Source organism: Mycolicibacterium hodleri (assembly GCF_025822245.1).
In the GTDB taxonomy this organism is placed as follows: Bacteria; Actinomycetota; Actinomycetes; order Mycobacteriales; family Mycobacteriaceae; genus Mycobacterium; species Mycobacterium hodleri.
The window spans coordinates 1-47,099 of sequence record NZ_JACKTL010000016.1 but is presented as its reverse complement, the minus strand read 5'-3'; the positions used below and the strand labels follow the sequence as shown (position 1 = coordinate 47,099).

Annotated in this window: 42 protein-coding genes and 4 pseudogenes; 28 read left to right on the top strand and 18 right to left on the bottom strand. The window is 69.3% G+C overall.

The annotated features are described in order from the left end of the window. Positions 1-246: pseudogene (locus H7J06_RS03960) on the bottom strand (hypothetical protein); the annotation flags it as partial. Positions 247-416: 170 nt separating this feature from the next. On the opposite strand from H7J06_RS03960, the gene H7J06_RS03955 reads away from it, so the two are divergent. Beyond that, the gene (locus H7J06_RS03955; protein WP_264037198.1) at positions 417-1,613 is read left to right on the top strand and encodes a mannosyltransferase; all 1,197 of its coding nucleotides are present in this window, start codon (positions 417-419) and stop codon (positions 1,611-1,613) included. Here H7J06_RS03955 and H7J06_RS03950 read toward each other — a convergent pair. Next, a complete protein-coding gene (locus H7J06_RS03950) occupies positions 1,594-1,875 on the bottom strand; it encodes a 4a-hydroxytetrahydrobiopterin dehydratase (protein WP_264037186.1) in 282 nt (93 codons plus the stop codon). The two genes, H7J06_RS03955 and H7J06_RS03950, sit on opposite strands and share 20 nt — an antisense overlap. A gap of 24 nt (positions 1,876-1,899) precedes the next feature. Here H7J06_RS03950 and H7J06_RS03945 point away from each other — a divergent pair, with 24 nt between their 5' ends. Beyond that, entirely contained in the window at positions 1,900-2,298 is a 399-nt protein-coding gene (locus tag H7J06_RS03945) for a (deoxy)nucleoside triphosphate pyrophosphohydrolase (protein WP_264037184.1), read from the top strand. A 174-nt stretch (positions 2,299-2,472) separates the two neighbouring features. On the opposite strand, the gene H7J06_RS03940 is transcribed toward H7J06_RS03945, so the two are convergent. After that, positions 2,473-2,640, bottom strand: coding sequence for a hypothetical protein (locus tag H7J06_RS03940; RefSeq protein ID WP_264037182.1), 168 nt, complete (start codon positions 2,638-2,640; stop codon positions 2,473-2,475). A gap of 73 nt (positions 2,641-2,713) precedes the next feature. On the opposite strand from H7J06_RS03940, the gene typA reads away from it, so the two are divergent. Further along, positions 2,714-4,615: a translational GTPase TypA gene (gene typA, locus H7J06_RS03935; RefSeq protein ID WP_264037181.1), complete on the top strand. Its 1,902-nt coding sequence runs from the start codon at positions 2,714-2,716 to the stop codon at positions 4,613-4,615. Positions 4,616-4,700: 85 nt separating this feature from the next. Beyond that, positions 4,701-6,521, top strand: a complete 1,821-nt coding sequence (locus H7J06_RS03930) for an ABC transporter family substrate-binding protein (protein WP_264037196.1) — start codon at positions 4,701-4,703, stop codon at positions 6,519-6,521. On the opposite strand, the gene H7J06_RS03925 is transcribed toward H7J06_RS03930, so the two are convergent. After that, complete coding sequence (locus H7J06_RS03925) at positions 6,508-7,743, bottom strand: chloride channel protein (protein WP_264037179.1); 1,236 nt, start codon at positions 7,741-7,743, stop codon at positions 6,508-6,510. The genes H7J06_RS03930 and H7J06_RS03925 overlap by 14 nt on opposite strands. Before the next feature lie 22 nt (positions 7,744-7,765). Here H7J06_RS03925 and mshB point away from each other — a divergent pair, with 22 nt between their 5' ends. Then, positions 7,766-8,656, top strand: coding sequence for an N-acetyl-1-D-myo-inositol-2-amino-2-deoxy-alpha-D-glucopyranoside deacetylase (gene mshB, locus H7J06_RS03920; protein ID WP_264037177.1), 891 nt, complete (start codon positions 7,766-7,768; stop codon positions 8,654-8,656). 116 nt (positions 8,657-8,772) lie between these two features. Continuing rightward, positions 8,773-9,201 carry a hypothetical protein gene (locus H7J06_RS03915; RefSeq protein ID WP_372515231.1) on the top strand — a complete coding sequence of 143 codons (429 nt, stop codon included), beginning with the start codon at positions 8,773-8,775 and terminating at the stop codon, positions 9,199-9,201. Here the strand turns inward: H7J06_RS03915 and H7J06_RS03910 are convergent. Next, positions 9,198-10,355, bottom strand: coding sequence for a hypothetical protein (locus H7J06_RS03910; protein ID WP_264037176.1), 1,158 nt, complete (start codon positions 10,353-10,355; stop codon positions 9,198-9,200). The two genes, H7J06_RS03915 and H7J06_RS03910, sit on opposite strands and share 4 nt — an antisense overlap. A 189-nt stretch (positions 10,356-10,544) precedes the next feature. Here H7J06_RS03910 and H7J06_RS03905 point away from each other — a divergent pair, with 189 nt between their 5' ends. From H7J06_RS03905 to H7J06_RS03890, 4 genes are all read left to right on the top strand, one after another. After that, positions 10,545-13,136, top strand: a complete 2,592-nt coding sequence (locus tag H7J06_RS03905) for a bifunctional FO biosynthesis protein CofGH (protein WP_308205697.1) — start codon at positions 10,545-10,547, stop codon at positions 13,134-13,136. 91 nt (positions 13,137-13,227) lie between these two features. Then, on the top strand, positions 13,228-13,689 hold the full coding sequence (locus H7J06_RS03900; RefSeq protein ID WP_264037174.1) for a DUF2231 domain-containing protein: 462 nt from the start codon (positions 13,228-13,230) through the stop codon (positions 13,687-13,689). A 38-nt stretch (positions 13,690-13,727) separates the two neighbouring features. Then, the gene (locus tag H7J06_RS03895) at positions 13,728-14,873 is read left to right on the top strand and encodes a DmpA family aminopeptidase (RefSeq protein WP_264037172.1); all 1,146 of its coding nucleotides are present in this window, start codon (positions 13,728-13,730) and stop codon (positions 14,871-14,873) included. A gap of 70 nt (positions 14,874-14,943) precedes the next feature. After that, positions 14,944-15,492, top strand: coding sequence for a YceI family protein (locus H7J06_RS03890; RefSeq protein ID WP_264037169.1), 549 nt, complete (start codon positions 14,944-14,946; stop codon positions 15,490-15,492). A gap of 55 nt (positions 15,493-15,547) precedes the next feature. Here the strand turns inward: H7J06_RS03890 and H7J06_RS03885 are convergent, their stop codons facing one another. Both H7J06_RS03885 and H7J06_RS03880 read right to left on the bottom strand, forming a co-directional pair. Continuing rightward, positions 15,548-17,545 (bottom strand): NADPH-dependent 2,4-dienoyl-CoA reductase, encoded by a 1,998-nt coding sequence (locus H7J06_RS03885; protein ID WP_264037188.1) that lies wholly within the window; start codon positions 17,543-17,545, stop codon positions 15,548-15,550. A 13-nt stretch (positions 17,546-17,558) separates the two neighbouring features. Beyond that, positions 17,559-18,122 carry a PadR family transcriptional regulator gene (locus H7J06_RS03880; protein WP_264037167.1) on the bottom strand — a complete coding sequence of 188 codons (564 nt, stop codon included), beginning with the start codon at positions 18,120-18,122 and terminating at the stop codon, positions 17,559-17,561. Positions 18,123-18,372: 250 nt separating this feature from the next. Here H7J06_RS03880 and fdxA point away from each other — a divergent pair, with 250 nt between their 5' ends. Together fdxA and dapC are read left to right on the top strand one after the other, a co-directional pair. Continuing rightward, positions 18,373-18,699 carry a ferredoxin gene (gene fdxA / locus H7J06_RS03875; protein WP_264037165.1) on the top strand — a complete coding sequence of 109 codons (327 nt, stop codon included), beginning with the start codon at positions 18,373-18,375 and terminating at the stop codon, positions 18,697-18,699. Between the two features lie 14 nt (positions 18,700-18,713). After that, positions 18,714-19,808: a succinyldiaminopimelate transaminase gene (gene dapC, locus H7J06_RS03870; protein ID WP_264037187.1), complete on the top strand. Its 1,095-nt coding sequence runs from the start codon at positions 18,714-18,716 to the stop codon at positions 19,806-19,808. A gap of 79 nt (positions 19,809-19,887) precedes the next feature. On the opposite strand, the gene H7J06_RS03865 is transcribed toward dapC, so the two are convergent. Continuing rightward, on the bottom strand, positions 19,888-21,471 hold the full coding sequence (locus H7J06_RS03865; protein ID WP_264037163.1) for a PucR family transcriptional regulator: 1,584 nt from the start codon (positions 21,469-21,471) through the stop codon (positions 19,888-19,890). 83 nt (positions 21,472-21,554) lie between these two features. On the opposite strand from H7J06_RS03865, the gene pruA reads away from it, so the two are divergent. Then, the gene (gene pruA, locus H7J06_RS03860) at positions 21,555-23,195 is read left to right on the top strand and encodes an L-glutamate gamma-semialdehyde dehydrogenase (protein WP_264037161.1); all 1,641 of its coding nucleotides are present in this window, start codon (positions 21,555-21,557) and stop codon (positions 23,193-23,195) included. Positions 23,196-23,198: 3 nt separating this feature from the next. Beyond that, complete coding sequence (locus H7J06_RS03855) at positions 23,199-24,161, top strand: proline dehydrogenase family protein (RefSeq protein WP_264037160.1); 963 nt, start codon at positions 23,199-23,201, stop codon at positions 24,159-24,161. Positions 24,162-24,169: 8 nt separating this feature from the next. Here H7J06_RS03855 and H7J06_RS03850 read toward each other — a convergent pair whose 3' ends face one another. After that, complete coding sequence (locus H7J06_RS03850) at positions 24,170-25,003, bottom strand: endo alpha-1,4 polygalactosaminidase (RefSeq protein WP_264037158.1); 834 nt, start codon at positions 25,001-25,003, stop codon at positions 24,170-24,172. After that, positions 24,970-25,518, bottom strand: coding sequence for an NUDIX domain-containing protein (locus H7J06_RS03845; protein ID WP_264037157.1), 549 nt, complete (start codon positions 25,516-25,518; stop codon positions 24,970-24,972). The genes H7J06_RS03850 and H7J06_RS03845 overlap by 34 nt, the downstream gene beginning before the upstream one ends. A 36-nt stretch (positions 25,519-25,554) precedes the next feature. On the opposite strand from H7J06_RS03845, the gene H7J06_RS03840 reads away from it, so the two are divergent. The 3 genes from H7J06_RS03840 to H7J06_RS03830 are packed head-to-tail and all read left to right on the top strand — an operon-like array spanning position 25,555 to position 28,624. Further along, the gene (locus H7J06_RS03840; RefSeq protein ID WP_264037155.1) at positions 25,555-26,961 is read left to right on the top strand and encodes an acyl-CoA synthetase; all 1,407 of its coding nucleotides are present in this window, start codon (positions 25,555-25,557) and stop codon (positions 26,959-26,961) included. A 2-nt stretch (positions 26,962-26,963) separates the two neighbouring features. Next, complete coding sequence (locus tag H7J06_RS03835) at positions 26,964-27,341, top strand: VOC family protein (protein WP_264037153.1); 378 nt, start codon at positions 26,964-26,966, stop codon at positions 27,339-27,341. A 29-nt stretch (positions 27,342-27,370) separates the two neighbouring features. Continuing rightward, complete coding sequence (locus H7J06_RS03830) at positions 27,371-28,624, top strand: glycoside hydrolase family 27 protein (protein WP_264037150.1); 1,254 nt, start codon at positions 27,371-27,373, stop codon at positions 28,622-28,624. A 3-nt stretch (positions 28,625-28,627) separates the two neighbouring features. Here H7J06_RS03830 and dapD read toward each other — a convergent pair whose 3' ends face one another. Continuing rightward, positions 28,628-29,578 (bottom strand): 2,3,4,5-tetrahydropyridine-2,6-dicarboxylate N-succinyltransferase, encoded by a 951-nt coding sequence (dapD, locus tag H7J06_RS03825; protein WP_264037148.1) that lies wholly within the window; start codon positions 29,576-29,578, stop codon positions 28,628-28,630. Between the two features lie 70 nt (positions 29,579-29,648). On the opposite strand from dapD, the gene dapE reads away from it, so the two are divergent. The 3 genes and pseudogenes from dapE to H7J06_RS32785 all read left to right on the top strand — a co-directional run bounded on the left by dapE (position 29,649) and on the right by H7J06_RS32785 (position 32,435). After that, on the top strand, positions 29,649-30,716 hold the full coding sequence (dapE, locus tag H7J06_RS03820) for a succinyl-diaminopimelate desuccinylase (protein WP_264037146.1): 1,068 nt from the start codon (positions 29,649-29,651) through the stop codon (positions 30,714-30,716). Between the two features lie 111 nt (positions 30,717-30,827). Next, positions 30,828-31,418 (top strand): annotated as a pseudogene (locus tag H7J06_RS32790) (ATP-binding cassette domain-containing protein); the annotation flags it as partial. A 15-nt stretch (positions 31,419-31,433) separates the two neighbouring features. Beyond that, positions 31,434-32,435 carry an ATP-binding cassette domain-containing protein gene (locus H7J06_RS32785; RefSeq protein WP_443678416.1) on the top strand — a complete coding sequence of 334 codons (1,002 nt, stop codon included), beginning with the start codon at positions 31,434-31,436 and terminating at the stop codon, positions 32,433-32,435. Here H7J06_RS32785 and H7J06_RS03810 read toward each other — a convergent pair. The 4 genes and pseudogenes from H7J06_RS03810 to H7J06_RS03795 all read right to left on the bottom strand — a co-directional run. Further along, the gene (locus H7J06_RS03810; protein WP_264037143.1) at positions 32,432-33,262 is read right to left on the bottom strand and encodes a type VII secretion target; all 831 of its coding nucleotides are present in this window, start codon (positions 33,260-33,262) and stop codon (positions 32,432-32,434) included. The genes H7J06_RS32785 and H7J06_RS03810 overlap by 4 nt on opposite strands. A 91-nt stretch (positions 33,263-33,353) precedes the next feature. Continuing rightward, positions 33,354-34,307 carry a hypothetical protein gene (locus tag H7J06_RS03805; protein ID WP_264037142.1) on the bottom strand — a complete coding sequence of 318 codons (954 nt, stop codon included), beginning with the start codon at positions 34,305-34,307 and terminating at the stop codon, positions 33,354-33,356. Continuing rightward, positions 34,304-36,622: a TPR repeat domain-containing protein gene (locus tag H7J06_RS03800; RefSeq protein ID WP_264037141.1), complete on the bottom strand. Its 2,319-nt coding sequence runs from the start codon at positions 36,620-36,622 to the stop codon at positions 34,304-34,306. Before H7J06_RS03800 ends, H7J06_RS03805 begins: the two co-directional genes overlap by 4 nt. Before the next feature lie 62 nt (positions 36,623-36,684). After that, positions 36,685-37,914 (bottom strand): annotated as a pseudogene (locus tag H7J06_RS03795) (tetratricopeptide repeat protein); the annotation flags it as partial. 89 nt (positions 37,915-38,003) lie between these two features. On the opposite strand from H7J06_RS03795, the gene log reads away from it, so the two are divergent. From log to H7J06_RS03760, 7 genes are all read left to right on the top strand, one after another. Further along, complete coding sequence (log, locus tag H7J06_RS03790) at positions 38,004-38,582, top strand: cytokinin riboside 5'-monophosphate phosphoribohydrolase (RefSeq protein WP_264037140.1); 579 nt, start codon at positions 38,004-38,006, stop codon at positions 38,580-38,582. Positions 38,583-38,612: 30 nt separating this feature from the next. Then, positions 38,613-40,433, top strand: a complete 1,821-nt coding sequence (fadD6, locus tag H7J06_RS03785) for a long-chain-acyl-CoA synthetase FadD6 (protein WP_264037139.1) — start codon at positions 38,613-38,615, stop codon at positions 40,431-40,433. A gap of 39 nt (positions 40,434-40,472) precedes the next feature. Beyond that, positions 40,473-41,348, top strand: a complete 876-nt coding sequence (folP, locus tag H7J06_RS03780; protein ID WP_264037137.1) for a dihydropteroate synthase — start codon at positions 40,473-40,475, stop codon at positions 41,346-41,348. Between the two features lie 73 nt (positions 41,349-41,421). Further along, entirely contained in the window at positions 41,422-42,372 is a 951-nt protein-coding gene (locus H7J06_RS03775) for a glucosyl-3-phosphoglycerate synthase (protein WP_264037135.1), read from the top strand. Between the two features lie 72 nt (positions 42,373-42,444). Further along, entirely contained in the window at positions 42,445-42,825 is a 381-nt protein-coding gene (locus H7J06_RS03770) for a DivIVA domain-containing protein (RefSeq protein WP_264037133.1), read from the top strand. After that, entirely contained in the window at positions 42,822-43,439 is a 618-nt protein-coding gene (locus H7J06_RS03765; protein ID WP_264037131.1) for a DNA-3-methyladenine glycosylase I, read from the top strand. Before H7J06_RS03770 ends, H7J06_RS03765 begins: the two co-directional genes overlap by 4 nt. Positions 43,440-43,583: 144 nt before the next feature. After that, entirely contained in the window at positions 43,584-43,751 is a 168-nt protein-coding gene (locus H7J06_RS03760; protein ID WP_069392118.1) for a DUF3117 domain-containing protein, read from the top strand. A gap of 18 nt (positions 43,752-43,769) precedes the next feature. Here H7J06_RS03760 and glgA read toward each other — a convergent pair whose 3' ends face one another. Beyond that, positions 43,770-44,939: a glycogen synthase gene (glgA, locus tag H7J06_RS03755; protein ID WP_264037129.1), complete on the bottom strand. Its 1,170-nt coding sequence runs from the start codon at positions 44,937-44,939 to the stop codon at positions 43,770-43,772. Positions 44,940-45,084: 145 nt separating this feature from the next. On the opposite strand from glgA, the gene glgC reads away from it, so the two are divergent. Continuing rightward, positions 45,085-46,299: a glucose-1-phosphate adenylyltransferase gene (gene glgC, locus H7J06_RS03750; RefSeq protein WP_264037127.1), complete on the top strand. Its 1,215-nt coding sequence runs from the start codon at positions 45,085-45,087 to the stop codon at positions 46,297-46,299. Here the strand turns inward: glgC and H7J06_RS03745 are convergent. Together H7J06_RS03745 and H7J06_RS03740 are read right to left on the bottom strand one after the other, a co-directional pair. After that, complete coding sequence (locus H7J06_RS03745; RefSeq protein ID WP_264037125.1) at positions 46,296-46,505, bottom strand: hypothetical protein; 210 nt, start codon at positions 46,503-46,505, stop codon at positions 46,296-46,298. The two genes, glgC and H7J06_RS03745, sit on opposite strands and share 4 nt — an antisense overlap. Positions 46,506-46,525: 20 nt before the next feature. Then, a pseudogene (locus H7J06_RS03740) lies at positions 46,526-47,099 on the bottom strand (HNH endonuclease); the annotation flags it as partial.

The following is a 47,099-nucleotide window of genomic DNA, read 5'->3' as shown; positions in this document are numbered from 1 at the left end:
CGGCGCGGGTGCGGCGGCGGGAGCGGCGGCCGGCTGGGCGGCGCCCGTGAAGGCCGACGCGAGGCCCTGCAACATCGCCGGCGCGTTGGCCGGCGAGATGCCGTTGAGGAACGGGATGTTCGGCATGGCGGGCGCGGGCGCCGGAACGGGATCGGCCGACGCGGTGGCGCTGAGCAGCAGTGCCCCCGGCGCCGCGCACGCGGCCGCAATCACGCTGGTAGCAAGGGCTTTTCTGGCGAAGTGCATGGTTCTCCCGATCGGTTGGTGACACGTCTGAAACCGAAGCTACGGAGTTACTGGAGTTACTCAAGTGACACGTGTGGCATTTACTCAACCGTTATGGCTATGACGGCCGATGGTGACCGAACGGACCCGCCGACGCCGGCGGGCGGCCGGCGGAAACTACAGTCGGTGGGATAACGAAACAGACACAGGTCGACGACCCCGCCGTCGTCACCGCGGCGCCGCGCCACCGGCTGGCGAGCGCCGCGCCGTACCTTCTCGTCCTCAGCCTCGTCGCGCGTTTCGCCGTCACCTACCTGGCGCCCAACGGCACCAACTTCATCGACCTGCACGTCTACGTCGACGGCGCCGCCACCATGCGCGACGGCGGCCTCTACGACTTCGTCTACCACCCGGCGATCCCGCCGCTGCCGTTGCAGTTCACCTATCCGCCGTTCGCGGGGGTGGTGTTCTATCCGCTGCACTTCCTGCCGTTCCCCGTCGTCGCCCTGGGGTGGCAGCTGGGCACCGTGGCGGCGCTCTACGGCTCGGCGGCGCTGGTCCTGCGGTTGCTGGGCAGGCCCGACGCCCGGCACGCGATGGCGTGGACCGCGCTCGCGATCTGGTTCGAACCGGTACGCCACCTCTTCGAACTCGGCCAGATCGGCGCGCTGCTCATGGTCGCGGTGCTCTACGCGGTGGTCAGCACCCGGTGGTGGGTGTCCGGACTGCTGGTGGGGCTGGCGACCGGAATGAAGCTCACGCCCGCGGTGGCCGGCGCGTACTTCGTCGGCGCGCGGCGGTGGGGCGTCGTCCTGCTGTCGGTCGCGGTGTTCGGCGCCACCGTGGCGGCGTCGATCGCCCTGGGCGGGGCCCAGGCCCAGTTCTACTTCACCGACCTCCTCGGCAACGCGGACCGGGTCGGCGTCGTCGACACGCAGATGAACCAGTCGCTGCGTGGCGTCGTGGGCTACGTGGCGGGACACGACGTCGGGTACGGCGTGCCGCTGCTCGTCGCGGTGGCGCTCACGACGGTGCTGAGCCTGGCAGCATGGTGGCGCGTCGGAGCCGACGACGCACTCGGCCGGATCGTCGTGGTGATGGTGTTCGGTTTGCTGATCTCACCCATCAGCTGGACCCACCACTGGGTGTGGATGCTGCCGCTGGCCATGTGGCTGATCCTGGGCCCGGCCCGGCCGGGTGCCCGGTGGGTCGGCTGGGGGTGGGTGGCGCTGGGTTACCTCGGCTCGCCGTGGCTGGTGACGTTCGCCGGCGACACCGGCCGGATGAACGGTCGGCCGTGGTACGCCGACCTGTTCGGCTCGCTGTACGTAGTGGCGGCGTTGGCGACGCTGGCCTACCTCGCGCTGGTCAGCCGACGATCCGGTTGATGTCGCCCGCCATCGCGACGTCCTTAGCGGTAATGCCGCCCTCCGAGTGCGTGACGAGGACGAAAGCGACTGTCCGCCAACGGATGTCGATGTCGGGATGGTGGTCTTCGCGTTCGGCGTGTTCGCCGACGCGACGCACGGCGTCGATGCCGTCCAGGAACGCGGGGAACTTCACCGAGCGTCGCAGGGCCCCGTCGGAGCGCTCCCAGCCCTCCAGGTCCGCCAGCGCGGCGTCCACCTGTTCGTCGGTCAACACGGCCATGCTGCGACGGTATACCGTCGCAGCGTGCCGAACCAGATCGTCGTCGCGGGCGCGTTGATCGTCGGCCCCAATCTCCTGGTGGCCCAACGAGACCGGCCACCCGAACTCGCCGGACTGTGGGAACTGCCCGGCGGCAAGGCGGCGCCGGGGGAGAGCGACGCCGCGGCGCTGGCACGCGAACTCGACGAGGAACTCGGCGTCCAGGTCAGCGTCGGTGCGCGGCTGGGTGCCGACGTCGTGCTCGACGAGTCGACGATTCTGCGGGCGTTCCTCGTCACGCAGACCGGCGGCAGCGTGTCGGCTCGGGACCATCGCGCGCTGCGCTGGGTGACGGCGGCCGAGCTCGACGCGCTCGACTGGGTGCCCGCCGACCGAGCCTGGCTGGCCGACCTGGCGGCCGTGCTGGCCGTCCCGAGGCGGTGACATGGCGCACACCGCGCGCGGAGGTCCGATCCGCCCGGTGCCGCGGACCCGGGCGGATCGCCGAGGCCGCGGGGTCGCCAGGGCCGCTCGACGGCCGCCCCGACGACCGTCGCAATCGAGACCCTCCCATGGGGGTGGAGCAGTTCCCAGGTGTGCCGGCATCGGCGCTGGTGGTCAGGCCTTTCTGGCCCGCTTGAACACCTTGTCCAGCTCCTTGCCACGCACCCCGGCCAACTCGGCTTTGTGCACCTTGTGGAGAACGAGTGGGCAGCGCTTGCAGCGGGGTTTGCTTCGGCAGCACTTCTTCTTCGCCTTGAGCGTGGCGAACTCCGACGGCTTCACTTCACCCGCTCCACGCCCACGGGCCGAACCCGCCGTTTTCGCGATTGCATACCTGCGCTGCGACAATCTGGTGGTGGATTCACGCCCCAACTTTCGCAATGTCGCCATCGTCGCTCACGTCGACCACGGTAAGACCACGCTCGTCGACGCCATGCTCCGGCAGTCCGGAGCATTGACTCACCGCGGTGACGACGCGGTGGAACGCCTGATGGACTCCGGTGACCTGGAGAAGGAAAAGGGCATCACCATCCTGGCGAAGAACACCGCGGTGCACCGGCTGAACCCGGACGGCACGATGACGGTGATCAACGTCATCGACACCCCGGGCCACGCCGACTTCGGTGGCGAGGTCGAACGCGGTCTGTCGATGGTCGACGGCGTGCTACTGCTGGTCGACGCGTCCGAGGGCCCGTTGCCGCAGACCCGCTTCGTGTTGCGCAAGGCGTTGAGCGCCCACCTGCCGGTGATCGTCTGCGTCAACAAGACCGACCGGCCCGACGCCCGGATCGCGGAGGTGGTCTCCGAGAGCCACGACCTGCTGCTGGACGTCGCGTCCGATCTCGACGAGGAAGCGCAGAAGGCGGCCGAGTTCGCGCTCGGACTGCCGACGCTGTACGCCTCGGGCCGCGCCGGCATCGCGAGCACCAACCAGCCCGCCAACGGCGAGAACCCCGACGGCGAGAACCTCGACGTGCTCTTCGACGTGCTGCTCGAGCACATCCCGGAGCCCGAGGGCGACCCGGAGGCCCCGCTGCAGGCCCTGGTGACCAACCTGGACGCCTCGGCCTTCCTGGGCCGGCTCGCGCTCATCCGCATCTACAAGGGTCGGATCAAGAAGGGTCAGCAGGTCGCGTGGATGCGCGAGGTGGACGGCCATCCCGTCATCACCAATGCCAAGATCACCGAGCTCCTGGCCACCGAAGGCGTCGAGCGGACCAGCACCAGCGAAGCGGTGGCCGGCGACATCGTCGCCGTGGCGGGCATGCCCGAGATCATGATCGGCGACACCCTCGCCGACGTCGAGCATGCGCACGCGCTGCCGCGCATCACCGTCGACGAACCGGCCATCTCGGTCACCATCGGCACCAACACCTCTCCGCTGGCGGGCAAGGTCTCCGGACACAAGCTGACCGCCCGCATGGTGAAGGCCCGCCTCGACAGCGAACTGGTCGGCAACGTGTCGATCAAGGTCGTCGACATCGACCGGCCCGACGCCTGGGAGGTGCAGGGCCGTGGCGAATTGGCGCTGGCGATCCTCGTCGAGCAGATGCGCCGCGAGGGTTTCGAGCTGACCGTCGGCAAGCCGCAGGTGGTCACGCGGACCGTCGACGGCAAGGTGCACGAGCCGTTCGAAGCGATGACGATCGACTGTCCCGAGGAGTTCGTCGGCGCGGTCACCCAGCTGATGGCCGGGCGCAAGGGCCGCATGGAGGAGATGGCCAACCACGCCGCGGGGTGGGTGCGCATGGACTTCATCGTTCCCAGCCGCGGGTTGATCGGCTTCCGAACCGACTTCCTGACGCTGACCCGTGGGACCGGCATCGCCAACGCGGTGTTCGAGGGGTACCGCCCGTGGGCGGGTGAGATTCGGGCCCGCCACACCGGCTCGCTGGTCTCGGATCGCTCCGGGAAGATCACGCCGTTCGCGATGACCCAGCTGTCGGACCGCGGGCAGTTCTTCGTCGAGCCGGGTGACGACACCTACGAGGGTCAGGTGGTGGGCATCAACCCCCGCGCCGAGGACCTCGACATCAACGCGACCCGCGAGAAGAAGCTGACCAACATGCGGTCCTCGACCGCCGACGTCTTCGAGACGTTGGCACGTCCGCTCGAGATGGGTCTGGAGCAGGCGATGGAATTCTGCGCCGAAGACGAGTGCGTCGAGGTGACGCCGGAGGTCGTGCGGGTGCGCAAGGTGGAGTTGGCGGCGAGTGCGCGGGCTCGCTCCAAGTCCCGGGCAAAGGCCCGCGGCTGACTCGGCGCGGCCCGATAGCCTGAAGGGCGTGCCGACGACCTTGCGACGACTCATCTCCGTCGCCGGTGCACTGACGTCGACGTTGATGCTGGTGGCGGCGTGTACCGTCAGCCCGCCGCCGGCGCCGCAGAGCACCGAGACCACGGAGAGCACACCCCCGCCGCCGCTGAAGGCGTCGCAGATCATCATGGCGATCGACTCCGTCGGGCCGGGGTTCAACCCGCACCTGCTGTCGGATCAGTCGCCGGTGAACGCCGCGATCGCCTCGCTGGTGCTGCCCAGTTCGTTCCGGCCCATTCCCGACCCGGATTCGCCGACGGGCTCCCGGTGGGAACTCGACCCCACCATGCTGTTGTCGGCGGACGTGACGAGTGAGGATCCGTTCACCGTCACCTACCAGATCCGGCCGGAAGCGCAGTGGACGGACAACGCCCCGATCGCCGCGGACGACTACTGGTACCTGTGGCGCCAGATGGTCAGCGCGCCCGGCGTGGTCGACCCGGCGGGATACGACCTCATCACCGGAGTGCAGTCACTCGCGGGCGGCAAGACCGCGGTGGTGACGTTCTCGCAGCCCTACCCGGCGTGGCGGGAACTGTTCAACGACATCCTGCCCGCCCACATCGTCAAGGACGTGCCCGGCGGGTTCGCGGCGGGGCTGCTGCGGGCGCTCCCGGTGACCGGCGGCCAGTTCCGCGTCGACTCCATCGACCCGCAGCGCGACGAGATCCTGTTGGCGCGCAACGACCGCTACTGGGGCCAACCCGCCAAGCCGGATCAGATCCTGTTCCGCCGTGGGGGAGCGCCCGCCGTGCTCGCCGACTCGATCCGCAACGGCGACACCCAGGTCGCGCAGGTGCACGGCGGACAGGCGGCGTTCATCCAGCTCGGTGCCATCCCCGACGTACGGACCGCGCGGATCGTCACCCCGCGCGTGATGCAGGTGACGCTGCGCGCCCAGCAGCCGGACCTGCAGGACACCCAGGTGCGCCGGGCAATCCTCGGTCTGCTCGACGTCGACCTGCTCGCCGCGGTCGGCGCGGGCAGCGACAACACGGTGACGTTGGCGCAGGCGCAGGTGCGGTCGCCGTCCGACCCGGGCTACGTGCCCACTGCGCCGCCGGCTCTGTCCCGGGAGGCTGCTCTCGACTTGTTGAAGGCCAGCGGCTACACCGTCGAGCAGGAGGTGTCCTCGACCAGCCCGATGCCGCCCCCGACGCCGGGATCTCCACCGCCGACCCGGGGCCGCATCAGCAAGGACGGCGAGCAGTTGCGATTCGTGATCGGGGTCGCGGCCAACGACCCGACGTCGGTGGCCGTGGCCAACACCGCCGCCGACCAGCTGCGCAGCGTCGGCATCTCGGCGTCGGTCCTGGCCCTCGATCCGCCGACCCTGTACGGCGACGCGCTGTCCCAGAACCGCGTCGACGCGATCGTCGGCTGGCACCAGGCCGGCGGCGATCTCGCGACCGCGCTGGCGTCGCGGTTCGGCTGCCCGGCGCTCGAGGCCACCGCGGTGCCGACCGCCCCGCCGAGCGGCACCCCGACGTCGAGCCCGTCGCCCACGTCCACGACGTCGCCCCGTCCGACCACCACCACACCCACGGCGACGCAACCCGCGGAGCCGTCGGATCCCGATCAGCTCGTCCAGGCGCCCAGCAACCTGACGGGCATCTGCGACCGCAGCATCCAGCCGAACATCGACGCCGCGCTCGACGGCAGCCAGCCGATCGGCGACGTGCTCACCGCCGTCGAACCGAGACTGTGGAACATGGCGACCGTGCTGCCGATCCTGCAGGACACCACGATCGTCGCCGCGGCCCCCAACGTGCAGAACGTGAGTCTGTCGGGCGCCGTCCCGGTGGGCATCGTCGGCGACGCCGGCAACTGGGTCAAGGGGCCGTGACGGTCGACATCCGTTGGCGCAGAAGGTAAATCCCGTGTGAGGTGAACGCCGAGGCGGCGAACACGACGAACAGCCACAGCGGCGGCCGCGCGAGTTCCCAGACGAAGAGCGCGGCGAACAGCGGTGCGCGTTGCGTGACGGCCAGCACGCCGGCGGCGCACGCGAGCGACACCGCGGCGACCTGAAAGTGCGTGCCCGCCAAGTGATTCAGCGCCAACGTGGCGACCGTGCCCGCGGCGGCACCGGTCGCCAGGGCGGGGGTGATCATGCCGCCGACCGCGCCGGCGCGCAGGAACAGCGCCGTCAGCAAGGGTTTGAGGAACAGGATCACCGCGGCACCGCCGAGCGTCAGGCCGGCGTCGACGCTGACGGTCAGGATGCTACGGCCGTTGCCGGGCAATTCCGGCCACCAGATCGAGCAGACGCCCGTCGCGAGGCCCGCCACCGCGATCGCCGGGATCAGCAGCCAGGATCGGCTCTGCGGGCGCGGGCGGGCCAGGGCGGTCACCGTGTCGAAGGCCAGTCCCACCACGACCGCCAGCGGCGCGACGGCACAGGCGAGCAGCACGAACAGGTACGACAGCGTCGCGTCCGGCCACACCAGAGCGTGCTCGAGATGGGTGACCGGTGAGGACACCGCGACCGCGAGGCTCGAGGTGATCAGCGCGGTGCCGACCGCCCGCGGATGCCAGGTGCCCAGCACGATCCGCACCGCGAACAGCGCGCCGCCCAGGGGCACGCTGTAGACCGCCCCGAGCCCCGCTCCCGCCGCGCAGGCCAGCAGGATCTCGCGGTCCCGTGGCGTCAGCGACCATCGCGACGTTCCCCAGTCGCCAAGTGCGGCGGCCAACTGGCGCGGCGCACCCTCGCGCCCGAGGGACGCCCCGGAGCCGACGAGGAGCACCTGCAGTCCGGCGTCGACCGACATCCGCCACCGGGGGATGGGTCGGTGTTCGGCGATGGTCGCCGTCAGCCCGGGGACGTCGCCGTGGCGCCGCAGCAGCCACCATCCCAGGCCGGCCAGCGCGCCGCCGATCATCGGCCCGACGGCGCGCCGAATCGGGCTGCTGTCACCGACGCCGGTCAGCAGCGTGCCGAACGAGTAGTGGTAGACGAGGTGTTCGACCCAGTGCAGCACCAGGGTGGTCGCCGCCCCCGCGACGCCGGCCGCCAGACCGATCACCACGACGGCGCAGCCATACTCAACGGTGCGCCGCGTCACGGGGTGAACCTATCTTGTGGGGATGGAGAAACCACGGTTGTTGTTCGTCCATGCGCATCCGGACGACGAGACGCTGACCACCGGCGCCACGATCGCGCACTACGTCGAACGCGGCGCCCAGGTGCAGGTGGTGACGTGCACGCTCGGCGAGGAGGGCGAGGTCATCGGTGAGCGCTTCGCGCTGTTGGCCGCCGACGCCGCCGATCAGCTCGGCGGTTACCGCATCAGTGAACTGACCGCCGCGCTAGGGGAATTGGGGGTCGACGGGCCACGCTTCCTCGGTGGTGCGGGACGGTGGCGTGACTCCGGAATGGCCGGCACGCCCGCCCGTGGTGGGCGCAGGTTCGTCGACGCCGACCCGGCAGACGCGATCGCGGCGCTCGTCGCGGTCATCCGTGACCTGCGCCCCCACGTCGTCGTCACCTACGACCCCAACGGCGGCTACGGACACCCCGACCACATCCGGGCCCACGAGGTCACGACGGCCGCCGTCGCCGCCGCGGCCGGCACCGGACATCCCGGCGAGCCGTGGCGGGTGCCCAAGTTCTACTGGACCGTCATGGCGCGCACTGCGGTCGAGGCCGGCATGCGGGACCTCGCCGACGTCGACCTGCCAGCGGATTGGATCAAGGTGTCGGCCGACGACTTCGTCGCCGTGGTCGGCGCGCTCGACGACGCGGACGTCGACGCGGTGGTCGAGGCGCCGGAGAGCCGGGCGGCCAAGGTCGCGGCGCTGCGGGCGCATGCCACGCAGGTCACCGTGGAACCGGGTGGCCGCGCGGGTGCCCTGTCGAACAACGTCGCCTTGCCGATCTCGGCCGACGAGCACTACGTGCTGGTGGAGGGCACGGCAGGCCCTCGGGACGGTCGCGGTTGGGAAACCGATCTACTCGCCGGCGTGAACCTGGGATAGCAACGCCGCGAGGGAGTACGCTGCGAAACAATCAGCGGCCCCGAGAAAGGGATGGCGATGGACCCAGATCTGGATCCCAACCTGCAGCACTGGCAGGACCGCTTGGACAGCTTTCAGTGGGTCGTGGGCGGAATAGTGGGCCTGCTCGACAGCGTCCCCACCTGACCACTCCGTCCTCAGGCGGACGGTTCGCCGTCCTCGCCGTTCTCTCGTTGGACGGAGTTCTGTCGGCGATCGCCGGTGCGTTCCTCCTTCCGCTCTACGTCGGGTCGATTCCGTTGCCCATCAGCGGGCTGATCAGTGGTCTGGTGAACGTCGCCCTGGTGTGGGCGGCGCTGCAATGGGTCTCGTCTCCCCGACTCGCGGCGCTGCCGCTGTGGGCCTGGCTGGTGACTGCCCTGGGTCTCACGCTGGGCGGGCCGGGTGACGACATCGTGCTCAGCGGCGCAGGGATCATGCAGCTGGCGCCGCTGATCTTCGTGGTGCTGGGCGGCGGCCCGCCGGCCTACTTGCTGTGGCGGCTGACCTCGAGGGTCGGCGCCTAGCTTTCGCCGTCCTTCGCAGGACCCGGCTCATCGGATCCCTTCGTGGTCTCCGCCGGCGGGGTACCCGTCGCGGGCGTGGTCGCCGTGGTCGGGTGTGTGCCCGTCGTCGTTCCGGTCGTGGTGGTGGTGGTCGTCGTGCCGGTGGTGCCGCCGCGCACCTCGCCCTGGGCCTGGACGCCGTCGACCGCGGTGGTGGTCGGCGGCTTGGGCGCGGTGGTCTTGGTGGGTTCGGTGGTCCTGGTGGGTTCGGTGGTCTTGGTAGGCGCCGTGGTCTTGGTGGGTTCGACGGTGTCCGAGGGCTCAACGGTCTCGGTCGGCTCCGGGGTCACGGTGGGCCCTGCGGTGTCGGAGGGCTCGGCCGTCTTGGACGGCTCCGCGGTTTCGGTTGGCTCCGCGGTGGGGGTCGGGGTCGACTGCGGCGGGTTCGACGGCTCGGCGCCGCTCGCCGTAGCCTCCCCACCCTTGGGCGCCTCCTGAATCTGCTGGACCGCGGAGGCCTCCTCGACGGTCGGTCCCTCCGTGGCCGCCACGAGCGGGCGCGGCGGCAGCGGCGGGATCAGCCAGCCGAAGAAGTAGTTGAACTCCGCCACCCCGGTGTTGATCAGGGCGTTGACCGACGTCTGCCCCACGGCGACCAATCCGTTGACGTAGGACGCGAGATTCAGGGGATCGTTCACCACGGGCACGACGAGGTTGTAGACGATGCTGTCCGAAATCGGCAGGACGAGGTTGTAATAGACGATGTTGACCTGATCGGCGACGGCGTACCCGAACGGGATGAAACCCAGCACGTAGTCGGCGAGCTGAACCCCGTAGGTCACCCAATACCGGAGGAACTGGTAGCCCGAGACGATGGCGTCGGACGCCGCGTTGAGGGGGACCGGCGCAGCCTGAACCGCCGCGGAGGTGCGCGCCGGGTCGATCCGCGCCATCGCCGCCGTCGCGGCAGCGAAGTGCTCGGGATTTGACGGCGTCGTGACCAGCGTGCGCACCGATGCGGCCAGGTCGACGCGCGGCGCCGCCGGCGCCTGCACGGAGTGCGCCGCCGGTCCCTGCGGTGCGGCGGTGGGTGCGGCGGGCGGAATTCCCACGACGGCCGCGGCAGTCAGCGTGGCAACGCCGACCCGAAGACACGAACGAACCGATCCGGTCATTGAGATTCTCCCCCGAGTTCCTTGCCGCTGCCGATGCTCGGTAAGTTACGCGGTCGCGCCCCCCGCCGTAGCGAGACGGCCCTGCAACGCGGGGCCGTTCTGGCGCTACTGTGGCCGGTATGGCAGGCGCACTGATTTCGGATCGTGGGACGCGCGGATGATTCTGGGCGACCGCGGGGTTACAGGGGAGTGGCTCTGAACCCCCAGCGCGGTGCCGATCTGCCCATTCCCGTCGTGCCCTCCGCTTCGGCGGAGTCCAGCGCGCCGCCGTCTCCCGCCGCGGTGCGGCGCGTCTTGAGACGTGCCCGTGACGGGGTGGCGCTGAACGTCCAGGAAGCCGCGATCGCGATGACGGCGCGTGGCGCCGACCTCGAGGATCTGATGGCCAGTGCGGCCCGGGTCCGTGACGCCGGGTTGACGGCGGCGGGTCGGGTCGGCCCGACGGGAAAGCTGCCCGTCAGTTACTCGCGCAAGGTCTTCATTCCGGTGACGCACCTCTGCCGTGACACCTGCCATTACTGCACCTTCGTCACCGTGCCCGGTGTTCTGCGCGCGCAGGGCAAGGGCATGTACATGGAGCCCGACGAGATTCTCGACGTCGCGCGCCGCGGTGCGGAATTGGGCTGCAAGGAAGCGCTCTTCACCCTCGGCGACCGCCCCGAGGCGCGGTGGCCCGAAGCCAAGCAGTGGCTCGACGAACGTGGATACGACTCGACGCTGGACTACGTCCGCGCGATGGCGATCCGGGTCCTGGAGGAGACCGGTCTGCTGCCCCACCTGAACCCCGGGGTGATGACCTGGTCGGAGTTGTCTCGCCTCAAGCCCGTCGCGCCGTCGATGGGCATGATGCTGGAGACCACCTCCCGGCGGTTGTACGAGACCAAGGGCCTGGCCCACTACGGCAGCCCCGACAAGGATCCCGTGGTGCGGTTGCGCACCCTGGACGACGCGGGCCGGCTGTCGGTGCCGTTCACCACCGGCCTCCTGGTCGGCATTGGGGAGAACCTCACCGAGCGTGCCGAGACCATGCACGCGATTCGCCGCTCCCACAAGGAGTTCGGGCACGTGCAGGAAGTCATCGTGCAGAACTTCCGGGCCAAGGACCACACCGCGATGGCGAGTACCCCGGACACGGGCATCGACGACTTCCTGGCGACGGTGGCCGTCAGCCGGCTGGTGCTGGGCCCGAAGATGCGCATCCAGGCGCCCCCGAACCTGGTGTCGCGGCAGGAGTGCCTGGCGCTGATCGGCGCGGGCGTCGACGACTGGGGCGGCGTGTCGCCCCTGACCCCGGATCACGTCAACCCCGAACGTCCGTGGCCGGCGCTGGACGAGCTCGCCGCCGTCACCGCCGAGGCGGGGTACGACCTGGTGCAACGCCTGACCGCGCAGCCGCAGTACGTGCAGGCGGGGGCGGCGTGGATCGACCCTCGGGTGCGCGGGCACGTCGACGCGTTGGCCGATCCGGACACTGGCTTCGCCCGCGACGTCAACCCGGTCGGACGGCCCTGGCAAGAGCCCGACGAGGCCACCGAATCGCTGGGTCGCACCGACCTGCACACCGCGATCGACTCGGAGGGGCGCCTGACCGAGACCCGCAGCGACTTGGGTAGCGCGTTCGGTGACTGGGAGTCGATCCGCGAGAAGGTCAACGAGCTCGCCGCCCGGGCCCCGGAGCGCATCGACACCGACGTGCTGGCCGCGTTGCGCGCCGCGGAGGCCAACCCCGCGGGTCTCAGTGACGACGCGTATCACGCGTTGGCCACCGCCGACGGCCCGGCTCTGGATGCCGTTGCCGCACTTGCCGATTCGTTGCGTCGCGACGTGGTGGGCGACGACGTCACCTACGTGGTGAACCGCAACATCAACTTCACCAACATCTGCTACACCGGCTGTCGGTTCTGCGCGTTCGCCCAGCGCAAGGGCGACGCGGACGCGTTCTCGTTGTCCACCGACGACGTCGCCGACCGGGCGTGGGAAGCACACGTCGCCGGTGCGACCGAGGTGTGCATGCAGGGTGGCATCGATCCCGAACTGCCCGTGACCGGGTACGCCGACCTGGTGCGCGCGGTCAAGGCCCGGGTGCCGTCGATGCACGTGCACGCGTTCAGCCCGATGGAGATCTCCAACGGCGTCACCAAGAGCGGTACGTCGATCCGGGAGTGGCTGACCAGCCTGCGCGAAGCGGGTCTTGGCTCGATTCCCGGGACGGCCGCGGAGATCCTCGACGACGAGGTCCGCTGGGTGCTGACGAAGGGCAAGCTGCCCACCTCGGCGTGGATCGAGGTCATCACCACCGCCCACGAGGTCGGCCTGCGGTCGAGTTCGACGATGATGTACGGCCACGTCGACACCCCGCGGCACTGGGTGGGGCACCTCAACGTGTTGCGCGACATCCAGGACCGCACGGGTGGTTTCACCGAATTCGTGCCGCTGCCGTTCGTGCACCAGTCCTCGCCGCTGTACCTGGCCGGCGGTGCCCGTCCCGGGCCCACGCACCGTGACAATCGCGCGGTGCACGCGCTGGCGCGAATCATGTTGCACGGCAGGATCGACTCCATCCAGACCAGCTGGGTCAAGCTGGGGGTCGAGCGCACGCAGGTGATGCTGCGCGGTGGTGCCAACGATCTTGGCGGCACGTTGATGGAGGAGACCATCTCTCGGATGGCGGGCTCGGAGAACGGGTCGGCCAAGTCCGTCGCCGAGCTGGTGGCGATCGCCGACGGCATCGGTCGCCCGGCGCGCCAACGTTCCACGACCTACGAGGCGCTGGTCGCCTGATCCCTGCATTTCGGGGTAAATCGCGCGAGTGGTGAACCTGGGTTGGCTTGGGCACGTATACACGAGGACAGCCCCGAACCGAGGAGCATCCTTGACCACGATTGCCGGCATCCCCGCCCACGCCCTACTGGTCCACGCCATCGTGGTCCTTGCACCCCTCGTCGCGATCCTGGAGATCCTCTGTGGTTTCTGGCCGGCCGCCCGGCGCCGACTGGTGTGGTTGGTGTTGGCCCTCGCGGCCGTCACGACGGTGTTGACGCCCATCACCACCGAGGCCGGCGAGTGGCTGTTGAAGAGCGGGGGTCAGCCCCGTCCGATCCTCCTCGAGCATGCCGAGCGTGGCGACTGGATGATCTACTTCTCCGTCGCGCTGTTGGTGGTCGCCGTCGCCCAGGCGGTGCTGCACGTGCTGGAGAGCCGGTCGGACACGCCCCGGCGGGTCGCGACCGTTCTTCTCGCCGTGGTGTCGCTCGTCGTCGGGGTGTCGTCGATCGTGACGGTCGTCCGCATCGGCGACGCGGGCGCCCAGGCCGTGTGGGGCGATCGGGGCTGATTCGGGCGGGCCGAGGCCGGGCGTGCTACTCGTAGGGGGTGACCTCACCTCAGACCCACGCCACCGACGGCCGTCCCCGCGCTCGCGGACTCGCGATCCCCTTGGGTGGTCGGCCCGGTCCGCTCAACGCGATCACCGACGTCCCCGGCGTCGAGGTCGGACAGGTCACCCTGATCGAGGGTGACGCCGTGCGCACCGGCGTCACGGCGATCCTGCCCCGAGGGCGCGACGGCGTCGGGCGTGCCTGCGCGGCTGGCTGGCACTCGCTCAACGGCAACGGGGAGATGACCGGCACCACCTGGATCGAGGAGTCCGGCGCCTTCAATCTGCCCGTGGTCGTGTCGAATACGCACGCCGTGGGTGTCTGCCACACCGGTGTGGTGAGTTGGGTGAACCGGGTCCGGCCACGGGTCGCGCGGCAGTGGTTGCTTCCAGTCTGCGCCGAGACGTGGGATGGCTATCTCAACGACATCAACGGTGCCCACGTGCGTCCCGAACACGTTGAGCAGGCGCTTGATTCGGCTGCCTCGGGGCCGGTGGCCGAGGGCTCGGTCGGCGGCGGGACGGGGATGAACTGCTATGAGTTCAAGGGCGGCAACGGGACCGCGTCGCGGATCGTCGACTACGGCACGCGGGAGTTCGTCGTGGCGGCGTTCGTGCAGGCCAACTTTGGCTCCCGCGCCGAGTTGACCGTGGCGGGCCGGCACGTCGGGCCGCTGCTGGGCGACGACAATCCGATGGACTCCGACTGGTTCGCCGCGGATCTCGGCCTTCGACCGCCGCCCGGGGCGGGCTCGGTCATCGTCGTCGTGGCGACCGACGCGCCGCTGCTGCCCGGCCAATGCAAGGCGTTGGCCCGTCGGGTGCCGCTGGGCTTGGCGAGGACCGGCACGACGGGCAGCCACTTCTCCGGCGACGTCTTCCTGGCGTTCTCGACCGCGGAGGCCGACGGCCTGGCGAGTGCCTTTCCGCTCGGGCCGCCCGCCGACGACGAGTTCGGCACGCTGCGGTTCCTGCCGTGGGGCCGGATGGATCCGTTCTACGAGGCCGTCGTGCACTCGGTGGAGGAGGCGGTGCTCAACGCGCTGGTGGTGAACGTGGACATGGTCGGCAGGGACGGACACCGCACGCCGCGGCTGCCGATTGCGGCGCTGACGGACCTCCTGGGCGAGGGCCGGAATTAATTCGGACCGCAGTCCGTTTACACTCGACGAGAGGTCGGGACGGCCGGCCCCAAGTCAAGGAGAACCAGACATGACTGCATCGGTAACGAGCGCCCTGGGCGCAGGCACGTGGACCATCGACCCCGTCCATTCGTCGATCGGCTTTTCGGTGCGCCACCTCATGGTGAGCAAGGTGCGCGGCAGCTTCGAGTCGTTCAGCGGCACGATCGTGGTCGGCGAGGACGGCAGCCCCTCGGTGTCCGCCGAGATCGCCGTCGACTCGGTCGACACCGGCAACGAGCAGCGTGACGCGCACGTGAAGGCGGCCGACTTCTTCGACGTCGAGAACCACCCCACCGCCACGTTCGTCTCGACCGACGTGCGTCCCGACGGTGACGACTACGTCCTCGGCGGCAACTTCACCCTCAAGGGCGTGACCAAGCCGATCGACCTCAAGCTCGAGTTCAACGGCGTCAACCCGGGCATGGGCCACGGCGAGGTCGCCGGCTTCACCGCGACGGTCGTGCTCAACCGCAAGGACTTCGGCGTCGACCTCGACATGCCGCTCGAGACCGGCGGCGCCGTCATCGGCGACAAGGTCACCGTCACCCTCGAGATCGAGGCGCTCAAGCAGGCCTGACACCGCACCGCGTGACGCCACTGCGGGATTCCCCTTCTCCCGCAGTGGCGTCACGCTATAGGCGGGCGGCGAGTTCGGTGCCCTGGCGGATGGCGCGCTTGGCGTCGATCTCCGCCGCGACGTCCGCCCCGCCGATGACGTGCGGCTCGACCCCGCGGCGGCGCAGTCCGTCCGCCAGGTCCCGCACCGATTCCTGCCCGGCGCAGATGACGACGTTGTCGACGGCGAGCACCCGCGGGTCCGAGCGGTCGGAGCCGAAGCTGATGTGCAGGCCGTCGTCGTCGACGCGTTCGTAGTTCACCCCCGAGAGTTGGTGAACCCCCTTGGCCCGCAACGACGCACGGTGCACCCAGCCCGACGTCTTGCCGAGGCCGCGGCCCTGGGCGCCCCTCGTGCGCTGCAACAGGTAGACCTCGCGAACCGGCGGCAGCGGAATCGGCGTCGTCAGCCCGCCCCGGTTGTCCGGGGCGTCCTGCGGATTCAGCGCACCCCATTCCGCTTGCCATTCCTTGACGTTCATCCCCGCAGGCGCGGTGACGAGGAACTCGCTGACGTCGAACCCGATGCCACCCGCGCCCACCACCGCGACGCGGTCGCCGATCGGTGCGCCCAGGATCGCGTCGGCGTAGGACAGCACCATGGGGTGGTCGACGCCGGGGAAGTCGGGCATCCGTGGGACGACGCCGGTCGCCAGGACGACGTCGTCGAAACCCTCCAGCTCGGCGACCTCGGCGCGGGTGTTCAACCGCACGTCCACCCCGTGCTTGGTCAGCATCGTGGTGTAGTACCGAATGGTCTCGCCGAACTCCTCCTTGCCGGGAATCCTTCTCGCCAGGTCGAATTGGCCGCCGATGGTGGCGGCCGCCTCGAACAGCGTCACGGCGTGGCCGCGTTGGGCGGCCGTCACCGCCGCCGACAGGCCCGCGGGTCCGGCCCCGACGACGGCGACCCGTCTGGTGTGCCGCGTCGGGCCCAGCGTCAACGTCGTCTCGCGGCCCGCGCGGGGATTGAGCAGACACGACACGGTCCGGTGCGCGAACGCGTGATCCAGGCAGGCTTGATTGCAGGCGATGCAGGTGTTGATCTCGTCGGCGGTGTCGGCGGCGGCCTTGTTCACCCAGTCGGGGTCGCTCAGCAGCGGCCGCGCCATCGAGACCAGCTGGACGGCCCCGTCGGCGAGGATCCGTTCGGCCGACTGCGGCATGGTGATCCGATTGGACGCGACGACGGGGATCTGGACGTGTTCGGCCAGCGCGTTGCTGACGTCGACGAAGGCGCTGTTGGGCACCGAGGTGACGATGGTGGGCACCCGCGCCTCGTGCCATCCGATGCCGGTGTTGACGATGGTCGCGCCGGCGGCCTCGACTTCGGTTGCCAGCGCGACGATTTCGTGCCACGTCTGCCCGTCGTCGACGTAGTCGGCCATCGACATGCGATAGCAGATGACGAAGTCGCGACCGACCGCGTCCCTGGTGCGCCGCACGATCTCGACGGGCAGGCGGCGGCGCTTCTCGGCGGTTCCGCCCCACGCGTCGGTCCGCTTGTTGGTGCGCGGCGCGAGGAACTGGTTGAGCAGGTAGCCCTCGCTGCCCATGATCTCGACACCGTCGTACCCGGCTTCGCGGGCCAGCAGGGCGCAGCGCACGAAGTCGTCGACGGTGCCCTCCACGTTGCGCAGCGCACGCGGCCGGAACGGGTTGATCGGCGCCTTGATCGACGACGCGCTCACCGAAAGGGGATGGTAGGCATAGCGTCCCGCGTGCAGGATCTGGAGCAGGATCTTGCCGCCCTCGTCGTGCACCGCGGCGGTGATGCGGCGATGGCGCCGGGCGTCCGACGACGACAGCATCTGGGCGGCGAAGGGCAGCAGCCAGCCGGTGCGGTTGGGGGCGTACCCGCCGGTGATGATGAGCCCGACCCCGCCGCGGGCGCGCTCGGCGAAGTAGCCGGCCAGGCGGTCGGTGTCGCGGGCCCGGTCCTCCAGGGCGGTGTGCATCGACCCCATCACCACCCGGTTCCGCAGAGTGGTGAAGCCAAGATCCAACGGGGACATCAGGTTCGGATACCTAGTCACGGTCTCGTCCTCCCAGGGCGGTGAGTACCTCGTCCAGCCAGTGCAGAGATCCCTCTTCGGCGAGGATGCCGCCGCGCAGCACCAGGTGTTGGTGCATCGCGGCGCCGGTCAGCGCCGACGGGTCGGGGAAGTGGCGCTTCTCGACACCGCGGTAGACGTCGAGCTGGCGCGCCCGCTCGTCGCGCAGCTCGCGCACCTGTGCCCGCAGCGCGTCGGCGTCGCCGTAGGCCGCCCCGCGAATCTTCACCGCGAGGTCACGCGTGCGCGAGTCGGTGACCGCGCTGCCTCGGCCCGTCAACGGCTCGGCGATCCAGCGCCGCAGTTCGTCGCGGCCGGCGTCGGTGACGCCGTACACCTTCTTGTCCGGCCGGCCGGACTGGGCGACCACGTCGACGTGCACCCAACCGTCGGCGTCCATCGCCCGAAGGGTCCGGTAGATCTGCTGATGGGTGGCGGCCCAGAAGTAACCGATGGACCGGTCGAACCGGTGGGCCAGTTCGTAGCCGGAGCCGGTCTGTTCGCTCAGCGACACCAGTATCGCGTGGGGGAGGGCCACGTGTGCGACGGTATGCGCTACCGGCGGTCCTATGCAACTAGTTGCATTCGCAGGACGCGCCAAACGTGGACTGGTCGACTGGTATCTGCTACGTCTAGTATCAGTAACCGGACGCCACCTCGCGGGGCGGCGCGCCAAGTTAGGACACACTGAGACAGGCGTCCAGGTATGCGCATCGCATACTTGCCTTCTCGGTGGTCCCGACCCAGGTCCCAACCGACCAGCAGCCCACTGGACAGGAGAGACATCAGTGACGTACACCATTGCCGAACCCTGCGTCGACATCAAAGACAAGGCATGTATCGAGGAGTGCCCCGTCGACTGCATCTACGAGGGCGCACGCATGCTGTACATCCACCCCGACGAGTGTGTGGACTGCGGCGCCTGCGAACCGGTGTGCCCGGTCGAGGCCATCTACTACGAGGACGACGTCCCGGACCAGTGGGGCGGCTACACCCAGCTCAACGCGGACTTCTTCACCGAGCTGGGATCTCCTGGCGGCGCGTCGAAGGTCGGCCAGACCGACAACGACCCGCAGGCCATCAAGGACATGCCGCCTCAGGGTGAGGACAGCTGAGCCAGGTCGGGCGCCTGTCGGCGTCGCTGCCGGTCTTCCCCTGGGACACGCTGGCTGACGTCACCGCCACGGCCAGGGCACACCCCGACGGCATCGTCGACCTGTCGGTCGGCACGCCGGTCGACGACGTGGCGCCGGTCATCCGCGACGCGTTGGCGGCCGCGAGTTCGGCCCCCGGCTATCCGACGACCGCCGGGACGGCTGCGCTGCGAGGCTCTGCGGTGGCGGCGTTGCAGCGCCGCTACGGGATCACCGGTGTCGCCGACGACGCCGTGTTGCCGGTCATCGGCACCAAGGAACTCATCGCCTGGCTGCCGACGCTTCTCAACCTCTCCCGTGACGACGTGGTCGTGGTGCCCGAGCTGGCCTACCCGACCTACGACGTCGGGGCGCGCCTGGCGGGCGCCGAGGTGGTGGCCGCCGATTCGCTGACCCAGCTCGGGCCGAGGGTGCCCAAGCTCGTCTTCGTGAACTCCCCGAGCAATCCGACCGGCGCCGTGCTCGGCGTCGACCACCTCCGCAAGGTCGTCGAGTGGGCCCGGTCCCGGGGCGCGTTGGTCGCCTCCGACGAGTGCTACCTCGGCCTCGGCTGGGATCCCGACGCGGCGCCGGTGTCGGTGCTGCACCCCTCGGTGTGCGGGGGCGACCACACCGGGCTGCTCGCCATCCACTCGCTGTCCAAGACCTCGTCGCTGGCTGGCTACCGGGCGGGCTTCGTGACGGGCGATCCCGCGGTGGTCGCCGAGCTCCTCGCGGTGCGCAAGCACGCCGGAATGATGGTGCCGACGCCGATCCAGGCGGCCATGGTCGCCGCCCTCGACGACGACGCTCACGAGGCGGTGCAACGGGAACGCTACGGCCGTCGCCGCGACGTGCTGCTGGCAGCGGTTCGGAGTGCCGGGTTCACCGTCGACCACTCCGAAGCGGGGCTCTACCTGTGGGCCACCCGCGGCGAGCCGTGCCGGGACACCGTCGCCTCGCTGGCCGAACTTGGCATCCTGGTGGCGCCGGGGGAGTTCTACGGTCCCCGCGGCGCCCGACACGTGCGCATGGCGTTGACGGCCACCGACGAGCGGATCGACGCGGCGGCCCACCGCCTGACTTCCTGACACCTTCCGCCGAGCGGCCACTTGTCGCACGGTTTGGGCGGATGCGCATGCCATAACTGGCCACTCGCGGGCAGGCCGGTCAGGGCACCCGCAGGCTCAGCGACAGCAGCAGCCGCACGTCGGGATCCCACAGTGACGCGCCCAGGAACTCCTCGATCCTGCGCACCCGATAACGCACGGTGTTCGGGTGCACGTGCAACCCGGTCGCGGCCGCCGCGACGTCGCCGAAGGCGTCGAGATAGGCCCGCAGCGTGTCCACCAGAACGGGGTCCTTCTCGCGCAGCGCGGCCACCCGGGGGTCGACGAGCCGGTCGTCGGCGCCGATCATCGTGACGATCTCGTCGAGCAACACCGTGGTCCGCGACTCGGCCAACGACGTCACCTGACCGATCGCGCCGGGGTGGCGTTCGGCGCTGTCGAGTACGCGGTCCACCTCGGCGCGGGCCGCGGCAGCGCCCGCCAGACCCGTCGTCGGGGTCGCGATGGCGGCCCGCAGCTCGAGTCCCAGCTCGTTGCGCAGGGCGCCGATGGTGCCGCGGATCCACGACGACACCGCCGACACCTTGCCGGCGTGGGGGAACAGCACGTAGACCCGGGACGCACCGGCGGCCACCTGCGCGTCCCGCCGAAAGGCGCTGGCGCTCAACGCCAGAACGTCGGCGAGCCGGGTGGGTGCGCCCGCCGCCCCGTCGAACCCGATCACCGCGACCCGGCCGTCTGCCACCACGCCGAGTTCGCGCGCCACGTCGGTCACCTGCGCGTCGTCGAGGGACGTGTCGCGCAGGCCCAGCAGTTCCTGAACCCGCATCGCATGGGTCGACGGGGTGGCCGCCAGCCGGGAGATGATCCTCGCGGCCAGCACGCCCGCGCCCCGCAGCACGTCGTCGGCGTCCTCGGCCAGCGGTCGGGAGCCCTCCTGCAACCAGATGGTGCCCGCGAACACCGGACCGCGGCGGTCCGCCGCGACGTGGTGGATGCCGACGGCGCGCCGCGGTCGAAGGCCGAGCTCCGGCCGGGCGTCGACGCGGACGACGTCGCCGGTGGCGCGCAGGGCGTCGAAGATGCCCGCCCGCCCGATCCAGGCCAGGTGTTCGGGGGGTCCCGCGCGACCAAGGATCGACAGGCGTCGCAACTCGTCGGCCTCGTCGTTGGAGGCGGAGTAGGCCAGCACGTGGGACTGGACGTCCTCGACGCTGACCATGCCGTGGGTCCGGTCGGCGATCGACTGGGCCAGGCCGAACAGGTCGGTGCTGGGGTCGTACAGCGGGTCCGCCCGGTCGCCGTGGTGGTCGAAGACGTGGTCGACCAGCCGGTACAGCCGCTCCCAGCGCGCCCTTGGTTCGACGGCGACGACGGCCGTGCCCACCGCGACCGCACGGGACACCACTGCGTCGGACGGCTCCTTGACGAAGATCGCGGCCGGCACCCGCCGGGAGGTTTGCTGGACCAGCCACGCCAACACGTCGTCGTCGCCGACGCCGAGGATGAAGAAGACGTCGGCCGAGCTGGCGCCGACGGCCAATCCGAGGCGGACGTCGTCGGCGTCGATCAACGCGGCGGAGGCGACGGGCAGGTCGAGCCCGCGCGGCGCGTCGACCAAGGTCACCATGGTCGCGTCCAGGGCAAGCAGCAGTTGGCCGAGTCCCACGCCGGGAGTCTTCACGTTGGCCGATGTTACTGGCAGGCCCCGCATAGTTTGTCCGATCGGCCAACGGGCGTCGGCCCGGAGTGAGAGACCCTGATCACATGAGCGCCTTCACCGCCGTCACCGACGTACCCGTCCCCGCCAACGAACCGGTGCTCGAGTACGCACCGGGTAGCCCCGAGCGCGCCACGCTCCTCGCCGAGCTGAGCGCGCTCAACGCCGCCGACCCCGTCGACCTTCCGCACGTGATCGGGGGCAGGCACACCATGGGCGGCGGCGAGCGCATCGACGTCGTCCAGCCGCACCGTCACAGCGCGGTACTCGGCACCCTGACCAACGCCGGCCACGCCGAGGCGACCGCCGCCGTCGACGCGGCGACGTCCGCCAAGCGGGCCTGGGAGGCGACGCCGTTCGACGAGCGCGCGGCGGTGTTCCTGCGCGCCGCGGACCTCCTCGCCGGACCGTGGCGGGCCAAGCTCGCCGCGGCCACCATGTTGGGCCAGTCCAAGAGTGCCTACCAGGCCGAGATCGACGCGTCGTGCGAGCTCGCCGACTTCTGGCGGTTCAACGTGGCCTTCGCCCGGCAGCTCGTGGCGCAGCAGCCCGTGAGTTCCCCGGGGGTGTGGAACCGCACCGACTACCGCCCGCTCGAGGGGTTCGTCTATGCGATCACCCCGTTCAACTTCACCGCGATCGCCGGCAATCTGCCGACCGCCCCGGCCCTGATGGGCAACACCGTCGTCTGGAAACCGTCTGTCACACAGACGTTCTCGGCCTACCTCACCATGCAGTTGCTCGAGTCGGCCGGGCTGCCGCCGGGGGTGATCAACCTTGTCACCGGCGACGGGTTCGCCGTGTCGGAGGTGGTGCTCGCCGACCCCCGGCTGGCTGGCATCCACTTCACCGGCTCGACCGCGACGTTCCAGCACCTGTGGCGCGAGGTCGGCACCCACGTCGACCGCTACGACACCTACCCGCGGCTGGTCGGCGAAACCGGCGGCAAGGACTTCGTCGTCGCGCACTCCTCGGCGCGTCCAGACGTGTTGCGCACCGCCCTCATTCGAGGCGCCTTCGACTACCAGGGCCAAAAGTGCTCGGCCGCCTCGCGGGCCTTCGTCCCGCGGTCGGTGTGGCAGCAGATGGGCGACGACTTCCTCCACGCCACCGACGAGCTGGCCTACGGGGACGTGTCGGATCTGTCCAACTACGGTGGCGCGCTGATCGACCAACGTTCCTTCACCAAGAACGTCAACGCCATCGAGCGCGCCAAGGGTACGGCGGGGGTGACCATCGCGGTCGGCGGCGAATACGACGACGGCGAAGGGTATTTCGTCCGTCCCACGGTGCTGCTGTCCGACGACCCGACCGACGAGGCGTTTTCACGAGAGTACTTCGGGCCGATCCTCGCGGTCCACGTGTATGACGACGACCGCTGGGACGACGTGCTCGGCGTCGTCGACTCCGGCTCCAAGTACGGACTGACCGGCGCGGTGATCGCCGACGACCGGACCGCGGTGCTCACCGCCCAGGAGCGACTTCGCCACGCGGCCGGCAACTTCTACGTCAACGACAAGCCCACCGGCGCCGTCGTCGGGCAACAGCCCTTCGGCGGGTCGCGTGCCTCGGGGACCAACGACAAGGCCGGGTCGCCGCTGAACCTGCAGCGCTGGACCTCGGCACGGTCGATCAAGGAGACCTTCGTGGCGCCGACGACTCACGACTACCCCCATATGAAGGGCTGACCGATGGGCGTCTTCCAGCAGTTCGCACGGCCCGTGATCCTGGCCGCCGCCAGGTCCGACGGTCTGCGCCGCACGGCCGAACGGCTGCCCGTGACCCGCGAGGTGGTGCACCGATTCGTTCCCGGCGAGACCGTCGAACACGCCCTGACCTCGGTTGCGGAACTTCGTGATTCGCGCCGCTTCGTCTCCGTCGACTACCTCGGGGAGGACGTCACCGACGTCGACGCGGCCGACGCCACCGTGCGCGCCTACACCGACCTGCTGAACGCTCTCGGTCAGCGCGGCGAGGCCCCCGAGGGACCGCGCCAGTTGGAGGTGTCGCTGAAGCTGTCGGCCCTCGGCCAGGCGCTGCCTCGCGACGGCGAGAAGATCGCCCTCGAGAACGCCCATCTCATCTGCAGCACGGCACGCGACGTCGGGGCGTGGGTGACGGTTGACGCCGAGGACCACACGACCACCGACTCGACGCTGTCGATCGTGCGCGAGCTTCGCAGTGACTTTCCTTGGCTGGCAACGGTTCTGCAGGCCTATCTGAAGCGCACCGAGGCCGACTGCGCGGAGTTCGCGGCCTCCGGGGCCCGGATCCGCCTCTGCAAGGGCGCCTACGACGAACCCGCCTCGGTGGCCTTCCGCGACGCCGAGGCGGTCACCGACTCCTATCTCAGGTGCCTGCGCGTGCTGATGGCGGGGGACGGCTATCCCATGGTGGCGTCGCATGACCCCGCGATCGTCGACGCCGTGCCCGCCATGGCGCGCGAATTCGCCAGGAGCGTCGACGACTTCGAGTACCAGATGCTCTACGGCATCCGCGACGCCGAGCAGCGTCGGCTCGCCGACGAGGGCAACCACGTCCGGGTGTACGTACCCTTCGGCACCCAGTGGTACGGCTACTTCGTGCGCCGCCTCGCCGAGCGACCCGCCAACCTGACGTTCTTCCTACGGGCGCTGGCCGAGCGGCGGCACTGAGGCGTCGCTCAGCACTGCTGGTAGACGTAGCCGTCGGCACCCTTGGGGACCAGGTCGCGATCCCGCAGAATCGTCAGCGGAGCGCGATCGGGCGAGCCGCACACCTCGTGGAACGGCGCGGGCAGGTCGTCGGCGTACTCGATCTGCAAGACGTGGTCCCCGTACACCTTCCGGTACCGATCGCATTCGCGATACGTTGCGCACTCCTCGGCGACGGCGAAGTCGAAGCCGATCTCCCGCCGGCCAGCCTCGGTCGACTCGGCGGCGTTCTTCTGCCCGATCGCCAGCCCGCGGCCATGGGCGATGTCCGCGAACGAACGCGCCAGCGCGATCGCGCCCGCCCGGTCGACGTCGGAGAACCGGGTGAACGTGTCGAAGTTGTCGACCTCGACGGCGTCGAAACCCTTGTCCGCACAGCCCGACACCACCGGCCCGAGGACGTCGAGTATCGTCGCGCGCTGCGCGGCGGTCGACGGGTCGAGGACGTACTCGTCGGGCCAGTCGGGGTCGGTGACGGGTGTGCCATCGGCGTCGCGTAGCACCGCCGAGCCGTGGTCGCGCAGCCAGCGCTCGCCGTCGCCGGGTTGAGTCTGAAATCCGTTGACGTAGCAGACGTTGTAGGCCCCGGCCAGCGGCGCGGCGGTGGCGTCGCGGGCGACGACGGCCAACCCGGCCATGTCGTACGCCCCGCCGAGCTGGTAGTCGAACGACCCGGTGACCGGCGGCAACCGCACCTCCGCAGACGCGGTGGGCGTCGCGCAGCCCGACAGCGTCGCCGCGGCGAGCAACAGTCCCGCCAACCGGCTCCTCACCGGCGGTCGGCGAGTCGCAGCAGCGTCCACGCCGCGATGCTCTGCGCATCGGTGATGGTGCCGTCGACGATCATGGCGTCGATCCGGTCTCCGGTGAACCACTCGCTGTGCATGTCCTGCTCCTCGAGCTCGCGTTCGTGCTCACCCTCGGTGATCCCGGTCGCGAGGAACACCCAGCCGCGCTGGCTGCTCATCCCCGGGGCGACGTCGAGCTGGCCGAGCACTTCCATCGACTCGGCGCGCAACCCGGTCTCCTCCCGCAACTCGTCGGCGGCGAGGTCGGCGGGCGGCGGTTCGTCGCCGTCCAACGATCCGGGGGCAGTGCCTTGCGGAAATTCCCACCGGCGCAACCCGATGGGGTAGCGGAACTGTTCGACCAGCCGGTACCGGTCCTCGTCTCGGGCGATCACCAGGGCGTACGTCGGTTTGTCGATGACGCCGTAGATGCCGAGGCTTCCGTCGGGCCGGCGGATGTCGTCCTCGCGAACGATCATCCAGGGGTTGCGATATACCTCGCGCGTGCTGACGCGTTCCACGGGATCCACGCGACCAGTATCACCGCCCACGGTAGCGTCGCACCCGTGCTGTTGGCCTCTCTGAACCCGTCGGCCGTCGCCGCCGGCCGCGACCTCGAAGACGCGGTGCGCATCGGAGGGGTGAGCCTGAGCCGAAGCGACCTCGTCGGCGCGGCGACCTCGGTGGCCGAGCGCGTCGGGGGAGCCCGCCGAATCGCGGTCCTCGCCACGCCCACCGCCGCGACGGTGCTGGCCATCGCCGGATGCCTGATCGCCGGTGTCCCCGTCGTCCCGGTACCGGCCGACGTCGGCGAGGCCGAACGCAGACACATCCTGAGTGACTCCGGCGCGCAGGCGTGGCTCGGGGAGCTGCCCGACCAGACCGAGGGGCTTCCGCACGTCCCGGTGCGCCTGCACGCGCGGTCGTGGCATCGATACGCCGAGCCGTCGCCGGACGCCACCGCAATGGTGATGTACACCTCCGGTACGACCGGTCCGCCGAAGGGCGTGCTCATCAGCCGGCGCGCCATCGCCGCCGACGTCGACGCGCTCGCCGAGGCATGGGCCTGGACGCCGGACGACACCCTCGTCCACGGTCTGCCGCTGTTCCACGTGCACGGGCTGATCCTCGGTCTGCTGGGATCTTTGCGCATCGGAAACCGCTTCGTGCACACCGGCAGACCGTCGCCCGCCGCGTACGCGGAGGCCGCGGGATCGCTGTACTTCGGCGTCCCGACGGTGTGGTCCCGGATCGCCGGCGACCTCGACGCGGCGCTGGCCCTGTCCTCGGCCCGGCTGCTGGTGTCGGGCAGTGCGCCGCTGCCCGTGCCCGTCTTCGACCGGTTGGTCCAGCTGACGGGCCACGCGCCCGTCGAACGCTACGGCAGCACCGAATCGCTGATCACGCTCAGCACGCTCGCCGACGGCGAACGGCGACCCGGCTGGGTGGGCCTGCCGCTGGCGGGCGTTCGGACCCGGTTGACGGGCGAGGACGGTGCGCCGGTGCCGCACGATGGGGAATCCATTGGGCGCCTTGAGGTTCGAGGACCCATGCTGTTCGACGGCTACCTCAACCTTCCCGAGGCCACGGCCGCGGCGTTCGGCGACGACGGCTGGTACCGCACGGGCGACGTGGCCGTCGTCGACGCCGGTGGCATGCACCGCATCGTCGGGCGCGAGTCGGTCGACCTGATCAAGTCGGGTGGCTACCGCGTGGGTGCGGGCGAGGTCGAGACGGCGTTGCTCGGGCACGAGGGTGTCGTCGAGGTCGCGGTGGTCGGGGTGCCCGACGACGATCTCGGCCAGCGGATCGTCGCGTTCGTGGTCGGGTCGGCCGAGCCGGGGGCGTTGATCGAGTTCGTCGCCGGGCAGCTCTCGGCGCACAAGCGTCCGCGGGAGGTGCGGATCGTCGACGCCCTGCCACGCAACGCGATGGGCAAGGTCATGAAGAAGGAACTGACACAGGGGGATTGACGATGGGCCTGAGGTGGTCGGAGGTGTGCGTCGACGCTGCCGACGTCGACGCGCTCGCGCAGTGGTGGTCCGAGGTGCTCGGTTGGCCCGCCGAAGGGACCGAGGACGGCGACGTCCGCCTGCGTGCGACCACGGGCCCGGACTGGCTGTTCCTCGAGGTTTCCGACCCCAAGGTGGTGAAGAACCGCATTCACTTCGACCTCACCCCCGACGATCAAGGCGCCGAGGTGGACCGGCTGATCGCTCTGGGCGCACGCCGCGTCGACGTCGGCCAAGGTGTCCAGTCCTGGGTGGTGCTGGCCGATCCCGAGGGCAACGAGTTCTGCGTGCTCTCGGGCCAGGGCCAACCCGCTGCGGGTCCACAGCAAACTCAAGACTGACTCACAGATCGCGATGTCAGTATGACCGCGTGCGTCGTCTGTGGGTGTTGGTGCTCTGCGTCGGCGTGCTGTCCGCGTGCGCGTCGTCGCCGGCCGCCAAACCGCGTCCGACCCAAATCCCGCCGATGGGGTGGAACTCCTGGAACTCCGGAATTCCGCTGACCGAGCAGGCCGTCGAGGACACCGTCGACGCCATGGTGTCCTCGGGCATGCGGGACGCCGGCTACCGGTACGTCAACCTCGACGCGGGCTGGGCCGCGCCCACCCGTGACGCGAACGGCGAGCTGCGCGCCGACCCCGTCAGGTTTCCCCACGGCATCGCGGCGGTGGCCGCCTACGCGCACCAGCGCGGCATGCTCCTCGGCATCTACCACAGCCCGTTCAACCAGGGGTGCGGCCAGGACCCGCGGATCGGCGGCGCCGGACACGAACAAGCCGACGCGCGCACCTTCGCCGCGTGGGGCGTCGACTACCTGAAGTACGACTGGTGCCGGCTCGACGCCGGCCACAACGACCAGGTGAAGTACTTCGCGGCGATGCGAGATGCGTTGCGGGACAGTGGTCGTCACATCATCTACAGCATCAACCCCAACAGTTCGGGGGATACCGACGCCGGCACCGAGTACGACTGGTCCCGCATCGCCGACGTCAGCCGCGACGCCATGGACCTGGTGCCCGCATGGGGCGACGAGGAACTGTGGGCCGAGGGGCTCGCCGGAGTCAGCCAGGCGTTCGCCGCCGCCGGACCCAGCGCGCCCCACGACGGCCCGAGGCACGTCAACGACCCGGACATGCTGGTGGTCGGCATCGGCTGGTCGCAGTTCGTCCGCGGGCACCCCACGATGGCGCTGGGGTCACAGCGGCCCGACCTGACCGACGTCGAACAGCGCGCGCACTTCTCGCTGTGGGCGATGCTGGCGGCGCCACTGCTGGCCGGCAACGACGTGCGGTCGATGGACGAGGACACCCGCAGCATCCTGACCAATCGCGAGGTCATCGCCGTCGACCAGGATCCGCTTGTTCTTCAGGGACTTCCGCTACTTGAGGATCCCAGGATCATCGTCAAACCCCTGGCGGACGGATCGGTGGCGGTGGCGTTGTTCAACTCCGACGCCGTGCCCGTCGCGATTCACACCGACGCACATGCCGTCGGCCTGTCGGGCAGCCAGTGCTTCATCGTTCGTGATCTGTGGCAGCACTCCGAGGCCACCACGGCGGGCGACGTCAGCCAAACCGTCCCCGCGCACGGCGTCGCGATGCTGCGGGTGTCGCGCTGCCGGTAGGCGTCAGTTGGCGTGCAGGGCGTCGTTGAGGGTGATGCCGGTTCCGTCGCGGGACACCACTTCGACCGCCCCGGACAGCGAATTGCGGCGGAACAGAAGGTTGTCGGCGCCCGACAGGTCCTTGGCCTTCACGGTCTGACCGTCCGACGTGGTCACCTTGGTGCCGCCGGTGACGTAGAGGCCTGCTTCGACGACGCAGTCGTCGCCGAGGGAGATGCCCAGCCCGGAATTGGCACCGAGCAGGCACCGCTTGCCGACGGAGATGACTTCCTTGCCGCCGCCGGACAGGGTGCCCATGATCGACGCGCCGCCGCCGACGTCGGAGCCGTCGCCGACCACCACGCCCGCGGAGATCCGGCCCTCGACCATGGACGTGCCGAGAGTGCCGGCGTTGAAGTTCACGAATCCCTCGTGCATGACCGTCGTCCCGGATGCCAGGTGGGCGCCGAGGCGCACCCGGTCCGCGTCGGCGATGCGGACGCCGGTCGGCATCACGTAGTCGACCATCCGCGGGAACTTGTCGACGCCGTAGACGGTCACCGGCCCACGCCGTCGCAGCCGCGCGCGCGTCAGTTCGAATCCCTCGACCGCGCACGGGCCGTAGTTGGTCCACACCACGTTGGCGAGCAACCCGAAGACGCCGTCCATGTTGGCGCCGTGCGGGGCGATGAGGCGGTGTGACAGCAGATGCAGACGAAGGTAGGCGTCGAACGCGTCGACGGGCTTGTCGTCGAGTGAGGCGATGGTGGTGCGCACGATGACCGTCTCGACGTCGCGTTCTTCGTCGCGGCCGGTCAGGTCGCCCAGCTCGTCGGTCACCTCGGCCACCGACAGCCGATTCGTCCCCGTCGTCGCGTCGTCCCCGTCGCCGATTTCCGGCTCGGGGAACCAGGTGTCGAGAATCGTCCCCTCGGCCGTGATGGTGGCCACGCCCACGCCTGATGCTGAAGTCACGGTCCCAAAGGCTACTGGATTGTCATCCCCGGTCGCTTCGCTCTTCCCGCCGGAACTAACCTCGACGACTGTGGGCCTGGACTTGCGAGCCGATCCGATCGAACTGACCGCCGCGCTGGTGGACATCCCCAGCGAGTCGCGGCACGAGCAACGCATCGCCGACGAGGTCGAGGCCGCCCTACGCGCACAGGCGCCTGGTTACGAGGTGATCCGCAACGGCGACGCCGTCCTGGCCCGCACCAACCTCGGGCGGCCGTCGCGCGTGATTCTCGCTGGTCACCTGGACACCGTGCCCGCCGCGGACAACGTGCCCAGCCGCCGCGTCGGCGACGAACTGTTCGGCTGCGGTACGTCGGACATGAAGTCCGGCGACGCGGTGTTCCTGCACCTGGCCGCCACCGTCGCCGAACCGTCGCACGACGTCACGGTGGTGATGTACGACTGCGAGGAGATCGAATCCAGCGCCAACGGACTCGGCCGCATCGAGCGCGAGTTGCCCGAGTGGCTGCGGGCCGACCTCGCGATTCTCGGGGAACCGTCCGGCGGGTTCATCGAAGCCGGTTGCCAGGGAACCATCCGCGTCGTCGTCCGGGCGAGGGGCACCAGGGCGCACTCGGCGCGCTCGTGGTTGGGTGACAACGCCATTCACAAGCTGGGTGCCGTGCTCGACCGGCTGTCGTCGTACGAGGCGCGCAGCGTCGACGTCGACGGCTGCACGTACCGCGAGGGATTGTCCGCAGTCCGCATCGACGGCGGCATCGCCGGCAACGTCATTCCGGACGCGGCGTCGGTCACGGTGAACTTCCGCTTCGCGCCCGACCGCAGCGTCGAACAGGCCGAGGCGCACGTCCGCGAGGTGCTGCACGGACTCGACGTCGACGTGGAACGCACCGACGCCGCCCCCGGAGCGCTGCCCGGCCTTACTAAGCCCGCCGCCGCGGCACTGGTGCGTGCGGCCGGCGGACAGGTGCGGGCCAAGTTCGGCTGGACCGACGTCGCGCGCTTCGCCGCGCTTGGCATTCCCGCAGTCAACTACGGTCCCGGCGACCCGAACATGGCCCACCGGGTCGACGAGCGCGTGGACGTCACGCAGATCACCGCGGCCACCGAGATGCTGCGCCAATATTTGGTTGACTGACGCCGCTACCATGGATTCCATGCTGGGTGACGACCTCTCCGGATAGCTCGGAGCTTCTCTTCCGTCGTCCTCGCCTGCCCTAGATCAGGGCACCAGCAAGAAAGCCCTTCCATGTCTTCCCTCGTTTCGTCACGTCTGTCGTTCGGCTGGGCCGACGACATCTCACTGTTCGAAGACCTGTCCTTCACCGTGCCGGGTGGCCGCACAGGTCTGGTCGCACCCAATGGGGCTGGCAAGAGCACGCTGCTCAAACTCGTTGCGGGAGAACTGCGTCCGACTGCCGGAAGTGTCGTCGTCGACGGCGCCGTCGGGTACCTGCCGCAGACGTTGCCGTTCGAGGCTCACCGGACCGTCGCCGAGGTCCTTGGCGTCGCACCCGTCGTCGCGGCGCTGGACGCCCTGGCCGCCGGTGACGCCTCCGACGCGGTGTTCGCGACCATCGGCGACGACTGGGACGTCGAGGAGCGACTGCGGGCCCAACTCGACCGCCTGGGGTTGGCGCACCTGGCGATGGATCGGCGCCTCGGCTCCCTCAGCGGCGGCGAAGTGGTGTCGGTGGGTCTGGCGGCCCAACTGCTCAGACGGCCGGACGTCCTGCTCCTCGACGAGCCGACCAACAACCTCGACGTCGAGGCGCGCCGACGGTTGCATTCCGCGCTCGACGACTTCGGCGGGACGCTATTGGTCGTCAGCCACGACAGGGTCCTGCTCGATCGGATGGATCGCATCGCCGAGTTGCATCGCGGTGAAATACGTTTCTACGGCGGGAGTTTCACCGACTACGAGGCCGCTGTCGACGCCGCCCGACAATCCGCCGAGTCGGACGTCCGCAACGCCGAGCAGCTGTTGAAGCGCGAGAGGCGGCAGATGCAACAGGCCCGCGAGCGAGCGGCGAAGCGTTCGGGGACCGCCGCGCGCAACGTCAAGGACGCCGGGCTGCCGAAGATCGTGGCGGGCAAGCTCAAACGCGACGCCCAGGAGTCGGCGGCCAGGGCCGACGACGTCCACGGCAAGCGGGTCGACGACGCGCGAAGTCGGCTGGATCAGGCCGAACGTGCCCTGCGCGACGACGACGTCATCGTGCTCGACCTGCCCGAGACCGACGTGCCCGCGGGCCGCACGGTGCTGACCGCACGAGGTCTTCGAGTTCGGGTCGGGACCCGTGACCTGTTCGCGGACAAAGGAATTGATCTGGACATCCGCGGGCCCGAACGCATCGCGTTGACCGGAGTCAACGGGGCGGGCAAGTCCACGCTACTGAGACTGTTCAGCGGTGACCTGCTGCCGGAGCGGGGCGAGGTGCAGCGTGCCGAAGGACGGATCGCCTACCTGTCGCAACGGCTCGACCTGCTCGACCCCGAGCGCAGCGTCGGCGAGAGCTTGGCCGCCTTCGCTCCCCGCCTGACACATACCCGACGCATGCATCTGTTGGCGCAGTTCCTCTTTCGCGATGATCACGTCGACCTACCCGTGGCGGCGCTCTCGGGTGGGGAGCGGCTCAGGGCAACGCTGGTCTGCGTGCTCAACGCCGAACCCGCCCCGCAACTACTGCTTCTCGACGAGCCGACCAACAACCTCGACCTGGTCAGCACGAGCCAGTTGGAGGCGGCGCTGAACGCCTATCGGGGCGCCTTCGTGGTGGTCAGCCATGACGAGAGCTTCCTCGGCGCGATCGGCGTTCAGCGCAGGCTGCACCTCGCCGACGGCGTGTTGTCCTAGAGGGAGGACTGTTGCGGCCGTGTCTGCGCGGGCTGCGGACGCTCCGGTGCGGGGGGCGCCACGGGAGCAGGGCCGGCGTCGGTGGAGCGACCGGGCTGGGCGCCGTCGCCGTGGGCCGGCGGCCGCTGGTGCGCGCGTTCCTCCTCGGCTCGCTTCTCGGCGGCCTCGGCCTCCTCGCGCTTGCGCTCCTCGGCGTCACGGGGCTCGTCCGCGTCGGCCTTGTCCTCGCGGGCCTTGGCCAGCTCCTCGGCAGCCGAACCCTTGCCGGCCGACCCGGCCATGCCCTGGATGCCCTGCATGATCTGCTGCGGCAACTGGGTGAGACCTTGCGCGAGCCCCTGCACGGATTGCGCCATGCCCTGGGCGATTTGGCCGACCTGCTGGCCCACCTGGCTGGCCATCTGGCCCGCCATCTCGGCACCGCCGCCACCGGCTGCCGCGCCAGCGCCTGTCCCACCGGCGCCGGTCGCGCCGGTTGCGCCTGCGCCTCCGCCGGCTGCTCCGGCGCTCTCCAGTGTCTCGGCCGCGGCCCTGAGCTTGGCCGCACCTTCCTGGTCGCCCTGGGCGTACAGCTTGTCGGCCTTGCCGAGGAGCTCCGCGATGGTGTCGCTGGAGCCCTTCGTGGCCTGAAGCGTGTTCCCGCGGCTCTGGGTCACGCCGTCGAGGGCGTTGTTCACCGAGAACGCGATGTTGCCGAACGAGCGGGCGACGTCGGCCGCCTGTGGGCCGCCCGGCCCGGTCAGCTGTGACAGCCCGGTGGCGACCTGCGAGTGGATCTCGGCCAGTGGTGCCAGGCCGTTGCCGTCCAGGGTGAATTCGCCGCCCATGATGGTCCTCTCTTGGTGCGCGTCAATCGATTCTATGGGCGACGCAGCCGGCATTGGAGCGGCAGTTTGCTTGCGTCGGTGACTACTTCGCCTAGTCGGGCCAGCCGGGTGTCGCCGGGTTCACCGTCGGCGGTTTCACGAGCGTGGTCTGTGCGCGTGCCGCGCGTTGTGCAGCGTCGAGCGGATAGCGGTCGAGACAACGTTGCCGCATCGCCGTCTCGGCGTCCTGTGCTTCGCGAAATTGGCCCTGTTGTTCAGGGCTGCCCTGGATCAGATCGGGATGATCGCTGTCGGACCAACCCCCGACGCCGAGTGCCCCCGTGACGAACCATGGGCCGAAGACGTCGGTTTGTGGTGCGGGTAGCGGGCCGCTCTGTGGGGTGTCGGGTGAGGCTGGTGCTCCCGGGGCCAGGCGCGAATCGCGGGAGCTGAACTCGATCCGCCAGACCTTCATGTTCTCGACGTCGGTCGGCTGAAACCCGGGGTAGGACTTGACGGGTACGTACTGCGATGCGCCGCCGGCTTGCTTGTAGGTGTCGAAGGTCGCGTCGCAGACGAATGCGCGAAAGCCGTCGGGGATGGGCTCGGTCTGAAGCACGTCCAACTCTTCGTTTCCGACGATTCGCTGGCCCGGGTCGTCGAAGGTCGACGGGCCTCGCGGCATGCGAATTTCACGCTGTGCATACGGCGTCTCCAGCAGCTCGGTCGAGCCGGGCTGGACGGGCGACGGGGTGGCCCGCTCGAAACCCGGGTACCCGGCCTTCGCGTCATCGGTGTACTCGACGACAATCCGGGACTCCAAATAGGCGCGCAGCGGTACTGCCCAGCCCGTGGTCAGCTCGAAGTTCGGATCGGCGTACCACCGAAAGCGGAAGTCCTCGAGCTTCTCAGGCCACTGGTAAAGGCGTTGCGCATTAGGCGATGCCGACGTGGGCGGTGCCGTTGGCGTTGATCGGCAACCCGCGGCCGCGACGAGGAGGGTCAGCCCCAGTTGCAGCGCAATGCGGCCCAGTGACGTGACGCGTGACTCGGTCAGCTGACTCATCCCTCCGGTGGCTTGATCTTGTCGAATTCGCCCTCCGACACGTAGATGGATGCTTGGTAGGCCTCCGACCACTTGATGTAGGGGAACTCGTTGCGCCCTGCGACCTTCGAAAGGTAGTCGTCGATGAGGTATTGCGGAGTGCCAGGCGGTAGCACGCCGCTCTGAGCCGTTGGACCCAAGCCCGACAGGTCGCCGATCTTCTCGTGGACGAGATACGCTGCGACGGAACGTGTCACCTCGTCCATGTCGTGCAACGGCATCGGCGTCAACGTCCCTGCCGTCGGCTGTTGGCCGACGAAGAGTTCTCTCAGCGGATCCCCCGGAAGACCGTCGTAGACGTCGACGGAGTCCTTGAGGCCCGGGACCGCCGCCGCGATGTCGTGAATGCTGTCGTACCACTCGCCTCTCTTGTTCCAAGTTTCCATGGAGGCTTCGTAGTTGCTCTTGCCCATGTCGAGCTGATGGATGTACTCGCCCATGTCTTGCGCGCCAGTGAGCTTGCCCGCGGCCGCCAGCAGATCTCCGTCGGGAATGCCCGTGTGCGCAAGGTTCTGGGAGTATTCGGCCACGATGTCTCGCCACGTTGCCGTCGCGTGGTCGTTGAAGCTCTTCTCAGCCGTCGGATCGGAGTCGATCACGGCGAACAGGCCGCGCATATTGTTGGCATTGGCCCCATTGTCGAGCTTGTCGAAGCCCTGAGTGCCGTCGATGTTGACGCCCGTCATGTCGTCGATGTAGGGCTTGTTCGCCTCGGCCAATGACTGCACCAAGTTGGGGTTGACCTCCCCGAGCGATTCCTTGCCGCCGTTCATGTTGAGCAGGTCCTGGTACTTCTCACCGGCGTAGGCGTCGAACGCGTGCATGGTCTGACCGGCGCGCGCGGAATGGTCTGTGGCGTCTGGAAACAACTCACCGGCTGCCTTGCCGTCGTCGGCCCAGTCGTGCTGGTACACGTCGCTAATGAAGTCGTTGTCGGGCGAGTGGCCGTCCACGCCGGCGAACGCATCGTGCACAGCGATCGGGTCGTGTGACGACGCTGAAATCAAGTCTTGCAGCGTCGGGTCCAGGTGTTCGTGGCCCCAGGCCGTACCCAGGCCTGGATTGGGTCGATGGTCACTGTCGTAATCGCTTAACAGTTCGCGGGATTCGGCGAGCATGCCCTCGTTCAGGGCGCTGCTGCGCTGGACGTCGTGATCTCCATAGTTCGAGATTGCAGCGATGTCGCGATACTCGTCGAGGAACTTGTAGGGCTTGTTGGGATCGGGCAACTCGATGTGGGGCTTGCCGTCGGCGCCGATGACCTGTTCGGGCACCGGCGAATTCTTGAGCGGGGCGTCGAAGACGTCCTTGATGCTCGTTGGCAGGTTGTCCTTGCCGCCCGTCGGCGGAACGTAGCCGGGGTCGCCGGGCTTTATCGACGGGTCGACGGAGGTCTTGACGGCGTCGGACCCGACCAGGTGTAACGCGTTGGACACCGCCTTGGCGTCGGCTGGCGGAAGGCCGTCGAGAGTGGCCTTGATCTCGGCGGGCGACTTGCCGTCGAGCGAATGGGACAGGCCGTTGAGGTAGGCCATTCGTTCGGGAGGGATGGTCAAATTGCCCTGGTCAAGCGCCGTCTTCTGCTCAGGTGTGAGAGTGGTTGCGTCATGTAACCGCTTTTCCTCTTCGGGAGACAGCTTTCCGTCTGACAGCGAGTCGCCGTCCTCTCGTCCCTGGTCACCGCTCTCTTCGGTCTTCTTCTTCTCGTCTTTGTCCTTCTCGTCTTCGTCGTCACCCTTGACACCGAGAACGCCGTCGCCGACCCCCTCCTTCGGCGCGAACTTCTGATTCCCCAGCGCCTCGTACTCCCCGCCGAGCCCGCGAATCTTGCCGCCGATGGTGGCGAGGTCCCCGTTGGACTTGGCGACGACCTCGCGGAGCTGCCCCAGCCCCTTGTTCACGATCTGCATCACCATCTGGTCGTGGTTCTTGCCGGGGGGCACGGCCGCCGCGCCGTCGACGACCCACTTGCGAATCGTCTCCAGGTTCTGGCGGCCGGCCGCCACGACCTGAGACGACGCGTTCACGTGGTTGCTCAGTTGCTGATCCAGCGAGGCCAGCTGAGCGAAGACCTTGCCGTGGTCGGCGTTGGCGGTGTGATAGGCCGCGGCGGCGGCGCCGGTCCAGCGCGACCCGGGGGCGGCCGACTCGACCGTCGACTGCATGTCGCGCAGTGGCCCGCTCTTGTCGAACTGCTCACCCGTGGCGGGAACGCCCTGGCCGAAGGTCTCGCGAGCGTTGGACCACGTCGCGATGAACCCGTCCAGAACACCCACCGACAGCCCCCTTGCGTATGCGAACGCCCAATTCTAAGTCCGCTCGACTACCCGTCATCGCGTCAACTTCGCGCGTGCCGCCGGGCGTCGGCGGCGACCCCGCGCATGCCGATCGCTTCGAAGCCGTTTGCTGCCGCCTCGAGGCCGTCGGCGTCTCTCGCCGTGAGGGCCCGCGCGTAGGCCAGTGCCAGCGGCCGGACGGCGCAGTCCACGGTCAACCGTTCGACGGCGTCGCCAGCCCTCGTGTCGCCCAGGCGTACCGCGTCGACCAGCGCCCGAAGGGCGATCGCCGACTGGCCCCCACGCTCGGCGGCGCGGGCCGCCTCTCGTGCCGCGTCCACCGCTCCAGGCGAGTCCCGGCGCGCCGCCGCCGTCCAAGCCCGCGCCACCGACAGCTCCGGTGCGAACAGCATCGACTTGAGTCCGTGGCGGGCCTCGGCCTTCGCCAGGATGCGTCCCGCGTCCGCGGTCCGACCCAGCTGACCGAGCGCCTGCGCCAACAACATCCACGCCAACGGTCCCCACGAGTATCCGGTCGGGGCCAGTGCGGCGGCCGCAGCCTCCAGCGTCGGCACCGCGTCGGCCGGGTCCCCGCGAGCGATCAACACGTCGGCGACGAGAAGCCCGCCGATCGCGTGGCTCGGGTGCGACGGCGGCGACGCGTCGACGAGCTCCTGCGCCAGGTCTTGGGCGCGGTCCAGCTCACCCGACATCACCAGGGCAGTGGTCTGGCCGAATGCACTGGTGAAGCGCAGCAGGCCGGGATGACCCGCGGCGATCGCCCGCTCGGCGAGCTGGTCGACGTCGGCGAAGTTGCCCATCCTGGCGTTGCAGAGCGCCGCCGCGGACGCGGCCCAGCCAACGGCTTGCCGCTCGGCGGTCGGTGAGCTCAGCACCTCGCGCGCCAGCTGGATCGCGCGTTCCGGGCTGCCCGCGTTCATCGTGAACGTGCCCAGCAGGGCGTCCACCGTCGCGCCGGCTCCGGCGGAGGTCAGCCTGCCGCGCACCGTGTGCAGGAACGCGGTCGCGCGTTCGGGCTGATCGAGCATCCAGAACTGGTTGGCCGCCCGGGGGAGGGCCCATGCCATCAAATCGGTGTCGTCCAAGGCGGATTCGTCCACTTCCGACATCACCGCGTCCGCGTCGCGTCCTCGGCCCTGCCACGCCAATGCCTGAGCCAGGGTCAGCCGGGCCGCGAGCGATCCCTCGTCGCGCAGCGCCGCACGTCCCAATTCCTCGGCGACGGCGAGGTCGCCCCGCGCCAAGGCCTCCTCGGCTGCGGCCGTCCCATCTGGTCCGTCGGACACCGCCGCAGTTTATGGGGGTTCAACCTGGCTCCATCGGCGAAATCGACGAGCCGCGTCTCGGGTACTTTGCATCCGTGCCCGCAGACTCTTCAGAAGACCCAGAATCACGCGGCCCGTGGGCGGTCTGCGTGTATTGCGCCTCCGGTCCCACCCATCCGGAGTTGCTGAAGTTGGCCTCGGCCGTGGGAGAGGCGATCGCCGACCGTGACTGGACGCTGGTGTCCGGCGGCGGAAACGTCTCGGCGATGGGCGCGGTGGCTGGCGCCGCCCGGGCGCACAACGGCCGCACCGTCGGGGTGATCCCCAAGGCGCTCGTCCACCGCGAACTCGCCGACGTCGACGCCGAAGAGCTGATCGTCACCGACACCATGCGCCAGCGAAAGCAGGTCATGGAGGACCGGGCCGACGCATTCCTGGTGCTGCCGGGCGGCATCGGCACGCTGGAGGAGTTCTTCGAAGCGTGGACCGCGGGCTACCTCGGCATGCACGACAAGCCGATCGTCATGCTCGACCCGTTCGGCCACTACGACGGGTTGCTTGCGTGGTTGCGCGGATTGGTCGGCACGGGATACGTCGGCACGGGTGCGCTCGACCGGCTGATCGTCGCCACCGAGGTCGGCGAGGCGTTGGACGCATGCGCACCTCTCGTGTGACCGTTGCCACGACGCGGTTATGGTTGCGTCGTGAGCGACGAGAAATCCGGTACCCGCAGTAACGTCGGCCTCCTGGACATCGCCCCGCGGTTGCCCGGACTTCTGAAGGACGCGCCGGTCATCGCCCGCGGCGTCGTCACCGGTTTCCTGGCTCGGCCGACGGCGAAGACCTCCATCGGCAAGGTGTTCCAGGAGCGGGCCGCCCGCCATGCCGACAAGACCTTCATCAAGTTCGACGACCAGCAGCTGAGCTACCGAGAGTCCAACGAGACCGTCAACCGCTACGCGGCGGTGCTGGCCTCGCGCGGCGTCGGGCCCGGCGACGTCGTCGGCGTCATGTTGCGCAACTCGCCGCACTCGGTGTTGTTGATGCTCGCGGTCGTCAAGTGCGGGGCCGTCGCCGGAATGCTGAACTACCACCAGCGCGGCAAGGTGCTGGCGCACAGCATCGGTTTGCTCGACGCCAAGGTCGTGGTGGCGGAGAACGACTTCATCGACCCGATCGGTGAAAGCGAGGCCGACACCGACGGGCTGATGACCCTCGACGAGCTGATCCAGCAGGCCGCCTCCGCGCCGGCCACCAACCCGGCCAGCGCAAGCGCCGTCCAGGCCAAGGACAAGGCGTTCTACATCTTCACCTCGGGCACCACCGGGATGCCCAAGGCCAGCGTCATGACCCACTACCGCTGGCTGCGCGCACTGGCCGGCTTCGGTGGGCTCGGCATGCGCTTGACCACCGACGACACCCTGTACTGCTGCCTGCCGCTCTACCACAACAATGCGCTGACGGTGGCGCTGTCGTCGGTGCTCAACTCGGGGTCGACCATCGCGCTCGGCAAGTCGTTCTCCGCGTCGAAGTTCTGGGACGAGGTCATCCGCCACGACGCGACGGCCTTCGTCTACATCGGCGAGATCTGTGCCTATCTGCTCAACCAGCCGCCCAAGCCCACCGACCGCAAGCACCGCGTCCGCGTGATCGCGGGCAACGGCCTGCGCCCCACGATTTGGGACGACTTCACCAAGCGGTTCGGCATCGCGCGGGTCTGCGAGTTCTACGCCGCCAGCGAGGGCAACACCGCCTTCCTCAACGTGTTCAACGTCGACAAGACCACGGGCATCTGCCCGTCGCCGATCGCCTTCGTCGAGTACGACGACGAGACCGGCGAACCGGCCCGCGGCGACGACGGCCGCGTGCACAAGGTCAAGACCGGGCAGCCGGGTCTGCTGCTGTCGAAGGTCAGCAACTTCCAGCCGTTCGACGGCTACACCGACAAGGAGGCGACCGAGAAGAAGCTGGTGCGCGACGCCTTCAAGAAGGGCGACGTCTGGTTCAACACCGGCGACCTGATGCGGTCACAGGGCTTCGGCCACGCCGCCTTCACCGACCGGCTCGGCGACACGTTCCGGTGGAAGGGCGAGAACGTCGCCACCACCGAAGTCGAGGCCGCCGTGTCCACCGACCCGCAGGTCGAGGAGGCGACGGTGTTCGGCGTCGAGGTCGAGGGTGCTGGTGGCAAGGCCGGCATGGCGGCCATCCAGCTCAAGGACGGCAAGGAGTTCGACGGCAAGGCGCTGGCCAAGGCGGTCTACGAACACCTGCCCGGATACGCCGTCCCGCTGTTCGTCCGCATCACCTCCGAACTGGCCCACACCTCGACGTTCAAGAGCCAGAAGGTCGACCTGCGCAAGCAGGGCTACGGCGGCAGCAGCGGGGAGGGCGACGAGGACGCCGGCGAGACCGGGGATCTGGACGACCCGATCTACGTGCTGGCCGGCCGCGAGGAGGGGTACGTCGAGTTCTACGACGAGTATCCGGCCGAGGTCGTGGACGGCAAACGCCCCAAGTCCTGACCACGACGCGCCCCGTGGCCGAGCCGTAGCCTGGAACGCATGCAGGCGACGTATCTGGGCCGTCCCGTGGCGGGTGATCGCGCCTTGATCATGGCGATCGTCAACCGGACGCCGGATTCGTTCTACGACCGGGGTGCCAACTTCACCGACGAGGCCGCCAAGGCGGCCGTGCACCGGGTCGTCGAGGAGGGCGCCGACGTCGTCGACGTCGGCGGCGTGAAGGCCGGGCCTGGCGACGCGGTCGACGCCGACGAGGAGATCGCTCGCGTCGTCCCGTTCATCGAGTGGTTGCGCGGCGCGTACCCCGACCAGCTGATCAGCGTCGACACGTGGCGCGCGGCCGTCGCCAAGCAGGCGTGCGCGGCCGGGGCGGACATCATCAACGACACGTGGGGCGGGTCCGATCCCGGTCTCGCGGCCGTCGCCGCCGAGTTCGGCGCCGGACTGGTGTGTTCCCACACCGGCGGCGCCGTCCCGCGGACACGGCCGTTCCGCGTCAACTACGGCCTGTCCGAGCGGGGCGTGGTCGACGACGTCGTCGCCGAGGTGACCTCGGCCGCCGAGCGTGCGGTCGCGGCAGGCGTCGCGCGGGACGCCGTGCTGGTCGATCCCACGCACGATTTCGGTAAGAACACTCACCATGGTCTTAGTTTGTTGCGCCACGTAAAAGACCTTGTTAACACTGGATGGCCCGTCCTGATGGCCCTGAGCAACAAGGATTTCGTCGGGGAGACTCTGGGAGTGGGCTTGACCGAACGCCTCGAGGGAACTCTGGCCGCGACCGCGCTCGCCGCGCAGGCGGGCGCTGCCATGTTCCGGGTCCACGAGGTGGGGTCCACGCGACGCGTCCTGGAAATGGTTGCGTCGATCCAGGGCGTGCGTCCACCGACGCGGACCGTAAGGGGACTGGCATGAGCACCCGAGGACGAGAGCGAGCGAGGATCGCAGCAAGGGACGAGCAAGGACCGGAACGAGCAGGAGTCGAGCGATGAGCGTGGTACCCGAACTCGACGCCGTGGAGGCCATCGCAGAACACCGTTGGCTGACCGACCACACGTGGCGCCGGCCGCAGTGGACCGTCGCCGAACTGGAGGCCGCCAAGGCCGGTCGGACCATCTCGGTGGTCCTTCCCGCGCTGAACGAGGAGGAGACCGTCGCCTCGGTGGTCGACACCATCACGCCCCTGCTGGGCGGACTGGTCGACGAGATCGTGGTGCTGGACTCCGGTTCGACCGACGACACCGAGATCCGCGCGGTCGCCGCCGGGGCCAGGGTGGTCAGCCGCGAAGCCGCGCTCCCGGAAGTCGCGCCGCAGCCCGGCAAGGGTGAGGTGCTGTGGCGATCGCTCGCCGCCACCACCGGTGACCTGGTCGTCTTCGTCGACTCCGACCTCATCGACCCGGACCCGATGTTCGTGCCCAAGCTGTTGGGCCCGCTGCTGACCACCGACGGCGTGCACCTGGTCAAGGGCTTCTACCGTCGACCCCTGAAGGTCAGCGGCAGCGAGGATGCCAACGGCGGTGGCCGGGTCACCGAGCTGGTCGCGCGGCCGCTGCTGGCCGCGTTGCGCCCCGAGCTGACGTGCTTGCTCCAGCCCCTGGGCGGTGAGTACGCGGGCACCCGCGAACTGCTCACGGCGCTGCCGTTCGCGCCGGCGTACGGCGTCGAGATCGGGCTGCTCATCGACACCTACGACCGGCTGGGGCTGGACGCGATCGCCCAGGTGAACCTCGGCGTTCGTACCCACCGCAACCGCCCGCTGACCGAGCTGGCCGCGATGAGCCGTCAGGTGATCGCGACGCTGCTGTCCCGCTGCGGGGTGCCGGACTCCGGTGTCGGCCTGACCCAGTTCTTCGCCGACGGCGAGGACTACACAGCCCGCACGTCGACCGTCTCGCTGGCCGACCGCCCGCCGATGGCCACGCTGCGCCCTCGCTAGATCCTGGGTCGCCGCGCTCCTGCCCGCCGTCCGCTAACCCCACTGTCATAGGGGTCAGGCAGTATCGACGTCGTGACGTTGATCCTGCTGTACCTGGTGGTCCTCATCTTGGTCGCCGTCGTGCTCTTCGGCGTCGGCAGCGTGCTGTTCGGTCGCGGGGAGCGGTTGCCGCCGCTGCCCCGCGGGACCACCGCCACCTTGCTGCCTGCCTCGGAGATCACCGGCGCCGACGTCGAGGCGCTGAAGTTCAGCCAGACGCTGCGCGGCTACAAGGTCGCCGAGGTGGACTGGGCGCTCGACCGGCTCGGTCAGGAGGTCGACCAGCTGCGCGGTCAGGTGGCGGCGCTTCGGGCCGCGTACGGCGTCGACGACTTCGTCGCGGAGTCCGACGCCGACGCCGACGCGGCGATCGAGGAGCACGCGGTGGCCGGCGAGGGGCGGGACGAGCCGTGAGCGCCGTCCTCGACCCCGACGGCCGAACGCGTTGCAGTTGGGCAGATTTCACCGGCGAGCGCTGGGCGGCCGACGACTCCGTGCTCTACCGCAACTACCACGACACCGAGTGGGGCCAGCCGCTGCGCGGCGACCGAGAGCTGTTCGAACGGATGACGCTGGAGGCCTTCCAGAGCGGGCTGTCGTGGCTCATCATCCTGCGCAAGCGGGACAACTTCCGGCGGGCCTTCCAGCGTTTCGATGCCGACGTGGTCGCCCGTTTCGGCGACGGTGACGTCGAGCGGTTGATGGCCGACGCCGGGATCGTGCGCAACCGCGCCAAGATCGAGGCAACCATCGCCAACGCACGCGCGGTGGCCGACCTCGACGTCGGACTGAGCGAGTTGCTGTGGTCGTTCGCCCCGGAGTCGCGGCCACGCCCGGCCACCATGTCCGAGGTGCCCTCGACCACCCCAGAGTCCACGGCGATGGCGAAGGAACTCAAGCGACGCGGCTTCAAGTTCGTGGGCCCGACGACCGCGTATGCCCTGATGCAGGCGACCGGAATGGTCGACGACCACCTGGCGTCCTGTTGGGTTCCCACCGTCGCGCAGAGCGCCACACTCGGCGTCTAACCCGGGTCTTTGCACATCCACTGGCCCGGATAGGGAACAATGGTCCGGAGATCAGTTCAGTGCCGAGTGCTGTCGCCGAGTGGGCAGTCTCGGCCCCGACCCGTTTCGCGGACGCGGAACGGAGCACGCGGAAGGGAGCACTCGATGGCGGCGATGAAGCCCCGGACCGGCGACGGTCCTCTAGAAGCAACCAAGGAGGGGCGGGGCATCGTGATGCGAGTACCACTGGAGGGTGGCGGGCGTCTCGTCGTCGAACTGACTCCCGACGAAGCCGCCGCACTCGGCGACGAACTGAAGAACGTCACCGCGTAATCGCCGCCGGATGGTCCGCTAGCTCGAGACCATCCGATAGATCTCGAGGGTCTGCTCGGCAATGCGCTCCCAGGAGAATTCGTCGATGCACCGCTGGCGGCCGGTGCGGCCGAATTGGGCCGCCCGTTCGGGATCGGCGATCAACGCATTGACCGCGTTGGCCAGGCGGGTCTCGAAACCCGCCGCGTCGGCGGCGTCGTAGTGCACCAGCAGGCCGGTCTCGCCCTCCGCGACGACCTCGGGAATGCCTCCGACGTCGGACGCGACGACCGCCGTGGAGCACGCCATCGCCTCCAGGTTCACGATGCCCAGCGGCTCGTACACCGACGGGCAGACGAAGACCGTTGCCGCGGACAATATTTCGCGAATCTGGTCGGTCGGAAGCATCTCCTGCACCCAGAAGATGCCGTCGCGTGAGGCGGCAAGCTTCTCCACTGCGCCGCCCACCTCCGCGGCGATCTCCGGGGTGTCCGGCGCGCCTGCACACAACACCAGCTGCACCTCCGGGGCGAATTGATGCGCCGCGGCAACCAGGTGGGCGACACCCTTCTGCCGCGTGATGCGACCGACGAACGCCACGATGGGCCGCGTCGGGTCGACGCCGATGCGCTCGAGGGTGCCCAACGCTCCGTCGGTGTCGGGATACCACTTCTCGGTGTCGATGCCGTTGCGCACCACGTGCACACGATCGGGATCAAGGGCCGGGTAGGTGGCCAGTACGTCCTCGCGCATGCCCGAGCTGACCGCGATCACCGCGTCGGCCGCCTCGACCGCGGTGCGTTCCACCCACGACGACACCCGGTATCCGCCGCCGAGTTGTTCTGCCTTCCACGGCCGCATCGGCTCGAGGGAGTGCGCCGTCAACACGTGCGGAATGCCGTACAGCATCGCGGCGAGATGACCCGCGAGCCCGGCGTACCAGGTGTGCGAATGCGCGACGGTCGCGCCGGCCGCGGCGTTGACCATGACGAGGTCGGCCGACAGCGTCGTCAGGGCGGGGTTGGCGCCGCTGAGCGCGGGGTCTGCCGCGGCGACGTAGACGTCCGGCTCGTCCGGCCGCGGTGCCCCCATGCAGTGCACGTCCACGTCGCACATGTTCTTGAGTTGGGCAACCAGTTCGGTGACGTGTACCCCCGCGCCGCCGTAGACCTCCGGTGGGTACTCCCGTGTCATCATCGCCACTCGCATGTGCACGACGGTAGTTCACGGCCGCCGTGCAGTGAGCGAGTCGGACCCAATTGTCTTGACCGACAGTCCGACAGCAGTTCGGTCAATCGTGTCGGAATAGCGTGAATGCCTAGCCGCGGTCTCTACGGGCCGATAGGTTTGACCCATGAGGGAATTGCCAACCGTTTTGGGCATCGTCCTGGCAGGCGGCGAAGGCAAGCGGCTATACCCGCTGACCGCGGATCGGGCGAAGCCCGCGGTTCCCTTCGGCGGTGCCTATCGGCTCATCGACTTCGTCCTGTCGAATCTGGTCAACGCTCGCTACTTGAAGATCTGTGTTCTCACGCAATACAAGTCGCATTCGCTGGACCGCCACATTTCGCAGAACTGGCGGTTATCGGGGCTTGCCGGGGAGTACATCACCCCCGTTCCCGCGCAGCAGCGACTCGGACCGCGGTGGTACACGGGGTCCGGTGACGCGATCCTGCAGTCGCTCAACCTCATCTACGACGAGGATCCCGATTACGTCGTCGTGTTCGGCGCCGACCACATCTATCGGATGGATCCCGAGCAGATGCTGCAGTTCCACATCGAGAGTGGAGCGGGCGCGACCGTTGCCGGCATTCGGGTGCCGCGCGCGGAGGCGACGGCATTCGGGTGCATCGACTCGGATGAGTCCGGGCTGATTCGCGCGTTCGTGGAGAAGCCGGCCGATCCGCCGGGAACCCCCGACGATCCCGAGATGACGTACGCCTCGATGGGCAACTACATCTTCACCACGAAGGTGCTCGTCGACGCCATCCGCGCGGACGCCGACGACGACGACTCCGACCACGACATGGGTGGCGACATCATCCCGCGTCTGGTCCGCGACGGCATGGCCGCGGTATACGACTTCAACGACAATGAGGTGCCCGGGTCGACGGAGCGCGACCACGGCTACTGGCGCGACGTCGGCACGCTGGACGCCTTCTACGACGCGCACATGGACCTGGTGTCGGTCCACCCGATCTTCAATCTGTACAACCGGCGCTGGCCGATCCGCGGCGAACCGGAGAACCTGGCCCCCGCCAAGTTCGTCAACGGCGGTTCGGCGCAGGAGTCGGTCGTCGGGGCGGGCAGCATCGTCTCGGCTGCCTCGGTGCGTAATTCGGTGTTGTCGTCCAACGTGGTGATCAACGACGGCGCCATCGTCGAGGGCAGCGTCATCATGCCCGGCGTGCGCATCGGGCGGGGTGCCGTGGTGCGCCACGCAATCCTCGACAAGAACGTCGTCGTCGGACCGGGTGAGCACGTCGGAGTGGATCTGGAGCGCGACCGCGAACGTTTCGCGATCAGTGCCGGTGGCGTCGTGGCCGTCGGCAAGGGCATCTGGATCTAGTGCTGGTGTCGTCCCGGCCGTTCATGCCGGGGCACCTTCGGGGTGTTGGTGACGGTCTTGCCCTTGCCGGCAACGGTCGACAACGCGCGACGACAGCGCGGACAGATCGGCTTGCCCGCGATGTCGACCGTCCACGGCTTGCCGCTGCCCATGCACGTCTTGTCGCCCGGGCCTGCTCCGCGACCGGCCGAATCCTTGTCCTTCACCCGAACAGTATGAGGCGTCGTCAGGCGGCGTTGCGCCAGGCGAGGTGGTCGGCGAAGGCGACTTCGACGATGCTGCGGCGGTTGCCGGGTCGGCCGGGCAGGGGTGGTGCGGTGGACTGGTGGCGGGCACCGGTGGGGGTGACGATCTCGCAGGTGTGGGTGCCGTCGCGGTCGCGGTGGTTGCTCACCCGCCAACCGGGGGCCTGTTTGTCGTAGTTGCACCCCGCGCAGGTGCCCCGCCCGTTGACTGCGGTGGTCGGTCCGCCCGTGGCGTGGTCGACGGCGTGGTCGGTGTGGCGGATCGGGGCGTCGCAGTACGGGGTGCGGCAGGTGTCGTCGCGCACGGCGATGAACCGGGTCAGGCCCTTGGGGAAGGCCCGGGCGCGGGACTCCATCGCGATCAGGGCGCCGGAGTCGGGGTGGCGGTACAGCCGCCGCAGTGTCGCGTGTGACCGGTCGTCACTTACGGCGCGGTTGACCAACTGGCACGCCACCGCCGCGGGAATCGGCCCGTAGCCGGGTGACCGGTCGTCACTTACGGCGCGGTTGACCAACTGGCACGCCACCGCCGCGGGAATCGGCCCGTAGCCGGGT

Coding starts and splice junctions, on each gene's coding strand:
- H7J06_RS03950 (WP_264037186.1), bottom strand. CDS start 1,875: ATGGCCGTGTTGACCGACGAACAGGTGGACGCCGCGCTGGCGGACCTG.
- H7J06_RS03930 (WP_264037196.1), top strand. CDS start 4,701: ATGCTGGTGGCGGCGTGTACCGTCAGCCCGCCGCCGGCGCCGCAGAGC.
- mshB (WP_264037177.1), top strand. CDS start 7,766: ATGGAGAAACCACGGTTGTTGTTCGTCCATGCGCATCCGGACGACGAG.
- H7J06_RS03910 (WP_264037176.1), bottom strand. CDS start 10,355: ATGACCGGATCGGTTCGTTCGTGTCTTCGGGTCGGCGTTGCCACGCTG.
- H7J06_RS03890 (WP_264037169.1), top strand. CDS start 14,944: ATGACTGCATCGGTAACGAGCGCCCTGGGCGCAGGCACGTGGACCATC.
- H7J06_RS03885 (WP_264037188.1), bottom strand. CDS start 17,545: ATGTCCCCGTTGGATCTTGGCTTCACCACTCTGCGGAACCGGGTGGTG.
- pruA (WP_264037161.1), top strand. CDS start 21,555: ATGAGCGCCTTCACCGCCGTCACCGACGTACCCGTCCCCGCCAACGAA.
- H7J06_RS03855 (WP_264037160.1), top strand. CDS start 23,199: ATGGGCGTCTTCCAGCAGTTCGCACGGCCCGTGATCCTGGCCGCCGCC.
- H7J06_RS03835 (WP_264037153.1), top strand. CDS start 26,964: ATGGGCCTGAGGTGGTCGGAGGTGTGCGTCGACGCTGCCGACGTCGAC.
- H7J06_RS32785 (WP_443678416.1), top strand. CDS start 31,434: ATGGATCGCATCGCCGAGTTGCATCGCGGTGAAATACGTTTCTACGGC.
- H7J06_RS03810 (WP_264037143.1), bottom strand. CDS start 33,262: ATGGGCGGCGAATTCACCCTGGACGGCAACGGCCTGGCACCACTGGCC.
- H7J06_RS03805 (WP_264037142.1), bottom strand. CDS start 34,307: ATGAGTCAGCTGACCGAGTCACGCGTCACGTCACTGGGCCGCATTGCG.
- folP (WP_264037137.1), top strand. CDS start 40,473: ATGCAGGCGACGTATCTGGGCCGTCCCGTGGCGGGTGATCGCGCCTTG.
- H7J06_RS03775 (WP_264037135.1), top strand. CDS start 41,422: ATGAGCGTGGTACCCGAACTCGACGCCGTGGAGGCCATCGCAGAACAC.
- H7J06_RS03760 (WP_069392118.1), top strand. CDS start 43,584: ATGGCGGCGATGAAGCCCCGGACCGGCGACGGTCCTCTAGAAGCAACC.
- glgA (WP_264037129.1), bottom strand. CDS start 44,939: ATGCGAGTGGCGATGATGACACGGGAGTACCCACCGGAGGTCTACGGC.
- glgC (WP_264037127.1), top strand. CDS start 45,085: ATGAGGGAATTGCCAACCGTTTTGGGCATCGTCCTGGCAGGCGGCGAA.